The organism is Sphingobacterium sp. NPDC055346 (genome assembly GCF_053645235.1).
In genome coordinates, this window is the sequence record NZ_JBSHMI010000002.1 from 288,358 (window position 1) to 346,028 (window position 57,671).

Sequence of the window (57,671 nt, forward strand, 5' to 3'; positions counted from 1 at the left end):
AAGCAAAAGGAAGCTTTTGGCAAGTACTATTCAGGCTTGATGAAGGTGAAATCCGTGATCGGTCAGTTCCATCAAGTAAAGGAACTGACCGAAAAGCAGGTGGCGATGGTCAGGGAGTACAAACGTGTCTGGGGATTGTTGCAGCGGGACGGACATTTTTCGATAGAAGAACTGGATTACATGGCCAAGGTTTACATCGGCATGTTGGAGGAGAGCCTTAAGAACATCGATGGGCTTACTATGATCATCCAGTCCTATACATTACAGATGTCCGATGGGCAACGGATGGAGATCCTTGAAAAGGCTTCGGCCAGGATCGACAAGAATTTTAATGACCTCAGACGGTTCAACAGGCAGAATATAATGCTTCGCATCCAACGCGCCCGATCTGAACAGGAAGTGTTGATTATAAAGAAACTATATGGTTTACCTTAACAAAAAGAGGATATATATGAAAACCCTAATGCTAGCTCTCGTCTTGCTTTTCTCAGTGAATTGCCAGGCGCAGACTCTCAAGGAATGGGTCCGTCAGAGGAGAACCCAAAAGGAGTACCTCCTTACCCAGGTCGCCGCGAACCAGCTCTATTTTGACCTGCTCAAAAAAGGCTACCGGATCGTGCATAGTGGAATTGGTGTCATAGGCGACCTAAAGCGCGGTGAATTTAATCTTCATGACCAATTTTTTGCTTCATTGAAGACTGTAAGTCCATCGGTTCGGCGCTATGCTCGGGTCGCGGAAACTATTGCCCTAGAGCGAGACATCCTTATTCAATGTGCGGCACTAAAACGGTTCGTGGAACAAAATGCACTGCTCAGCAAACAGGAGATGAGCTATATCGATCGGCTGGCTAGAAGCGTGAGGAAAGCATCTGAGGGCTCCTTCCTTGGTCTGTTGGATCTGTTGGAAAAAGGTAAAATGGATCTTGGAGATCATGAGCGCATCAAGCGTTTACAGCAGGTCCATAGCGATATAAGTGCTCAGCATGGATTTTTGAAACGGTTTTCTCAGGATATCCAGCTGCTGGTCATAAACCGCTGGAGGGGAAATAACGATGTTGATGAATTATTGAAGTTGAATGACTTAATGTATTAAAACATGAAACATAAGGCAAAGTATTTCGTTCCGTTGTTCGCTTTCCTGTTTTCTGTTTGCTCGGTAATGGGGCAATCGAGTGAAGTGATCCAGTTATCGCTCAACGTGGAGAAATTAGCACAGTTCAGATCTATTTTGAAGCAGATGAAACAAGGCTATGCTGTGCTCAATAGCGGCTACCGAACAGTAAAGGATCTGTCCGAGGGCAATTTCACCTTGCACCGAACTTTCCTCGATGGACTGTTGAGGGTAAGTCCGTCGGTCCTTAGGTACCGCAAAATAGTTGAGATCATCGATATGCAGGTGCGTGTTGTTGAGCAGTGCAAACGGGGGTACAGCAGGCTGCGAGCTTCCTTGCTTTTTAACCCTCAGGAACTCCATTACATTAGCGGGATCCATGATCGGCTCCTGAGGCTATCGCTTGGCAATCTGAACGAACTGCTGTTGGTCCTGAGCGAACAGACCTTGGAGATGGGTGATGGTGAGCGTTTATCGCACATCGATGCGATCCACCGGCAGATGGAAGAAAAGCTTCATTTCCTTGATCATTTCAACACTGAGGCTTCGATTTTACATCTTCAGCGTAAAAAAGAGATGAACAGTAACCGGTCCATGGGAAAGATCCATGGCATGGAACAATAATGGAAGTAAGATGAAAAAGATGAAAATTTTGGGAGGAATCCTTTTTATAGATCTTCTTGTACCTGTTTTGTCCTACGCACAGGGAATTGCCGATGAAATGAAAAGCATGCACGAGGTACTCGAGCAGCTCTATCGGGAGATGATGCCCTTATGTGGCCAGTTGATGGGCGTTGGTCAGGGAATTGCCGGATTTGCTGCTATGTGGTATATCGGATCTCGGGTATGGCGCCAAATTGCCAATGCCGAGTCGATCGATTTTTACCCTTTATTCCGGCCTTTTGTGATCGGCTTCTGTATTATGGCCTTTCCCCTGGTGCTGGCGCTGATCAACGGCGTGATGCAGCCGGTGGTTCGAGCTACCTCGGCAATGGTAGAGCATTCTGACCGGGCGGTAGAATTGCTTTTGGAAAAACAGCAGGAAGCGATCAAGAAAACCTCTGCCTGGCAGATGTACGTCGGCGAGCTTGGTGATGGTGATCGGGCGGAATGGTATAAATATACCCATGGCGATGATGCCGGAGATGAGGGGATTCTGGATGGGATCGGAAACGACATAAAATTTGCGATGGACAAGGCATCCTATAATTTCAGGAATTCTGTCAGGGAGTGGATGAGCGAGATTTTGCAGGTCCTGTTTCAGGCTGCTGCACTCTGCATAAATACGCTGAGAACTTTTCAGCTGGTGGTCCTGTCCATTCTTGGCCCACTGATTTTTGGGATTTCCGTTTTTGATGGCTTTCAGCATACCTTGACTGTATGGCTTGCCAGATACCTCAATATATTCCTTTGGCTGCCTGTGGCCAATATTTTCGGTGGCATCATCGGTAAGATCCAGGAAAATATGCTCAAGATCGATCTTTCCCAGATCGCCGAGCAGGGAGACACTTATTACAGTCGAACTGGTATGGCTTATCAAGTGTTCCTGATCATTGGCATTGTGGGTTACTTCTGCGTGCCTTCGGTAGCCAATTACATTGTCCATGCCTCTGGGGGAAGTGCCTTGGTGCAAAAAGTGAACAGGATGCTGTCGCAATCCTCAAGAAGTGTGGTACAGGCTGCAGGTGCCAGCATGGCAGGCGACGGATTGGGGGACAGCTACTCCCGGATCAGCCAGGGTATGTCTGAGCGTGGACAGTCCGGACCGTATTTCAAGGAGCGGGGAGCAGATGGAGAGAATTATATGAACAAGAAGTTAAAGGGCAATTAATAAGGAGGGAGTAGCATGTTCGGAAAGTTAAAGAACCTGGAGATGGCATTCCAGCACATCAAACTATTTACCTCTGCGGTAATTATAGGCTGTGCTTTGCTAAGCTGCTATGTGCTGCATAAAAGCTTTTTACTTGTTTCACGGGTTGATGACAGGATCTATGTACTGGCAGACGGAAAGGCGCTGGAAGCTTTTACGTCTCCAAGGGGTGAAAATATACCGGTAGAGGCCAGAGACCATGTTGCTCGATTTCACAGGCTCTTCTTTGGCCTCGATCCGGACGAGCGGGTAATCCGCGAAAACGTTGGAAGCGCACTGTATTTAGCAGATGAAAGCGCTAAACGGATCTATGATGATCTGCAAGAAAGTGGTTTTTACCTGAATATGGTTTCAGGGAACGTAAGCCAGAAAGTGCAGATCGACAGTATTACCATTGAAATGGAACGGCTACCTATCCGGTTTCGCTTCTTTGGCAAGCAGATTATCACCCGTTCGACGAGTACCACGGTCAGATCCCTGGTAACCGGGGGAGAGCTACGGATTGTATCCCGGAGTGAGAACAATCCTCATGGAATGCTTATCGAACGCTGGAAAACCATTGAAAACAAGGAGCTGAGCAACAAAAAGCGGCATTGATTACATCAAAATCAACCATCATGGTACAGAGAATAACTAAACATAGATTTCCATCGGTGTTCCCAGGAAATGGAATCTTGATCAGGAATTATAAACAGTTGAAACGCTATTCCATCAAGGGCATACTGGTGTGTTTCCTATTGATGATCCTTTTGTACAGTTATCTGCTAGCTCAGCTATTCTGGGGGAATACCACTCGATTGGCCTTACCGAAGTCCATTCATCACCTTGGGACCAAATCAACGATTTCGCCTGATCCACCAAGGAGATTTCTTCCGCCAGCAGCGGACAGCCTAGGAAAAAGGGAACCAAGCAAATGAACATATTTTTTTAGAAGTAACGGATCAATAATTTCAAAACAACAAGCCCGCAAAAAAACCTAAAAAATATACCCACAAATAAACAAACTTTAACATGATACATGCAAGAGAAAAATCACCAGAAGAAGTCCGTCGGCAGATGAGAATATGGATATTGCTTCCGGTTATGGTCATTCCCTTTACTACGCTTGGATTCTGGAGTTTTGAAGGAGGCTCCCTTGATAATGGGACAGTTAAAGATGCTGAAAACGGAAAACTGATCTTACAAGTCCCAGGAGCCCAGGTGAACGAAAATGATCCGATGAGTAAAATGGAACTCTATAAAAAACAGGATCAGGATATGCTAGGGAACTCCGAGGCATTTACGCCTGAAGGGGATCTATTTGCTGGATCATTTGATCCATATGGTGACCTGGCCGATCCACAGTTAGCTCCGCTTGGAATTCCATTGGATTCCTCTAAGCCAGGTGGAGGAACTAGCGGAGGATCTCATGAAAGGGAAATATATCAACGCTTAGCGCTACTCCAGGAGCAGATCCAGGAACAGGAAGCCAGACCCTATGCTTCTTTAGACCATCGGAATGGTTTTCTACAGAGCGGGCTATCGGATGATATTGACAAACTGGATGAAATGATGCAGCGCATGGTTTTTCCCTCTGGGGAGGACCAGGAATTAAAACAGGTGTCCGGCATTCTGGAAAAAATTCTGGAGATCCAAAATCCAGAGCGGCGGCAAGCGCAAATCAGCGATAGCCTTCTGATGCACCGCCACCCCGTATATTCGATAAAAGCCCTGGAAAAAGGAGCGGAACTGGGATTTTTAGGTCCTCAGGATTCACTCTCGAAAATTGGATTTTATTCCTTCTCTGATAGCAGTTCAGCTCTGGGTGAGTCCGAGCAGGGCATTCGTGCTGTCGTTCATGGTTCTCAAACTCTGGTGAACGGCTCGACCGTTAAGTTAAGGCTGACACAGAATGTTTCTATTGGAGGCCAGCCATTGGCAAAAGACCACTTTGTAAATGGGGTGGCGCGATTGCAGGGAGACCGACTGCAGGTATCCATCAAAAGCATCCTGATAGGTCAATCCGTCTTACCCGTGGATCTGGAGCTCTACGATATGGATGGTCTTGAGGGGATCTATATTCCGGGATCCATCGATCGTGATGTCGCCAAAAATGCCATGGACCGATCCATTCAGGGCCTGGACTTGCGGAGTCTCGATCTTTCCCTAGGGGCTCAGGTAGTCAGCTCGGGTGTGGACGCTGCCAAGAACCTACTCAGTCAAAAAGCCAAGCTTGTGCGTGTGACCGTCAGGGATGGCTACCAGGTGATCCTTCAGCAAAAGCAGTAGGATACTGAATTCAGATATTATTTAAAAATAAGTTCTATGAAATCAATTAATCGATTTTTACTATCAGCAGTTCTGGTGATTAGTCAAGGAATGTCCGGTTTCTCTCAAGAAATCGTTCCTCAAACCGTGGAGGTGAGCTGCAGGAAGACCTCCAACATCATCTTTCCATATTCCATAAAAAGTGTGGATCGCGGAAGCCAGGATATTTTGGTGCAAAAAGCGGTAGGGGTAGAAAATATCCTTCAACTTAAAGGTGCCAAATCCCATTTCCAGCAAACCAATCTATCGGTCGTAACCGGGGATGGTGAGTTCCATTCCTTTCTGGTCAACTATGCAGATGATCCGGTAAAGCTGAATTACTCTATACCCCGTGTATCGGAGCATGATTTCAACCGAAAACTAGTAGATGGAAAAACTTTAAATGAGAAGGACATTGAAGACAACATTCGTTTAGTCAGGCAGCTAAAACCTGATTTTGCAGGTCCAAAGCATAAAAAATATGGTGTCCAAATGACGCTCATCGGCTTTTATATTCAGGACGATTTATACTATTTGCTTCTGAGCCTTGAAAATAGATCAACAGTGAGCTATGATCTGGATGGTCTACGCTTCTTTGTGCGGGAAAAAAAACAGGCCAAGCGGACTGCTATCCAGGAGATCGAGCTATCTCCCGTTTGCCTGGTAGGAGAGAAAGAAACAGTCCAGGCGCAAGAATCCCAAAGGATCATCGCAGTTCTTCCCAAATTTACAATCCCTGAGAAAAAGGAATTCCTACTGGAGGTTCAGGAGCTAGGCGGAGGTAGGCACCTGCGGTTAAGGATGGGCAATAGACATTTAATAAAAGCAACATTAATCAACTAATTTTTAGGATATGAATACAAAGAATTTTGAATACCTGCGCGATCAGGTAAAGTACACAGGATTTGGTGAAGGCCTAGAAAACGAACTAAAGGAACAGATTTTGACGGGGAAACCCAGCTTTTCATTGAACTTTGATGCCACTTATCAGGATGATTTCGTGCAGGCCAAGCTGAACTTCGACAAGTCTAAAGAAACGGATATATATTTTTTCAATTCCTACCAGGTTGAACTTCACAAGGAAGGTAAAGAGGAGCCCCTGAAACAACAATTTTATGTACACTTTGGAAATACTGTCACTATGAAAGAGGCCTATAACCTGATGGATGGACGATCGGTCCATAAAGAGCTGCTTAATAAAGAGGGTGAATCGTATAAAGCCTGGCTTCAAATGGACTTCAAAGAGACCGACGGACAGGGGAATTTCAAGATCAAATATTACCATGAAAATTATGGTTATGATCTGGAAAAGGAACTAGAAAAACACAAAATCAAGGAACTGCAGCACCCGGTCTATAAGGAGGAACTCATCAATTCCCTAAAAAAAGGAAATCTTCAATCGGTCAACTTAAACATTTCCGGTCAAAACAGTAAACATTTTATCGAGGCAAATCCACAATATAAAACCGTGAATATTTACGATGGGAATCTGAAGAAGATTCACCTGAAAAACCATTTCAACAAGGAAAAGGATCAGCGCCAACAAGTGCAAAAGACCAAAAAATCTGAAACAGCCACTGATGAAGAACCTGGGGAAGGCAAACCTATCATGAAAAAGAAAAGGGTAGGTCAATCTTTAAATTAAGATCAATTACATGTCAGTCTGTTTTTTACGATTTAAGGACTTTATGGAAGCAATCCAAAATGACGGAAGGATAGGAGCAACCCATATAGCTATATATGCGGCAATTTGGTTGTTCTGGCTAGAATGGGATAAACCTGAATCGATCTTAGTGTATGCAAGGCAAATTATGCCTATGGCTAAGATCCGGGCATCAAGTACCTATTACGGGTGTTTATCCGACTTGAATGATTTTGGTTACTTGCATTATGAACCCTCGTACAACCGAAATAAACCGAGTCGTATAAGCCTATATAAAATGGAGACGGGATTTTGAACTAACGGGAAATTAGAAAATGATGCTGCCTTGTCGATTATAGGAAGGCAGCATTTTTTATGAGGAGATAGTTGATGAAAGAGCCACGGAAAGGAACACCAATGAACATGGACCAGAGCGATCAGTCAAATAAGCCTTTGGAAATAGAACGCCAAAAGACCATTAGGCTGTTGGCAGATATCATCCTTCAGAACGTGCGGAGAAGGTACCTCGAAACTGATTTTGGAATATGGGGATATAAAGGACCACCGAGACGAAAATAATTGATAAATAATTTTGGTTAAATCGGATTTATTCCGATTTTTATGCAAATATTTAACATGAAAGTCGAGGATGCCTTATTGAATTACCGCGAACAGGTACTCACGCGCCAAATTCTCCTGAGTTTGATGAATGGCTATCAACGTCCCAATGACAAGATCAGCGAAATGATGAAACAGGGGAAATTGATTCCCTTAAAGAATGGACTTTATATTCCTGGACCGGAATTGCGTATGGATCCACCTAATCAGAAATTAATTGCCAACCATCTTTGGGGTCCAAGTTATGTATCTTTGGATTCTGCACTTTCCTATTGGGGAATGATTCCAGAAAAGGTTTTTGAGGTGTTATCCTGTACCACTAAATTGGCCAAGTATTATAAAACACCTATTGGCCGTTTTCGGTATTACCATGTTGAAGAAAGCTACTACTCTTTAGGAATTAAAAGCGTGAAGGTAACGGAAAGACAGAACGTATTGATAGCCAGCCCTGAAAAAGCACTGTTTGACCGGATCATCCTCACTTCGGGTATTTTATTGAGAAGTAAATTACAAACTGAATCATTTTTATTTGAAGATCTACGAATGGATGGTGATCAACTGTCCATGTTGGATGTGCAAATGATGGAGGAATGGTTGAAGTTCTCACCTAAAAAGAAAAGCCTTGAATGGTTAATTAGGGTCATTAAAAACAATTGATTATTATGATAAAAGAATGGCTGGCATCCTATGAACCAAAGAATCAAGAACAGGCATTCTCTGCCCTTCGTGAGATTATGCAAGAAGTAGCCTTGGCTGGTCTTCAACGATCTGGATTTTTTGAGAAGGCGGCATTTTATGGAGGTACTGCCCTCCGTATATTCTACGGACTGGATCGTTTTTCAGAAGACTTGGATTTTTCATTGCTATCGAGTGATCCTGAGTTTTCGTTGGAACCTTATTTTAAAGGACTGGTGGAGGAGTTTGCTAATGTTGGGTTGCAAGTAAGTATCAAAGAAAAGAAAAAGACTAAAGGAACTTCGATCGATTCTGCCTTTTTAAAACCGGAAACAGTCTGGAGAGAACTGATCCTAGAAGGAATGGTGCTAGAAGCAGGCTTGAGTGCAATGGTTGGTCTCAAGATCAAATTGGAGGTGGATAGACAACCACCATTGCGTTTTGAAACCGAGGAGAAGCTTCTGATAAAACCTTTCTCTTTTTATGTAAAATGCTTTACCAAATCCAATCTATTTGCAGGAAAAATGCATGCCTTACTATTTCGTAAATGGAAAAATAGGGTGAAGGGTAGGGATTGGTATGACCTAGAGTGGTACATCAGAAAAGGAGTTCCATTGAATCTGGATCATTTCCTAGCCAGAGCGCAAGATACAGGAAACTGGACGAATTCAACCATCGAGAAAGAAGAATTATTGGATCTTTTAAAGAAACGTATCGACTCTGTATCCATGGAGGCAGTGAAGGAGGATATTGTCAAATTTATTCCAGATAACAAAAAACTTGATATCTGGTCAAAAAAATATTTCTTGGAACTCATCGAACAACTTAAGTTTGAATGATCTCCATCCTCGATAAAATATGTCAATAGAAGCATATAGAATCGGAATTTTTCCGATTTAATATTGTTTATTTAACAAATCCATCCTGTTAAAATTATGAAAAAAGGGATTCGATATTTAAGGTTCAGTAACTATGACCAAAGCCGTCACAGCATCGAACGACAAGATTTTATTACCTCGCAATGGACAACTAGTGCAGATGTTGAAATAATCGATACTTTCCGGGACGAAGGTTATAGTGCCAAAACATTCGATTGACCGGATGTAAAAGCACTATTTTCATTTATCAAAAAGAACCATCGGGAAATTGATTACCTCATTGTTTCTGAACTGACACGCTTCAGCCGAATTACAGGAGATGCGATCAACATGGTCATGAAAATCCAAAAGGAATACGGAATAAAAATCGTCAGTGCAGGTCGGGGAATGGTCTACGATGTTACCGATCACAGTTCTTACTTTATGATGGGACTGGAATTTCTTTTGGGTGATTCGGAAAACATCAAGCGGCAAAACGATATCAACTGGGGTATCTATTCCGCCAAGGCTATCAAAGGGAAATATATTCATGGTGGTGCAGCGCCTTACGGTTATGTAAAGGTGAGAAGCGAACGCGAAATGAAGTTGGTAATCGAGGAGGAGGAAGCGCAAATAATCCGGAACATCTATGATCTATTTTTAAAGGATGTCCCCATCTATAAGATTCAGGAAATTGCCATATCCCAAGGGTTCCCGCATACAGGAAATTCTAGCATCCATCGTATTTTAAAGAATCCGCTGTACAGTGGTTACCAAAAAGTAAAAGCATGGAAAACCAATCCTGGTGGTATGTTTCCAGTAAAAAATGCAGAACCTATTATCGATCAATATTCTTGGAGCCGAGCTCAAGAGAAGTTCCGGAAAGAAGAACGGACAGTTGTTACTTTGCATGAGGATATCCCACTTCGAGGATTGTTACAGTGTCACTGTGGACGTTATATGACTGGTGCCGCCTCCCGTGGAAAGACAGGACAATATTATTACTATTACCGCTGCAGGCTAACCTCGAAGCATAACAATATCAGTGCAATAAAGGCGCATGAAAAACTCCTCGATATCCTGAGGTTAATAAGTCTCCCTGAGGATCTCATTCAAGATGTTCGAACGCTGGCCACAGAGCTCTTGAACCATCAAGTTAAAGTAGAAAAACAGCGCAAAGAAAATAGAAACAAGGAACTTGCGGCAGCCGAAAAATCCTTGCGGTCGGTCGAGGAGAAATGGATCAACAATAGCATTAATCAGGAGACCTATTCCAGATGGCATAGCGATCTAACGCAAAAAATACAATCGCTAAAACTAAATGATTTTGATCTTGGAAAAGATAAAGAAAGGCTGAAAAAGATCCTGAATTCAGAGTTGAATAAGCTCTCGGATCTATCGAAGCTCTATGAATCATCAAATGTCATAGATAAGCGTACGCTACTTTCAAGGGTGTTCAATTTGGGGCTCATCATCGATAATGGGAGCTATCGAACTCTCGAAATCAATCCTTTGTTTAATCGTAACTTGCAGAAAATGAGTGAATTAAACTTGTTAAAAGTGACAAAAAAAGGGATTGAAATGTCTTCAATCCCCTCGGGTGGAGCCGGAGGGATTCGAACCCTCGTCCAAACATAGTATGATTTACGCTTTCTACATGCTTAGCTTCTCTTTGATTGTCGGGAGAGGGAAGGTGAGTCGCTTACCTATACCGTACTCCGTAGTTGCTGTTTCTCGTCCTTACTTAGCAACGTCGCAAGGACCAGTCCTACGATTCGGTGCCTCGGATGTCAAGCGGTAGAACAAAGCTTGACGAGACAAAAGCTAAATCTTAATTCTAAATTAAGCAGCTAAGGCGTAGTTTTCTTCGCCATTTGAAAAGTTGAAAGTTCAGATTAAAGTGCTAGACTAACAATGCACTGCATGCTTACATAACCATCGCTATCCTGTCAATTCCGGTCGACCCCGTTATGTATGGGCAACAAATGTAATCAATTTATATGACTTCAAAAACCCAATTAAGTTTAAATGGATAGGATTTTATAAACATATTTGCTATATTACTGTTTTAAAAGATGATAAGTTAAAATATTGTCCTGATTGAATTAATATTCGTCCACTTTATGGATATTGTTCCTAACAATAACGCTTTTTTAGCAGCAATATAGAAACTCAATTCAACTCAAATTGCACAAAACTGTAAGCAAAATAAGCTTCAATGAATAAATGACAGGGTTTTGATCATCAAGACCTGTAAGAAACAAAATACTGAACTATACAAAAACTATAAACAATGGCTGAGGAAAACAACGCGAAAACAACAGCTACGGAAACTGCAGAAAACAACAGTCCCGTTAAACCTGTAAGAGCCACTACTAGAAAAGCTCCTGCAAAGACAACTCCAGCAAATAAACCAGCTGCGAAAACTCCAACCCCGAAACCTAACCCGACTACTGGAAATTCAGGTGGCGAAGGTGCAGGAACCCGTGCTCGTAAAACTTCTATTCCAAATGTTAAAGTTAGTCCTGTGATTGCTGATACTTCAGCAAAAACTGCCAGCAAGAAAACAGCAACAGCTAAAGCTACCCCTGCAAAACCTGCAGCAGCAAAACCAGCAGCAAAATCATCGACTCCTGCAGCAAAAACAGCAAGCCCTGCTAAACCAGCGGCTGCAAGTACTGCAAAAGCTCCGGTAGCAAAATCTACTGCTGCCAAGCCAGAAACTAAACCTGCTGCAAAGGTAGAACCTAAGGCAGCCGTTCCTACAAAAGCGGAAGAGGTGAAAATTGAAAAAGAAGCTTCTTACAAAGAGGAAGTTCCTAACAATAAAACCGTTAAGGAAAACCCGGAGAAAAAAGCAAAAGATAAAAAAGCTGACAAGAAACCTGTAAAAGCTGTGAAAGCAAAAGATGAAAAGAAAGCTAAAGACAGCAAAAAGAAGAAAGAGGAAGCTAAGTTAAAAGAGGAGAAGCCAAAGGCGAAAAAAGCTCCTAAGAAAAAAGCGAAAAAGGACTCTGCTAAGGCAAAGGATGAAAAATCTTCTAAAAAAGCGAAAAAGAATGAGGGTAAAACCTTAAAGAAACTTAAAACTGCATTCGCTGAAATTTACCACAAGATTGTTGGTGAAGACAAAGGTAAAAAGAAGAAGAAAAAGAAATAATTGAGGAATCAATCGAAATTGAAAAGGGATGTCCACTTGGATATCCCTTTTTCTGTTTCTTTATTTTTTGCGTATGCTCACAGCATTCTTATGGGCATGTAAGCCTTCCAGTTCCGCCAAAATTTCAACGGTAGAACCGATATGTTGTAAGCCTTCCTCAGAAATATGTTGGAAGGTAATCTTCTTGACAAAAGAATCTACAGACACACCTGAGTACGACCTAGCAAAGCCTGAGGTCGGTAGGGTGTGATTCGTTCCGGAAGCATAATCGCCAGCACTCTCAGGGGTTAAATGACCCAAGAATACCGATCCTGCATTCAGCACTTTATTGATCAAGCTTTTCCACTCATTGGTCTCCAAGATCAAGTGCTCCGGAGCGTACAGGTTTGAGAATTCCATGGCTTCTTGAAGAGTATCTGCAATTACCATGTAAGAATTTTGCATCGCTTTCTCCGCCAATTCTTTTCTTGGAAGAACTTCCAATTGTTTCTTCAGTTCTTCCTGCACGGCATCGGTTATTGTTTTCGAGGTTGCCACCAATATCGCTTGGCTGTCGATTCCATGTTCTGCCTGTGCCAATAAATCAGCCGCTACAAAAGCCGGATTGCAACTTTCGTCTGCAATGACCAATACTTCCGAAGGTCCGGCAGGCATGTCTATGCTGACATCCGTCAAGCCTTGGATCAGACTTTTTGCCTTGGTCACAAATTGGTTCCCTGGTCCAAAGATCTTGTTGACCTTAGGGATGGTTTCCGTACCATAAGCCATCGCAGCCACGGCCTGTGCTCCACCAACCAAGTAAATCTTATTGATCTGCAACAGTTTCAAACAATAGGCTACGAATCCATTGATCTTGCCATTGTTTTGCGGAGGTGAACAGACCACAATTTCCTTGCATCCTGCAATCCTTGCAGGAACTCCCAACATCAATAGGGTACTAGGCAAAACGGCCGATCCACCAGGAATGTACAGACCTACCTTTTCGATGGGTCTTACCTCGCGCCAGCATTTTACACCGGGCATGGTTTCAACCGTGCGCTCGCGTTTCAATTGGGTCTGATGAAATTTATGGATATTCTGGAAGGCGATTTCCAGAGCGCGCATCTGGTCACGGGATATGGTCGATGCCAAGGCATCGATATCATCCTGTCCTAAATATAGCTGCTCAAGATCTACCTTATCAAATTTCTTTGCATATGATTTCAAGGCCTGATCGCCATGCCCCTTAACTTCCTCCATGATATTGAGGACCGTATCTTGGATCGCATGGTTCGGATCGGTGTTCCTATTCACCAATTCCTGGATCTGCTCCTTGCTTAAGTCTTTATATAGATAAGTTTCTAGCATGTTACATAATGATTTTTTCGATCGGCATCACCACAATACCTTGTGCGCCTGCCGCTTTTAGTTTATTGATCTTCTCCCAAAAATCATCCTCAGATATTACGGTATGGACAGCTACCCAGCCTTCTTCAGCCAATGGAACCACCGTTGGGCTCTTTACCCCGTGCAAGAGTTCTGTAATTTGCGACAGGTTCTTTTTCTCCACGTTCAATACCACATACTTCGTTTCCTTTGCACGCAATACAGATTGGATTCTTTGTAAAAGTTCACAGATGATTGGATTTTCTTCCAAACCATCTCTGCCGATCAATATCGCTTCAGAATTTCTAACATCCACGAAAGGTTTCAACCCATTGCTTTTTAAAGTTCCACCGGTCGACACAATATCACAGATAGCGTCACTAAGCCCAAGTCCCGGAGCAATCTCAACCGATCCAGAGATCATTTGGATGTCTGCATTGATCTTATATTCGTCCAAAAATTGCTGTAAGATATTAGGGTAGGAGGTTGCGATGGATTTGCCGTTCAGGTCTTCTAGGCGGTCGATGGTTGAGTCTTTTGGAATGGCTAATTTTAAGGTGCATTTCCCAAAACCTAATCGCTGTAGATACTGAACATTGGACAGGGTTTCCTCAATTACATTTTCTCCAACGAGACCGAGGTCAGCAATTCCCTGTTCTACATAGCCTGGGATATCATCATCTCTTAAGAATAATATTTCAAGGGGAAAGTTGGAAACTGTTGTAATTAATGAGCTTTTATAGTTTTCGAAGTCCAATCCACAGTTTTTAAGCAATTGGACCGATTTTTCGTTTAATCTACCTGATTTTTGGATAGCAATTTTGAGATTTTTCAAAATGTAGAGTTTATGTTGAGTGAAAAAATTATTAACAATAAAGAATCTGGGGGTTACTTGCGCTCCACGTAGAAGCCAATACTAATATCTATCGCCACAATGGCGATGATGCATTACGTATTGATGTGTACAAGCGTTCTTCATTTTAATAATGGAACAAAAGTAATGGATATCACCTTTCTATGCAAGGAAATTATTAAAAAAGAATGCAATAGGGTTTTCGGTCTTCGGCTAGCGTTGTGGGGCCTAAAAATTTTAAAGCATGGACCAACTAAACCAACCTGCGAAAATAATCTGGACGAATAAAAATAACTTCGCTAAGAAACCAGGTGTTCTGGCAAAATAGATGATGGAGAAGATGCTAAGGACAATCGCTGAAACGATAAGTAGGGTATGGTCGATTTTCCATAAGTTCCCAAATCGCCGTTGCGCCTCTTCAAAACCATTGGAGTTTTCAATTAAATAAATCCATGTGCTAATATAGAGCACATTCAGCAATAAAGAAAAATAAGCTGCAACGGTCTTGATGATATTCCATGTTCTAGCACTCATGATCAAATTTTAGATACTTAAATTTAACCATAAATTAGTGAATAACCTATCAATCCTCTCCAATTAGCACTTGACTGCTTGCCTAATTAACAAAAAAGCGGACACTAGGCCCGCTTTTCTTGGTTAGCTGATAGAACTCCCGCACATTACACCCTCAATTTTCTATCACTGACCCTATTCACATTATTTAAACTATTTCAAAAATAACTAACCCTCACTATATCCATAATGTCTCCTAAAAATCAAACTTCACTCTTGCACGTATTCCCCATTCTGGAGCATCTGGATGATCTAAATAGTTTAATCTCTTTACCACGTCTACACGTAATACCTTAAATATATTCGCTACACCGGCACTTGCCTCCATGTAGGGTTTATTTCCAAACGTAAAGGACATCTGCTCACCTGATCCATTGGTCTGCCAATCATAAACCTGATTGTTCATGCTCGGATTGTTGCTGTCACGTAATCCACCATAAACGCCTTTGAAACTAAATACCTCTCTCAACTTCAGTTTTTTCAACAATGGAACCTTATTGAAAATAAAGCCATTCATATAATACTGTACATTCCAGGAAGCATGATGATCGGAAATGAATTCCATAAAGTTCATCAAGTTATAGGATTGCAATTGATATGCATAAGTCTGGTTTGCACGATGGATGTTCAATACTGGGAAAGGAAGGTTATTCCCAGCGATATAAGTTCCATCTACGTTTATATCAGCGTAGCCCAATTGCGATAGGTAGAATCTTTTGAAAATACCCGCAGAGAAGTTATGGTAATTGTATTCTCCTCCGAATACTCCTTTCACACCCGCGGTATAGTTGAAGGTCATGATCGGGTATTTATTGAAAATTGGAGTCCTGTATAATTTCCCTTGATAGAACTCTTCTTTTGGAGCATATCGGAATCCAACATTAAATTCGGTGCTCTGTAAGTTGTTCACGATCTTATGTGAGCCATCTGCCATCGGTAGGGTATAGGAAAGGACACCTGCTGGCGTTTGTTTCCAAGTTCCCAAACCAGCATTCATCGAGAAGTTATTGCTGAACTCTACCTTATAATCTAAACGGTAAACCTCATTGTACAGATAACTCTTGTTCTCACCACGTTTAAAGGATAGCAAAACGTTGTCCTCTTGAACGAATTCCAGATTCTGTCCAGGGATCTTTGTATCATATGAAGCCGAAACCCTTAAATAATGCTGTGGAAATTTATAGATCGACTTATTGTTCAAAGAATAAGTACCTGCAAGGAAGTATTTCCATTTTTGGTCCTCAAATCCATATGCACCATAACCTTCAGCATAGAAACGCTTGCTCAATTGCTCTGTGGTACGGCCACCAACACGTAAACGGAAACCTTCCACTGGGTTGTAGGAATAAAAGGTATTCACAGGGCCAATTTCAACTGGACCCGCTTGTTTATATCCTGACAGCACCAATGCAGAGATATCCATGAACGTACGGAAAGAAGGCATGCTCTGCAAGGAATCAATGTTCGTATAGATCGAACGCTCCGATTTCGATAGCGGTTCTGGCCTTAAGGTTGCCCAATAGCTTTCAGATTTTGTTTCCTCCACTTCTTTCTTCTCCTCTGGAATGACCACATATTTATCCGGTACCGCATAAATGCTGTCTGGACGCACATTGCCATTCACATAATCATTGATCAGTACAACGCGTTTTCCTTTGATCCCTTTGCCTTTATTGGTAATGGAGAAATCTATCCCTAAACTTGATTTTGTCAAGTAATACTTGTTGTCATTGGTCTTGTTGAAGCCAAGTTCAATATTCAAGTCCCTAACAAAATTTAAGTTGATCTCGTCACTTACGGTCATTTCAGCGCCTTTAACCGCATAATTCCCATCCAAGGTTACATATAGCTTACCTTTAAACAAAAGGTCGTTTTTATTTCTAGGGAAGAAGCTTAACTCTACCAAAGATTCATTTTCGTTCTTTATCGTATCCGTAATATAAAAACGGTAGAAGGTAGGAGCCGAATTGGCGATTGGGCTCAAGAATTGATTGGTCAAGATGGTAATATTGTTATCATAGATCTCCACCTCATCATAAAGACGGTTGAAATATTTACTTAGGCCATCATTGTCAATAAATTTAGGGTCAAATTCAGCCTTACGGTCCGCAATGATATATTGCTTTTTGGCATTGGGATCTTTTCTGAAGTAAACTTTAGAAAATTTCTCCTCCATGTAAGCCGGCAATACATAGTTTGCTGCTGTTTGTGAAGTGTCATCCTTCTCAAACAGGAACTGATATTTTTTAAACACCTTTTTGTTCTTGAACTTTTCATCCAGATTGCTCAATCCCAAACTGATCTTTTCGTATTGGTCGTATTCAGCATAAGCCTGACCGGTCAGACGGTTTTGGTCGCGATGTTGAACCACCTTTCTGATCAATTCTACTGCAGGATTGTTTTTGTTAGAGTATTTACCTCTTTTAGGTGCCCTTACTACGATTTCCTCAATAGAGTTGGCAGGGAACAGCATCACACGGATAGTTTGTTCTTTCTCATCAGCAACAGGATATTCCTCTGGGTCAAAACCCACAGAACTGATCTTGATTTTTTTATACTCAGCTGGAATGGTCAGCGTATATTCACCATTTTCATTGGAACTTGTCCCAATATCCTTATTGGCACCCATTACTTTAATGGAAGCATAAGGTATGGCCTCATAGTTGTCTGCGTTCATTACCTTCCCTTTGATGGTAATAAAACTCTGTGCGGACAGGCCTTGGAACGAAAAAATCATTCCGATTAGTATGGTCAAGTAAAATAATCTCGTTTTCATGCTATGACTTTTTGACTTTTTACGATTTGTGTTCAAAAAGTATTGCAAATAAAGATAATATTGATGATTTATTAAATAGGCTTATTGACGATTTGACTTTTTCATGATAATTAGTCAGTAATATTTGGTTGTTTTGACAAATTGTTTACAGGAAGATTTTAAAGCGATTTAAATCTGTGGGAAGTCAATTTGGAATTGTAACAGTTGAGTGATTTTTTCGGACCTGGCTTTGACCTTATTCGAGACACATTCGGAAAATTCGGAATGTGTCTCGAATGAAACTAAGTTCGAAATCGGAAAAAAGTGTATCTATTTTAATGATGTAATTTGATGGAGTAGGGCAAAGGCAGGATTTGAATCTTCAAATGAACTCGTTGGCTTAAGTGATTGAACGAATTTAATAAAAAAAGCGGATGCCTTGGCATCCGCTCTTCGTAAAATTTTATCGTTGATATCTAATCGTAGAATTCTTGATCAAAGCTCTTTCCTTTGTTTTTGTCAGCGTTTGTACTATCAGGAGTAGAATTTCCTTTTTCAGGGTTTTCCTTTGGCTTTTTGGTCTTCTTTTGACCAAACTCAGCGACTTCCACAATCCTTGGGATACTACTTTTGGGTGCCATATGGCGTAGTTTGCGGATTTTACGTCTGCGTTTGTAGTTTTTAATGATTGAGCTGTCGCGGTATAGGTTCCAGTTCATGAGTAACACACTGAACAGGACTACTGCAAGACCTATGATCTGCATCCTGCTAACCACATGGTCCGTAAAGAAATGGACCAATATCAGTGCTACGATCGGGTTCACGTAAGCGTAGGTGCTGACTTCGGTAGCTGGACGATATTGCAATAGGAAAATATAACAGCTGAAGGCCAAAATAGATCCCAACAAAGCTAGGTAAACCATGGCTCCCCAGTATTCTAATGGAACGGAATTAAATTCAAAACTTTTATATTCCCCATTCAAAAGTGCAACAGTCGTAAAAGCTATACCAGCAACTACCATCTGCCATGCTGTTTTGACCATGACATTGAGGTCTTCCTCAGGTTCTTTTACAGCATTCGGTTCAGCACTCTTTTTGTTCTCTGATTTCTTGTTGTATTTGGAAATTAGTGAACCTACCGTCCATCCAATGGTTCCTACAGTCATGACGATCATGGCAGTAAGTTTTTTGTCATTGTCTCCGTCATTTGCAGAAGCTCCAAAGATTTGCTCTGCAAACAACATGACTACACCGAGGAAACCAAGGATCAATCCCAATAATGTCGGAATGCTGGAAAAGTTTTCTTTCCATTTAGGTTTATCCAAAATAATAAACCATATGGCTGTAGCAGCAGAAAGAATGGATACAATGGCGCTGGAAATGTATTGTTCCGACCAGATGATGGCCGCCATATCGACAAATAGTAAAAGGAAACCGACTAATGCAGCGTCTTTTACGGCACTCTTAATGTAAATCTTATATCCCTTTACCCAACAGTAAAACATCAGCAGTGAACCCGCGATGATAAACCTGATCGAGCCCAAAACAAAAGGAGGGAAAGCGTGCAAGGCTTTCTCAATAAAGAAAAAGGTAGATCCCCAAACGATGTACACCACCAAGTAGGCAAAGATGATGATGCTGCCTGATGGATTTGATGATTTTACCATGGTATTTTTTAGTCCTTTGCAGGAATTACTAATTTATTGTCTTCTTTTACGGTCTCCAGAACGATTGTAGTTCTTGTAGAAATAATGCCTTCTATCTTGCTGAGAGTGTTGCGCATAAGGTCAACAAGTCCCGCAGAATCATTGGTCCTTACTTTGATTAAGTAACCATCCTCACCAGCTATATCATGTACCTCCAATACTTCTGGTATTTCGGCCAAAAGTAAGCCTACTTTTTGTACGCCGATGATATCCTGAGTCTTGATAAAAATAAAGGAAAGCATTTTTTGGTCCAAGGCAACAGGGTTGATCCTAGCGTTATATTGTAGGATAACTTCTTTCTGCTCCAGTTTTTTTACCCTTTCTAAGATCGCTGAAGGGGCCATGCCGAGTTCACGGGCAATATCAGCATTGTTCGTGCGGGCATTGTCCTGCATGATCCGGATTATCTGAAGATCAATTTGATCCAAGGAAATTTCTAGTTTCGCCATAATGCCGCAAATATCGGTAAAGCCGAATTAAATTCAAAGAAATAAGCTAAAAAAAGAATATTATTCAGTTGATTATGACTTTAATAAGATAGGAAGAATTTTTTGGAGTTGAAAATTGGCGTTTTTGCACAAAATATTGTTGCTGAGGCTTATACGAATATAGTCAAATTAGACTATATATGGAAATATATGTTTATGACTTATAATTAATGAAACAATGCGTAGTTTTGTTATTCAATCTATCTTATCGTGTCAGTAGAGTTAAAATTAGCAGCCTTAGCTGAATCCCTAAAGGGGGATTTCTTTTATGATGAAAATATAGCATCCCATCAGACGATGCGTTTAGCCTATTCCACAGATGCCTCGGTGTATCAGGAATTACCATTGGCGGTCTGTATTCCCCAACAAATAGAAGATTTGAAGACCTTGATCCGGTTTGCAAATGAAAATCACATTACCTTGATTCCAAGAACGGCCGGTACCTCCTTGGCAGGTCAGGTTGTAGGGGCAGGTATTGTTATCGATATTTCTAGATTTTTCAATCAGATATTGGAAGTAAATCAAGAGGAGAAATGGGCGAGGGTTCAACCCGGGGTAATCCGTGATGACCTAAATGCCTATTTGAAACCATTTGGACTGATGTTCGGACCTGAAACCTCCACAGCCAGCAGGGCTATGATCGGAGGAATGATCGGAAATAATTCATCTGGATTGCATTCAATCGTTTGGGGAGATACGCGTCATAACCTATTGGAAGCTAATGTGCTATTGGACGATGAGTCAGAAGTGCTTTTTAAGGAACTGAATGAAGCTGCCTATTTTGAAAAGCTTTCCTTAAAATCCCGTGAAGGTGATATTTACAGGAACCTGAACGAACTATTGATCAACAAGGAAAACCAAGAAGCTATACATGCTGGATATCCTAAATCGGAAATAACCCGTAGGAATACGGGCTATGCGCTGGATATGCTGTCAGATAACAGTCAGCCCTTCAATCTATGTAGACTATTGGCCGGATCGGAAGGGACCATCGGCATCATCACCGAGGCTAAAATTAAGCTGATGCCTTTACCAGCAAAAGAAATTGGCCTTTTATGTGTTCATTTCGACGATATGGTGGAATGTATGAAAGGAAATGTAATTGCCTTGAACAATAATCCAGAAGCATCTGAATTGGTAGATAAATATATTTTAGATTTTACAGTTGGGCATCCAACATATCAATACAACCGTTTTTTTATTGAAGGAGATCCTGAGGCCTTATTGATCGTTGAATTCAGGGGCAATAGCCAGGAAGAGATAGCCTTAAAAGCGGAACGTTTGGTTGTTGAATTAAAAGCAGCCGGTTTGGGCTATGCTTATCCATGGATCACTGGGGTTGAAAAGACCAATTTGGTTTGGGACGTACGTAAGGCTGGTTTGGGATTGATCCGTAACCTCCCTGGCGATTCTCAACCTGTGAACCTGATTGAGGACTGTGCAGTTTCCCCAGAAGATTTGCCTAACTATGTGTCCGATATACAAGTGCTGTTGAAGGAAGAGCAGGTGCATGCTTCATATTATGCGCATGCTGGTGCAGGTGAACTGCATATTGAACCTTTCATCAATCTAAAAACGGTCGAAGGAAAAAAGCAATTCCGTCGTATTTTGGAGAAAACTACGGATTTGGTATTAAAGTATAATGGTTCACTGAGTGGTGAACATGGTGATGGTAGATTAAGGGGTGAATTTATTGGAAAAGTTCTAGGAGATAAGGTATATAAACTTCTGTTACAGGTAAAAAAGATATTTGACCCAAACAATGTGTTTAATGCTAAAAAGATTGTAGATACCCCTCCAATGGATACCCATCTGCGTTATGACCAGGTGACTGACGCCAAGCAGATCAAGACATATTTTGATTTTACGAAGAATGAAAGCATCCTACGTTTAGCCGAAAAATGCTCGGGTTCCGGAGACTGTAGAAAAACAGAGATAACTGGTGGAACCATGTGTCCATCTTTTATGGCTACTAGGGATGAGAAAGATACCACACGGGCTAGAGCAAATATGCTTCGTCAATTCCTGACCAATTCAACACAGAGCAATCGATTCAATCATGAGGAGATAAAAGAGGTCATGGACCTTTGTTTGAGCTGTAAAGGTTGTAAAACGGAATGTCCATCCAGCGTGGATATCGCGAAGATGAAGGCAGAGTTCCTACAGCATTATTATGATGCGAATGGAAGTCCTTTTAGGGCGAAGCTGATTGCCAATTTTACTGAATCCCAAAAACTGGGGTCTATGGTTGCTCCAATCTATAATTTCTTTGCAACAAATAGTTTTACCTCAAGTATCATTAAATCTGTGGTTGGTTTTGCGCCTGGAAGATCCTTGCCAAAGGTGCATGGAACTACCTTCAGCCAGTGGGCATCAAAACAACCTAATACCACAAGTACACGTAAGGTTTTCCTGTTCAGTGATGAGTTTACCAATTACAACGACACGGAAGTTGGGATAACCGCCTATAAGTTATTAACCGCTCTGGGATATGAAGTTATCGTTCCTAAGTTAAAGGAAAGTGGTAGGACCTATCTGTCGAAGGGATTTGTCAAGAAAGCAAAAGAACTTGCTAATCAGAACGTGGACTTAGCTTCGCAGGAAGTGAGTGCAGAAAGCCCTCTGCTAGGGATTGAGCCTTCTGCTATCATCACCTTTAGAGATGAATATCCGGATTTAGTCGATGATTCTAAACGAGAAAAAGCGAATACATTGGCAAAGAATGCCTTAATGATCGATGAGTTCTTGGTTCGAGAAATGAAAGCTGGTAGGATTCATCCAGAGCAATTCACGGCAGAACCACAAAAAATAAAGTTGCATGGTCACTGTTATCAGAAAGCCTTCAAATTGGTGGATACTACCAAGGAGTTTTTATCCTTTCCTTCCAATTATGAGGTGGAAGTGATACCTTCAGGATGTTGTGGAATGGCAGGTTCGTTTGGCTACGAGAAGGAACATTTTGATGTTTCGCAGAAGGTTGCTGAACTGGTCTTATTCCCAACTTTGCGTAAAACAGGTGGGGAATACCTTATTGCAGCAGCAGGAACAAGCTGTAGGCATCAGATCAAGGATGGTTTGCAGCGAAAATCCTTCCATCCTGTGGAGATCATTTATGATGCTTTGATCAAGAAATAATAAACAAAAACGATATTTTATTGTATTAAAAGTAAACATATTAGATTATGAAAAAGATAACAACTATAGCTTTGCTGGTTTCTACAGCGGTTTGGATGGGTTCATGTGGTAACTCTAACAAAACCGAAGGTGGTTCGGGTGATTCCACAGGTACGACGGCTTCTACCGCTTTGAAACCGATGACCAATACCACTGATGGAAGTCTGTTGCACCTTTATTTTGATTTAACAAATCCGAACCCAACGGACTCTTCCATCGTTTATGAAGCTAAAGCAGAATACAATAATGAGCCTGTAGGTTTTACTGTTGAAGTATTAAAAACCATTGATGCTGGTATTGATGCACAAGGTAAACCAGATGAAGAATTGGGATTTAAGAAAGGATCTGTAAGGATTACCTCAAATGGTGCAGCTTCAGATAATTTCGTAAAATCATTGGGAACATTGTTCAATTTGCCTACCGATGGCAAAATGACCACTACGACCTTGGAGCCTTTGGTTTTTTCATCTAACAAGGATAAAGTAGACCTTTCTAAGCCTGGAACCTATAGTTTCAAGTATTTCTTTGATAACGGTTCAGGTAAAGAAGCTGAGATTTTTGGTTATGTTGATACTTACAAACAATCCTTCGAACTTGGTGAAAAAGATTCGACCAATCGTGCAGCATTAATTTCTGCATTTGAAGGTAAATAAAATTTATTTAGTGTATTTTAGAGGATCAGTTAAAAGCTGGTCCTTTTTTATGCAATTACACTACGTACGATTAATATTTTGCCTGTTTATCTTAGTCCTTAGCGGTAATCAATGTCTTGCTCAAGAAGTACTTCATGGCGAACGTGTTGCTAAGGGAAAAGTAAGCGATCCTGCATTGGATGAAATTTCAGGCATAATTTCTTCCATCAATAACCCCGGTATGTTTTGGGTGCATAATGATAGTGGCGATGATGCTAGGGTATATTTAATTGATTCCGCTGCAAACCTTATGTGCAGTTATCAACTAGATGGGGTGGAGGCAATTGATATTGAGGATATTGCTTGGGTGGAACTGGACGGACAGTCCTATGTGGTTTTGGGGGATATTGGTGATAATTTGGCCAAAAGAACCCAATTATCTCTATATATCTTTCCTGAACCCGTTTTGAAACCGGGCGTGACGTTTGATTCTATTTCAAGGTCTGCAATTTCGATCAAGCATTTAAAATATCCTGGTAAAGCCAGGGACGCTGAGGCAATTTTTATAGATCCCTTGGATAAACAATTCTATTTAGTTTCAAAAAGGGAGCTTAGGTCCAGTCTTTATTCTGCTGAAATCTTCAAGGGGAATAAAGATACCTATATCCTCAAACCGATCTTAAGTTTTCCATTCACATTTATTACAGCTGCAGATATTTCTCCAAAAAGGGATGCTGTAGTTATGAAAAATTTAACAAGTATATTTTATTGGCCTTTAGCTAGTAAAGCACCATTGATTGAAGCGCTGAAGAAGCAGCCGCTACCTATTCCTTATGAGCCAGAACCTCAAGGGGAGGCTATTTCTTTTGACCGAAAATCAGACGGAATTTTTACAATCAGTGAGCGTCCATTCGGCCTAGACTCGTATCTTTATTATTATCATATATCTAAACACTAAATCTCATGAGAATCATTTTATCCCTACTGACTATCTTCCTAAGTTCCGGGTTAGTTCAGGCGGCAAAGGTGGATACCATTGCAGTACACAGTGCTGCCATGAACAAAGCAATCAAAACAGTCGTTATTCAACCAGAGGGATCAAAGAAGAAAGACCTGCCTACCTTATATCTTTTGCATGGCTATTCAGGGAATTATGGAGATTGGATAAATAAGGTTCCGGCGATCAAGGAATTGGCAGATCACTATGGAATATTGATTGTTTGTCCTGATGGTGGTTTTGGCAGTTGGTATTGGGATTCAGAAATTGATCAAGATTTTAAATATGAGACCTTTGTGGCGAAGGAGTTGGTCAATTATATCGATGGAAAATATCCTGTTATCAAAGATCGCAGCAAACGTGGAATCACTGGATTGAGCATGGGCGGACATGGAGCTTTATATTTAGCCATTCGCCATCAAGATACCTTTGGTGCGGTAGGAAGTACCGCTGGAGGGGTGGATATCCGTCCTTTTCCTAATAATTGGGATATGGCAAAAAGGATAGGGTCGTATGATCAAAATCCTCAAGTGTGGGAGGGTCATACTGTGATGGAATTGACGCACTTGATTAAGCCGAAGTCTTTAGAGATTTTCATTGATTGCGGGACAGAAGATTTTTTTTATGATGTAAATGCAAAATTCCATGAAAAATTAACCTACTTAAATATCCCACATCGATATTTAAGCATGCCAGGGGCCCATAATTGGGATTATTGGAGCAAATCAATTCAATACCAATTGATATTTTTTCAGGACTTCTTTTCTAAAGTATAGGATTATGACTTTTTTGGATAAATTATTTGCTAGATTGAATAATATTAATAAATTTGGACTTTATACGAGATTATAAACCTGTAAAAGCCATTTTGTTGTTCAGAATGGCTTTTTTAATTTTGACCATGATTTTTAACCTAAAGCGAATGAAATCGCTATCCCAATGCATGAGCATCAGTCTCATCGTGCTGTTAGTTTTTGTAAGTGATTTGACGTTGGCACAGGAAAAATTAACCTTAAGCGGTTATGTTCGTGATGCTAATTCAGGTGAAAGTTTAATTGCAGCAGTAATAAGAGTGAGGTCGCTCAATTTAAGCACTTATTCGAACAACTATGGATTCTACTCGATCAGTTTGCCTGAAGGTAAGCATGAGATTGAAATATCTTATGTAGGATATGCCAGTAAGGATGAACAGGTGGAAGTCAATGAATCTAAACGCCTTAATTTTGAGTTAGTGTCTAACTCAAGTGTAATTGAGGAAATTGTTGTAACTGCTAAAAAGGAGGATGACCATGTTACTTCTGCGCAAATGGGGAATCTGAAATTCAGCATGGAGGAACTGAAGAATATACCAGTCCTGTTTGGTGAAAAGGATGTGTTGAAAAGCATTCAATTGCTTCCGGGAGTATCTCCTGGGGGTGAAGGCAGTTCTAATTTCTATGTGCGCGGTGGCGGAGGGGACCAAAATTTAATCCTATTGGATGAGGCAACTGTTTATAACGCATCTCATTTAATGGGTTTCTTCTCTACTTTTAATTCTGATGCCATCAAGGATGCAAACCTGTTTAAAGGGGGGATTCCCGCTCAATATGGCGGTCGTATTTCTTCGGTAATGGATATCAGTATGCTGGACGGAAACAACAAGAAGTTCAGTGGGGAAGGTGGAATTGGGTTAATTGCATCTAGATTGAAGTTGGAAGGACCGATTGTAAAAGATAAAAGCTCCTTTATGATCAGTGGGCGACGGACCTATGCGGATCTGTTCTTGAAGCTTTCTCCGGATGAAAAGGCTAGTCAAAGTAAATTATATTTCTATGACCTGAATGCCAAATTCAACTATAAATTGAATGATCGCAATACTATCTATCTATCGGGTTATTTTGGAAAGGATGATTTAGGATATTCAGATCTATTTGCCTTCGATTGGGGTAATTCTACAGCCACAGTGCGCTGGAACTCCATCATCAATCCGCAATTGTTTAGCAATACTTCCTTAATCTATAGCGATTTCGCCTATCACGTTAATGTTAACAGTGATGATTCTAAGTTCAGGATTGCTTCCAAGATCAGGAACCTAAACCTTAAACAAGACTTCTCATATTACTCCAATGATAACAGTACCATTCGATTTGGGGTCAATCTTTTGCGTCAGGAAATCCGTCCTGCCAGCATCAGTGCAGTAGATGAATCATCAGATATCAACAGTATTGAAATTGAAAGAAGGCAGGGCATTGAGGCTTCTGCATATATATCCCATGATTGGAAACCTTTTGAAAAGCTCTCCTTGATCTATGGCGTAAGATTCAGTGATTTCATGGTCATGGGTCCAGGTACATTCTATGAATTTAATGAGGAAGGCGACGCAATTTCCGAATCTTATTATGAGTCAGGGATTGCCAAGCATTATTTCAATATTGAACCGAGATTATCTCTTTCCTACGCATTCAATTCCAGCAATAGCATCAAAGCCAGTTTCAATAGGATGTCGCAGAATTTGCACCAATTGACGAATACGACGGCGAGTTTACCGACCGATCAATACATGGTCAGCAGTATGAACGTAAAGCCACAGATCGCTGATCAAGCGGCATTGGGTTACTTCCGTAATTTTAAGGATAATACCTATGAGTTTTCAGTAGAGGCCTATTACAAATATATGCACAACCAAATTGACTTTAGAAATGGTGCCGACCTGCAGGCTAATAAGCAATTGGAAGGGGAACTGTTGTATGGTGTCGGTCGTTCTTATGGAACAGAATTTCTCTTGAGGAAGAGAAAAGGGAAATTCAGTGGTTGGTTGGGCTATACACTTTCAAAGAGTGAAAGACAATTCGATGAAATCAATGATGGTGCTTGGTTTGATGCTAGGCAAGACCGTACCCACGATATTTCTTTGGTTGGTATTTATCAGTTGACCAAAAAATGGACCTTGGGAGCAACTTTCGTTTATTATACGGGAAATGCTATTACTTTCCCAAGTGGCAAGTATCAAATTGACGGAAGGACCATGTTCTATTATGCAGAGCGTAACGGTTACAGGATGCCTGATTATCATCGTTTGGATCTATCAGCTACCTATGAGCCTAAAAAGGAGAACAAGAAATTTCATTCAAGCTGGTCATTCGGTGTGTATAATGCCTATAACCGCAAGAATGCCTATGTAATTGATTTTAGGGAAAATAAAGAAAATGCTAATATCACTGAAGCCTATAAGATAGCCTTGTTTGGCGCTATTCCTTCAGTAACTTGGAACTTTAAATTTTAAGATGATGCAAAAGAGATCGCTATATAGTTTGTTCATTTTATCTTTTATACTCTTATTCAGTAGTTGTGAAGAGTTGATCGATGTAGACCTCAACGAGGTCAATCCGCAAATTGTGATTGTTGGGGATATGAACAACGAGGAGAGTACCCATGAAGTTCTTGTCACAAGAACAGTTGATTTTGATGAGCCTAGACCTTTTGAGCCTGTTCTGGATGCTTCTGTTTTTATCCAATTGGGAAACGGCAGGACCTTTAGGTTCAACTCTGTTGGAGAAGGACGATATGCAAACTCCAATATGCCAATTTCTGTTGGCGAAACTTACACCTTGACCGTAAGTGTTGATGGCAAAGAATATAAATCAACGACAAAGATGTTGCCTTATATTGAAGTAGAATCGATTGGGGTCAATCAGGAGACCCTTTTTAAGGAGACCTATTTCTTTTTGAACTTTAAGTTTTATGATCCGGAAGGAGAGGAAAACTATTACCGTTACAGCATTAAGATCAATGATGGTCCGTTTAAGTCAAATTCAGTATTCTCTGACAAATACAATAACGGTAATGAAGTCACCCACCAATTGGGCCGGGAATATGGCAATGAGATCAAGCCTGGAGATAAATTATTGGTAAGAAGGTATGTAATCAGTAAGGAATCCTTTAATTATTGGTCTGAATATATGTCCACTAACCCTGGTAGTGCTTCTCCAGGTAACCCAAGCTCAAATATCAGCAATGGTGCATTGGGTTATTTCAGCGTTAGCAGTGCGAGGGATTATACAGTTGAAATCGATAAGGCCTCAGAAGGATAGGGTCTTAAATTGATACCCTCTTGCTAAGAGGGTATCAATGCTTTTTGGTAAAGCATATTTCACATTATCAATGGCTTTTAAATTGTCATGAAAGACAATGATGCTGCCATTTCTTGTAAAGTCTACACAATTCTCATAACATTGTTCGGGGCTGATCCGATAATCGTAATCACCAGTTAGAACATCCCACATGATGATTTTATAATCTTTTGATAAGATCTTCATTTGGGTTTTTTTGGCTCTACCATAGGGTGGTCGGAATAAAGGTGTTTTTGTCAAGGCATTGCACTTGGCAATATTGTCCAGATATAGTTGGTTGTCTGTGTCCCATCCTTTTAAGTGGTTGTAGGTATGGTTTCCTACCGCATGGCCTTCCTCAAGGATCCTTTGAAAGATATCCGGATGCTTTTGGACATTTTCTCCTACGCAAAAAAAGGTCGCCTTGATGTTTTTTTCTTTCAAACAATCCAGTATCCAAGGGGTGATTTCTGGAATTGGACCGTCGTCAAATGTTAAGTAAATATTATTTCTTTCTTTTTCTTTTCTCCAAATCGCTTGTGGATACACGTAATTGAGGATAAAAAAAGGGCGGACAAAATGCATATTGTTTCGATCGGATATTTTTACAAATTTAATCAAAGTTTTAACAATGGATTAGCATAAGTTTTTTGAATATGCGAAAGCTTGCCGAGTACTTTCAACTATCCCAAAAGGAGCAAAGAGGGATGTTGTTTTTGATCTGTATCTTATTCCTGCTCTTTCTCGCCCATATCTTCCTTCCTATATTCTATCCTAAAAAAGAGATTACCCTACGAATTGAACATTTCCATGTAACGGAAAGGGCAGAGCCTCAATACGAGGAAGGATCTTATGTAGAAAAGGGACCTGTATTAAGGAAAAAGCCCAAGACGGAATTGTTTCTGTTTGATCCGAATACCTTGGATAAAGCAGGTTGGCAGAGGCTAGGTCTGAGCAGCAAACAGGCTCAGGTGATTATCAATTACAGAAATAAGGGTGGGACCTTTTATGACAAGGAAGACCTGAGGAAAATTTACTCGCTGAGCGATGAGAAAGTAGAGGAGATATTGCCCTTTGTGAGGATGCCTGAGTTGAAAAGAAGGGAATACAAGGAGAAATTTCCTAGGTATGATAGAAAGGAGTTTGCGAAAAAAGAGAATCGGATTCTAGAGGTCAATAGTTCGGATAGTTTGGCGTTTATGGAATTAAGAGGTATCGGTCCAGCCTTTTCTAGACGAATAGTTCGATTCAGGGAAGCTTTGGGCGGTTATGTTAAACTGGAACAGCTTGCAGAGGTCTATGGTCTACCGGAAGAGACCTATCAGAATATTTTACCCTACCTTAGGATTGATACCAGCTTGGTCAAAAGACTGCCGATAAACCATATCAGCCAAAATGATTTAGGTAAACATCCCTACGTTAAATACAAAAGAGCGCAGACAATCATCAATTATAGAAAACAGCACGGTGCATTTAAATCCATGGAAGATTTAAGGAATGTTCATTCGTTGGATGAAGAATTTTTCCGTAAAATTGAACTTTATTTGGATTTTAGATAGCATCGATGATTGAAGAACAACTGAAGACCTATATACGTGATATTCCTGATTTTCCACAGCCAGGGATCGTGTTTAAAGATATTACTCCATTATTGCAACAGCCTGAGATAGTAAAACTAGCGGTCCAGGAGTTTGCGAAAAAACTGGAAGGAATTGAGATTGATGTCATTGCCGGAATTGAAAGCAGAGGCTTTTTATTCGGGTTCCTTTTGGCACAAGAGCTCAATAAACCTTTTGTACCCATTCGTAAGCAAGGGAAATTGCCCTTCCATACCATTTCTGAATCGTATAAATTGGAGTACGGACAGGCAACGATAGAAATGCATGAGGATGCCATTCAACAAGGTACCAAAGTATTGATGCATGATGATCTGCTTGCTACCGGCGGGACAGTAGTTGCGGCAAGTAAGTTGGTGGAAAAGTTAGGCGGAGTGATCACAGGTTATTCTTTTGTGATCAGTTTGGATTTCCTTCAAAGTGCTGGCAGATTGACCCGATTCAGCGAGAATATCATCTCACTGGTTCATTATGAGGATTAATTAAAACAATCTAGCCCTTTATGGGGTTATTGGATTAGACGACGCTTATACACAAAAAAAGGCTCGAAACAGTATTGTTTCGAGCCTTTATGTTTGGACGCATTAAAACTCGCCTTGGACTTTGTAATAATTTTCTCCCATAACCTTTACATGCTGATTCTTTTCAACCAGATAAAATTTATCCTTTTCATAAACTAGGAATTCAGAAGTCTTATACAAGGTGTTTCTTACTTCCTTTTCTATAGAAATCATTTCTGCATTTCCTTCCTTGTTTAATTTAATCCGAACACAGGATAGATCTAACTCAGGATTAGTGAAACTATATTGGATTAAGGAGTCAGTGGAATCTACTTTTACAAAACCAGCATAAGCTGGTTTGTTCAAGTCTATGGCTTGAAAGCTTGAGAGCTCAATTTGCCAATCCTTGATCTTTAGAATTTTTGTTTCCTCTTGGTCGTCCTTTTTAACAGTTTTATTGATTTCTGGGTTTATGGATGCTAAAGAGTCTATTTCCTTTTGGAAAAAGGCTGGGATGTCAAAATACTTTTCTGGACTGCTGGGGTCCTTCTTCACTTGGTTGCCATTGCTGCAACTAGAAAAAGCAGCAGTAATGATTACTGCCGCCAAGATTTGAATATTTTTTATGTTAATATACAAGGACATCTCCTGTCATTTCGGTAGGAATTGGCAAGTTCAACAGTGCTAATACGGTTGGAGCAACATCACCAAGCTTACCATCCTTAATGTTTTTAAATTGACTGTCAATCAAGATACAAGGAACTAAGTTGGTTGTATGTGCCGTGTTTACAGAGCCATCTTCATTGATCATGAACTCAGAGTTACCGTGGTCTGCCAGAATAATAAAGGAATAACCGTTATTGATTCCAGTTTCAACCACTCGCTTGGTACAAGCATCAACCGTTTCAACTGCTTTTACCACCGCTTCAAAAACTCCAGTATGGCCTACCATATCAGGGTTTGCAAAGTTGAGGCAGATGAAGTCTGGACCGTTTTCTTCCATATCCTTACAGATAGAGTCGGCAATGATATTGGCACTCATTTCAGGTTGTAAGTCATAGGTAGCAACCTTAGGAGAAGGAATCAATAATCTTCTTTCACCTTCAAACTCGTTTTCACGACCGCCCGAGAAAAAGAACGTAACGTGTGGATATTTTTCAGTTTCAGCAATCCTAACCTGTGTTTTATGTTGTAAGGACAAGGTTTCTCCTAAAGTCTGTGTTAGATTGTCTTTTTGGAAGATCACTTTCACATCCTTAAAGGTGTCATCATAAGAAGTCATGGTCACATAATACAAGTTCAGTGGATGCATATCGTATTCCGGAAATGCTTGTTGCGTAAGGGCAACAGTGATTTCACGACCACGATCTGTACGGAAATTATAACAGATAACTACATCACCTTCTTGGATGGTAGCTTTTGGAAGTCCATTCGCATCCACCATTACGATTGGTTTCAGGAATTCATCTGTTACACCTTGGCTATACGATTGCTCAATCGACTCAACAAGGTTGTTAGATGGGATACCGATACCTTTGGTCAATAGGTCATAAGCTTGTTTTACTCTTTCCCAACGATTATCACGGTCCATTGAATAGTATCTACCAATTGCGGAAGCAATTGTTCCTACTGAATGTTTCAAGTGATTGTCAAGATCAGTAACATAGCCTACACCACCGTTCGGGTCTGTATCACGACCATCTAAGAAAGCATGGATAAACACTTGCTCATTAGTAAGGTTTGCATCCTGAGCGGCATCCGTTAAAGCCTTTAAGTGTTCAATATGTGCGTGTACCCCTCCATCAGACAATAAGCCGATGAAATGTACTTTTTTGTTGTTTGTTTTTGCATAATTGAAAGCAGCTTGTATTGTAGGATCAATTTTGAAGACACCTTCTTGAGCGGCTTTGTTGATCCGTCCTAATTCTTGGTATACGATTCTACCAGCACCCAAGTTCATGTGTCCAACTTCAGAGTTGCCCATTTGACCTGCAGGTAAACCTACGGCTTCGCCAGATGCTTCAAGTTTGGAGTTAGGATAGGTTGACAGCAAATAGTCTAAAAAAGGAGTGTTAGCGGCTATTACAGCGTTTGAATTATCATTTTTTCCGTAGCCTAGTCCATCCAGGATCAGTAGTGCTACTTTTTTATTTTCAGAACTCATTACACAAATATACTTATAATTCATAAAAATATTAAGGAATGGGGCTGTATAGTTTGTATTGCAACAAAATAGTGAATATGTACTTTTAACAAGGATTGGCATAATTTTCGCTGAATGTTCCTCGGAAAATGAATTTAATGTTTAGTAGCTGTTATCATGCATAATATGCTGCTTTTGACTCCAAGTCAATTATGATAGAAATGAGGAATGGTTATTGGAAAAAAATAAGGCAGATTGCTTTTGCAATGCTGCTTTTGCCGTTTCTATTGTTCAGTAGTTTTCAATCTGACGTAGGATTAGAAATATTAGGGGCGTTGAAAGCGAATAACGCAAAGAATGTTGCTAACTTTTTTGGACAGAATGTTTCCTTATCCATCAAGAATGATTCGGGGTATTATTCAAAGTTCCAAGCTGAGGTAATCCTGAGTGATTTCTTTCGCTTGACCAAAACTTCCGAAGTGAAACAGGTTCAGCGGACTAACAGCAGTAACAACAGTTTTTATATAGTCTATCAAATCAAGACAAACCAAGGATCTTACCGTGTTTTTGTCAAGTTAGTTCAATCGGGGGGAGATGCCCAAATCAATGAACTTCGGATAGAATAATCTTCAGTTTTTCATATTTAAGTTTCCATATAAATATATTTTTATTCATCTTCGCTTAATTTTAAATTGTAAATGGAGAGAGAATTCAAAGATAAACTAGTACATTTTGTTCAAGAGGCCCTTGTGGAAGATGTAGGAGCAGGGGATTATACCTCATTATCTACGATAAAAGAAGAACAATTAGGAGAGGCCCAATTATTAGTCAAAGAGGAGGGTGTCCTTGCAGGGGTAGAAGTGGCTAAAGAAATATTTTCTCAAATTGACCCAACCATAGAATTTACGCAGCTTATCGCTGATGGCGACTCTGTAAAATACGGAGATATAGCCTTTAAAATAAAAGGTAAAATCCATACTATTCTTAAAGGAGAACGTTTGGTTCTCAATATCATGCAGCGAATGTCTGGTATTGCTACCCAAACTGCTCAATATGTGAAGGCCATTGCAGGAACTCATGCAAAGGTATTGGATACCCGTAAAACAACTCCCTTGTTGAGGTTTTTGGAGAAAAAAGCTGTTGAAATTGGGGGAGGTTCCAACCACCGTTTCGGTCTATATGATATGATCTTGATCAAGGATAATCATGTGGATTATGCAGGTGGTATCTCCGCTGCGGTGAATGCAGCCTTTGATTACAAAAAACAAAACCAATTAGATATTGCTATTGAAGTAGAAGTCCGAAATTTTGAGGAATTAAATGAAGTGCTAAACCTTCCGGCTGTTGATCGTGTTATGTTAGATAACTTCAGTCCAGCACAAGTGAAGGAAGCTGTTGATTTAGTTGATGATAGATTGGTTACAGAAGCTTCTGGCGGGATCACTTTAGAGACGATTGCTGAATATGCGAAAACCGGTGTAGATTTTATCTCTGTTGGAGCATTAACGCATTCGGTCAAAAGTCTGGATTTAAGCTTAAAAGCAAAACTTATTTAGTAAATTGCTGTAAATGATATCAATATACCTTGTTGGAATTGTCATATTAGCATATCTTTTCGGTTCGATCCCTACTGCGGTATGGTTTGGACAGGCATTTTATGGAGTAGATGTACGTGAATACGGAAGTGGAAATGCCGGTGCCACCAATACCTTTCGTGTATTAGGCAAAAAGGCGGGGTCCATTGTAATGTTTGTCGATATCTTAAAGGGATGGACAGCCACTAATTTACCATATTTATTAGATGCCACGATTGTAGGAAACCATGATGCACCTCAATTTGTCAATGTACAGTTGGCCTTGGGGGTAATCGCTGTATTAGGGCATTTATTTCCGATTTTCGCAGGCTTTAGAGGAGGGAAAGGTGTTGCAACCTTATTTGGTATGGTCCTAGCGATCCATTGGCCTGCAGCGCTGGTATGTGTGTCAGTCTTCATCGTCGTACTCCTAGTTACCCATTATGTATCCTTGAGCTCCATTATGGCCGGCTTTGCCTTCCCATTTAGTGTAGCATTTATTTTTAAGACGACCGTTCCTTCCATTCTCCTATATGGAATCGCAATTTGTGCCCTCATTCTAGTCACTCACCAGAAAAACATTGAAAGACTTCTCAAAGGCAAAGAATCCAAAATATATTTATTCAAGAAAAAAACACAGGATTAAACTTTTGGGTACAAGTTTTGTTTAATACTTCAAGATAATTTAAATGTATTAGATAAACTAAATCAAGAACACTTATGAAACGAATAACAAAATACGCCTCCATGCTGCTTTTAGGAGCTACTTTGGTAGGTTGTGCCACTTCCGCTATTACCGGGCGAAAGTATCTTAAATTGGTAGACTCTCAGACTATCAATAATCAAGCTGCATTGGCATATAAAGATTTTTTAAGTAAAAATAGCTCTAAAGTTGAAACCGGTTCAGCTGCTGCTACTCAAGTAAAACGCGTGGGTAACAGAATTGCAGCTGCTACAAACGAATATTTGAGGCAGATTGGGGCTGCTGATAAATTCAATTTCAACTGGGAATTCAACCTGATTGAAAGTGATCAAGTGAATGCTTGGTGTATGCCAGGAGGTAAAGTTGCAGTTTATACAGGTATCTTACCAATCGCAAAGAACGATGCTGGATTAGCTACCGTAATGGGGCATGAAATTGCTCACGCAATTGAGGAGCACTCAGTGTCTCAAGTATCCAATGCAATGGCAGCTCAGTTTGGAGCACAATTATTAAATGCTGCCGGAACGATCAGTAACAGTAGATATACTGGTTTATTCAACCAGATTTATGGTATTGGTTATCAAGTAGGGTCATTGAAATTCTCAAGAAACGATGAATTAGCAGCTGATAAAGCTGGTCTTATCTTGATGGCAATGGCAGGTTACAACCCACAAGAAGCTGTAGCATTCTGGGAAAGAATGTCGCAAGGCAAAAAAGGCGGGAACCCAGAATGGTTGAGTACTCACCCTAGCGATGCTAGACGTATCAGCCAATTGCAGGCAATGGTTCCTGAAGCAATGAAGTATTATAAAAAATAAAATTAAAATAAAACGAAGAAAGCCGACAAGTAATTGTCGGCTTTCTTCGTTTTAGACTAAGAGACATCAGACATAAGACATCAGACCTTTACATCTCGGTACTAGGCATTAATATTCTTACAAAACCATTGTTTTTTGGTCCATTTCCTTAGGTCTTATGTCTAACTGTCTAACAGTCTCATGTCTTAAAAAAAGTAACGAAAAAAAATATTTTATTTTTTCTGTTACTTTTTTTAACAAATACGTACTAATTAATAGAAACATCAAACAATTATAAATGGAACTTAAGATTACGAATTTAACGAAGACATATAACAACGGTGTTAAAGCACTAGATCATGTTAATTTAGAGATTGGAGCCGGTATGTTTGGGCTATTAGGACCCAATGGAGCCGGTAAATCTTCGCTAATGCGTACCATCGCGACCCTTCAGAGCCCTGATAGCGGGAGCATACAATTCGGAGATATAGATGTACTAAAAGACAACAATGCCTTGAGGCGCATCCTTGGTTACCTTCCACAGGAGTTTGGAGTCTATCCCAACCTGTCAGCTGAAGATTTACTGAACTATTTCGCTGAATTGAAAGGTATCAGCAATAAACAGGACCGTAAGAAGATCGTGTCCAACGCCTTAGAAATCACAAATCTTTATGATTTCAGGACCAAAAGCGTAAGCGGTTATTCAGGAGGTATGAAGCAACGATTCGGAATTGCCCAAATGTTGCTCAACGACCCTAAATTAATCATTGTCGATGAACCTACAGCCGGATTGGACCCAGCAGAAAGACATCGCTTCCTGAATGTCCTGAGAGAGATAGGTGCCCAACATACGGTCATTTTTTCAACGCATATCGTCGATGATGTCCGAGAGCTTTGCCATGAACTTGCAATTATGAACGGAGGTAAGGTCCTATTTCGTGGAAGTACGCAAGCAGGAACCGATAGCTTAGTTGGAAAGGTCTGGAAAAAGAAAATAGATCGCGCTGATTTTGAGAAAGAAAACTCCATCTACAATGTGATCTCTTCCAATTACAACCAAGATAACAGCTTAAATATCCGTGTACATGCTGAGCAGCTGCCACATGAATCTTTTTGCCCAGCGACGCCAATCCTTGAAGATGTATATTTCGTAACCCTAAAGAGTGACAAGGTAAATGTTTAAGACCATCTTTCTCTTCGAGATCAAGCGTTGGTTGAAGCAACCAGTGTTCTATATTTATTGCGCTATTTATTTTGGTCTAGCTTTCTTAACCACTATTTCCAATTTAGGAGCATTTGACGCGGTGACGAGTACAACCTCTACACCCGTATACATAAATTCTCCGATCAATATAGCAGCCTTTTTCAATAGTTTTTCCACCCTGATCTACTTCTTGTTGCCTACGATAATCGGTGCTTCCGTTTATCGGGATTATCTGTACAATGTACATACCTTATTGTTTTCCTATCCTCTGGAAAAGCTGAATTATCTTTCGGCAAAATTCCTGAGTTCCTTTGTCGTCGTGACCCTTATTGCCATAGTCTGTGCAATAGGCTATTATGCAGGACAGTTTTATCCAGGAATTAATGCGGAGTTACTAGGTCCCAATGAACCAACTGCCTATTTCTATGGGTTTTTGATTACGATTCTTCCCAATTTTATGCTCTTTGGAAGCATTATTTTTGCCTTAGTTACCTTTAGCCGAAATATATATGTGGGTTTTGTCTTCGTCCTGATTTTGTTCCTGTTGCAAGCCCTATTTGATGCCGCAGTTAAAAATGTGGACAACCGGTATCTGGTAGCTTTGTTAGACCCATTCGGTTTTGAACCTATTCTATACTACAGCCGCTATTGGAGTGTAGATGAACAGAACCATAATTTATTACCGATTTCGGGCGTTTTGATCTACAACAGGTTGATCTGGTTGGGTATTTCACTTTTGTTTTTTGGATTGGTGTACTTTAAGTTCAGCTTCTCTCAGCTCGGTATTTCCTTTAAGAAATCCAAAGATTCTGCAAGGATGACTAAAGATAACTTTGGAAGCATCTTAAAAATTGCACTACCAACAGTAAAAAAAGACTATAGCTTCTTTGCTAACCTCAAGTTGAGCTGGAACCTATCCAATGCCGATTTTAAATTCCTGATCAAGAACTGGACATTTATCATCCTACTCTGCATAGCCTTTTTGTTTGTTTTGATCGTGATTTCAGTTTCCGGCGAATTGTTTGGAACCCATACCTATCCGGTAACCTGGCAAGTCCTCGTCGCCATGGGGAGCATCTATACCTTCTTTTTGAATATCATGATCTTCCTATTTGCTGGTATGCTGATACAAAGGTCTAGACAGACCAATATGTTTCTTTTGATTGAAGCCACTGCAGTTCCTAACTGGGTGCTATTACTTTCAAAAGCATTGGCCATGTTAAAATTAGTGTACTTGGTCCTATTAGTTTGTTTGATCAATGGTGTTGTATATCAGGCCTATAAAGGTTTCTATAACTTCGAGCTAGGTCATTATGCCTATGAATTGTTCATTCTGTATCCTTTAAAGTTCCTTTTCCTGATCTTATTGTCCTTATTCATCCATAATTTCTTCAAGAATTATTTTATCGGATTTATTGTTTGCTTGATTTTGTTCTTTGCCATTCCGCTATTGACCAAGATTGGAATCGAACAAGCTATATTCAAACCAGGGGAGGGACCCTCGTTCCGATATTCGGACATGAATGGATATGCCGATATCCGCCATTTTATCTATTATCGAATTTATTGGATCCTTTTTGGACTGGGACTATTCGGCTTGACCTTGCTGTTCTGGAGACGTGGAATTGTTTCCAATCTTAAAGAGAAAATCAGTCTTTTCTTTAAGCGATCCAAACCCGCATTGATCATTCCTATGCTGCTCGCTTTTGCTGGCTTTATTGGCTTAGGCTATGCCATCTACGTAGAAAATAATATAAAACAGCCTCGTTACAGTGTTCTTGAAAGAGAGCTGCAGGTAGTCGATTATGAAAAGAAATACAAAAAGTATGAGGATAGGGCGATTCCTAGATTGACTGATGTATATGTTCTTTTAGATTTAGATCCTAAAAACAGAAGTTTTAAAGCAGAGGCCTCTTTCACCTATTTAAATAAAACTACGGAGCCTATAGATACCATCTTCATGAATAAAAGCGATGCTAACCACATCGAAATTATATTTGAACAGGATGCCAAGTTGTTCTTAAGAGACAGTGCTTTGGCAGTTGATATCTATACCTTAGCAAAACCCTTAAACCCAGGTGATACCTTGCGGATTGATTATAACGTTAAGAATAAGGAGAACGGTTTCTTGTTTGATCGTTCCCCTGTAATGGAAAATGGGACATTCCTGAACAATATGATGTTTCCAACCCTAAGTTATTCTAATGCTGCGGAGCTTTCCGATAATCGGGTCCGTAAGAAATATGGCCTTCCTGATAAAAACAGAATGGCAGACCCTAGAGATTCGAGCAAACTAGGAAACAACTATATTTCCAATGATGCAGATTGGATCAATTATGAATCCATTGTGAGCACGAACATGGATCAGATTGCCATTGCTCCTGGTTATTTGCAAAAAGAATGGAAGAGCGGAGATAAACGGTATTTCCATTATAAAATGAATACGCCAATCTTGAATTTCTATTCTTTCATGTCAGCTCGCTATGAAACCAAAAAAGAAAAGCATAATGGAGTGGATTTAGAGATCTATTACCATAAGGGGCATGAGTATAACCTTGATAGGATGATGGCATCCATGAAGAAGTCTTTGGATTATTATGAATCCAATTATGAACCTTATCAATTCGATCAAATGCGTGTCATTGAGTTTCCAGTTGCCATGGGGACCTTTGCGCAGGCTTTTGCCAATACGGTACCATTTTCCGAAGGTATTGGCTTCATTGCCAAAGTGGATGAAGATGATCCAGATGCAGTAGATTATCCATATTCGGTGATAGCCCATGAGTTTGCCCATCAATGGTGGGCCCATCAAGTGATCGGTGCCAATACCCAAGGGACAACCATGATGTCTGAGTCGTTAGCAGAATACAGCTCGCTGAAAGTCTTAGAACATACCTATGGGAAAGAACAGATGTTCAGGTTCCTGAAAGATGCATTAGACCAATACCTATTGGGCAGATCTCAAGAAATGATTCGTGAAAATCCGCTCATGTTCAATGAAAACCAAGGCTATATCCATTATAACAAAGGTTCTTTGGTGATGTATGCGATGAGCGATTATCTGGGAGAAAAGAAGTTCAACGAATTCCTTAAAAGCTATAACAATAAAGTAAAATTCCAGAACCCTCCATATACCACCTCCATTGAGTTTGTAAATATGCTTAGACCTGTAGTTCCCGATTCCTTGCAATATTTGATCAAAGATATGTTTGAAACCGTAACAATCTACGACAATGAGGTCAAGGACGCCAAGGTCAAAAAACTGGCAAACGGAAAATATGAAGTAGAAATTAATTTTCAGGTTTCCAAATATAGAACTGATCCTTTAGGTAAAAAGAGCTATGAGGATACGAAAGGAACCGCATTAGCCCACAAGAATGGCAAGAAAACAATTCAATCCTTGCCTTTGAAAGATTATGTGGAAGTAGCTGTGTTAGGAGAACCTGTAGAAAAGAATGGGTATAAAGTAGATAATATACTATACCTGAAAAAAGTAAAGATCGATAAGATCAATAATAATATTAAGATTACTGTAGATAAAAAGCCTGTAGAGGTTGGAGTCGATCCGAATTACAAGTTATTGGATACCGATTTCGGGAATAACCGAAAAGAGGTTTAATGAATAAGCCGTTCAACTGAATTGAGCGGCTTTTTATTGCCGCAAATATCCATTTAAGCCTTATCTTTACCGTCTAAACAGTAGTAGGAAATTATGAATATTCAGGACCTTATTATTAAGGATAAAGACCTTGTATTACTTGATGATGTTTTCTTGAGTGGAGAAAACCGTTCAAAGATCGATCAACTTATTAAAGAGCATCGCTATTTTGAAGAGTTAAATGAGTACGGTCTACCAGTCAGTAATAAAGTCCTCTTGTTTGGTCATTCAGGTTGCGGTAAAACTACCACCGCCAAGGCCATAGCAAACAGCCTTGGAAAACCACTGATTATCCTGAACCTGAGTAATGTGATCAACTCCAGGATAGGAGAAACCTCCCAAAATGTAAAGCAGGTATTTGATCGTGCAGCACGAGATAAAGCCGTATTGTTTTTGGATGAATTTGACCAATTGGGTAAGGCGAGGGGTGACGATGATAATGATGTTGGGGAAATGCGTCGCTTGGTCAATTCCATTATCCAGCAGATTGACTATTTACCAGCAGATGTATTGCTGATCTGTGCAACCAACCATGTAAACATTATCGATACGGCCTTGATCAGAAGGTTCCAGATCAGGATTCAATATGAAATGCCGGATCAAACAGCACTTGATGAATATTATGATGCCTTATTGGCGAGATTTCCTGATGAGCTACATCCTAAATCCAGGCGCTATGGAATATCTTTTGCAGAAGCAAAAGATAGCTTATATGCCATCGTAAAATCCAATCTGATCAAGAAATTGGACATGAAAGGCAGGATGTTGTAATAGTATGGTCTAAGGATTATGCCGTCTGAACCTGTGGTTTTTCCTTCCTGAAGATAATGAACATGAAAGCCACAATACCCATCAAGAATGGATAATACAAATATTGCATCACATCAATCGGGGAAAGTAATGCTCTTCCTTCTTCAGAAAGAACCACATTTGCCGCAGCCATTGCCGCAAGGATCTGCGCTCCATAAGGAACTAAACCTTGGATAAAACAGGAAATCGTATCCAATATACTGGCAACTCGACTTCCTTCCAGACCATTTTCATCTGAGATATCCTTTGCAATTGGTCCTACGATTACAATGGTGATCGTGTTATTAGCAATAGCTAGGTTGACCAAACTAACCAAAAAAGCGATGCTTAGCTCCGCCCTTTTCTTGGAATTAATGCGTTTGGTTACCGTATTCAATAGATAATCTATTCCACCATTTAACCTGATGATACCAACTACACCACCGATGATCAAACAAAGGATACTTAATTCAAACATGCCCGCAAAACCATCATTAATGGATTTTAAAACCGTCAGGAAATCAATGGAACCAGTGCTTAAGCCAATGATTGCAGCACTTAAAATACCGATTCCTAAGGTCCATATCACGTTTAGCCCAGATAAAGCGAGGATAAAGACCAAGACATATGGAAGGATTTTGATCAGTTCAAAATCCCCTACATTCATATTTGAGCTATCATGTAGCATTTGGTTGCCTTGGAATGCATAGATGATCATTACGATAATAGCAACCGGCAGCACCATTTTAAAATTCACTTTAAATTTTTCTTTCATCCCGACGCCCTGCGTTCTGGTGGCTGCAATGGTGGTATCGGAGATAAAGGAAAGGTTATCTCCAAACATGGAGCCTCCGATTACCGCTGCCAAGGCAATAGGCATGATCCCACTGATATTTTCATCCAAACCAACTGCAATAGGTGCAAGGGCTACAATAGTCCCAACAGATGTACCTAATGAGGTGGATATAAAACAGGAAACTAAAAAGAGACCTGATATGACATATTGTGCAGGGATATAGGTTAAGGCAAAGTTGATGGTGGAGGAGATGGCACCTATATTTTTGGATACTTCGCCGAATGCCCCAGCAAGTAGGAAAATCAAGATCATGATCAAGATGTTCTCATTTCCGGCTCCTTGCGCAAAATGTGCTAATTTTTCATTAAAAGCTCTTTTAGGAAATTGAAAAAAGGCGACGAAAAGACAAAGTACAAAGACTACTAAAACAGGTAAGGCATAGAAATCACCTAATATAAATGATCCTGCGAAGTAAATCACGACAAACAAGATGAGTGGTAACAAGGCCCAAATATTGCCTTTAGTCATAAGCTTAGATTAAATGAAAAAATTTCCCAAAATTAGCATATTATTCAGACAATCAAACCTTTCATGGATAGAGATTCCCTTATGAAGCTATATTTGGACATATTTTTAGCCATATAAACTGATTTTCAAAGCCTTGATGCTTTGCTAATAGGAAATAATGTGTAACTTTAGTTACAATCACCAGAATAAACATAAAACAATTGAAATGAAAAGAACCCCATTGACAACTTTAATTCTGTTGTTATTAGTGGCATTCGTTTTAGTGTTTGCTACTACCTGCTTCGGGATTCATTAACAAAAAAGCGAGATTTGATAACGCCATCAAATCTCGCTTTTTTGTTCATATCACTGGTATTTTAATCCTCTTTGTTTTCCCAGAAATCCGCATTTTTTATTCCGATAGCCTTAGGATCAAAAGAAGGATCTTCAATTCCTTGTTTTCTTTTGATTTTATAGTCTTTCCAAACCTTCATGGCGGGTTTGCTCAATAATAAAATGGCAATAATGTTGGTCCAGGCCATTAAACCTACGCCGATATCACCGATTGCCCATGCTGTATCAGCTGTTCTAACTGTTCCAAAATAAACGGTACTTAAAAAAACAATCTTAAATATCCAACCGAGGATTTTTCTTGTTTTCTCACTTTTTACGAGATAAGCTACGTTGGTATCTGCATAATAGAAATAGGCCATAATCGTTGTAAACGCAAAGAAGAAGAGCGCAATAGCGACGAATCCATTTCCAAATCCAGGGAAATGATGGGATACGGCGGCTTGGGTAAATCCATTATAATCTACATTGGGTAAGTTTTCCACGAGTAGTGTGGTCGGTTGCCCTGCAGCATCCACATTTGTTACATTGTACATTCCTGTAAATAAGATCATCAAAGCAGTTGCAGTACAGACAAATAAGGTGTCCACATATACAGAAAATGCCTGAACCAAACCTTGTTGAGCAGGATGGGATACATCGGCCGCTGCTGCTGCGTGAGGAGCAGTACCTTGTCCAGCTTCGTTGGAGTAGATTCCGCGCTTAACCCCCCAAGCGATAGCCATACCGATTATACCTCCAAAAGTCGCATCTAAACTAAAAGCACTTTTAAAGATAAGTCCAAATACTTCAGGTATTTGTTGGAAGTTAATTCCAATGATAATTAAGGTCATTAAGATATATCCACCTGCCATAAATGGAACAACAAACTCCGCTACAGAACCCAGACGTTTTACTCCTCCGAAAATAATGAGGACCAATAATCCTACAATAGCAATTCCTGTGTAGGCAGGAGGGATTTGATAAGCGTTGAAAGCTGAGGAAGCGATTGCATTACTTTGCACACCGGGAAGCAGTAAACCAGCACTTACAATGGTTAGAATAGCAAATATTGCTGCGTACCATTTAACCCCTAGTCCTTTTTCGATATAGAAAGCAGGACCGCCTCTAAATTCATTGCCTTCTTTCTGTTTGTACAATTGACCTAAAGTCGCTTCTACGAAAGCTGAGGCTGAACCTAAAAAGGCAATGACCCACATCCAGAATACTGCACCAGGGCCACCATAGAATATTGCAGTTGCTACGCCAATGATATTTCCAGTTCCGACACGACCAGAAATTGCCAAGGCAAAGGCCTGAAAGGATGAGATGCCTTCATCTGATTTCTTCTTGGCGAAGAGCAACCTTAGCATGTCTTTTAAATAAGTAACTTGAAGGAATCCTGTACGAATGGAGAAGTAAAGCCCTGTGCATAAGCACAAATAAATTAAAACTTCACTCCATACTAGATTGGAGATCGAGGAGATAATATTATCCATTAATTTGGTTTAAATAGTTATTAGCCATTAATTATTGTGTAAAGTAAAGGTTTTTTTAGAAAATCTCACAAATTAATTATTTGAAGATTTTCGGAAGAATTCTTCCGCAGTACCTGAGGTTAATAGCTTGTCATTTGACGAAAATTTTCAAATTCCCTTGGAATTATGGATTTCAAGCTAGAATATTGTCTAATTATTACACGACTATTATTTGCTCCAAAATATGATGTTAAGGTTAAATTCCATATTCATTCTGTTTTCCGGAATTATTTTCCTGAATTCCTGCGCTTCAGTCAAAAACATTGAAATTAGAGATCTACTGCACCATAGCAATTGCAATCAGCAAAATGTGTATGAATATGAGGTAGATAGCCTTCCTATTCCTCTCCATGAACAGAACGTATCCCCATTGTTGGCGAATAAATTGACTTTCAGTAGCCTAAATATGGCTAATGCCATAGGTATTCTAAAGACCGTTTCTAAATATGCTGAGCTAAAACAAAATCCTAAACCTGAGGATCTCAGCTATAGACTGGAACTATTGGAACTGAAACAGGCTATCGATCAAAAGATCAACAGCTCTTCACTTGAAATTTCAGCCATTTCTTCTGAAATGGACTGTGAGGAGGAGCGGACCAGCCAAGTGGCCAATTACCTCGAAGGAAAGATCCAAGGAAAAGAGTCCAAACTGACTGTTGCCGCCATCGTAGTCGGTGCCTTGGGTGCGATCTTGACCGAAGGTGTGGTCAAGGATGAGGGGGCTAGCCATGTCGTTGGTATCTCAACGGGTGTTGCTGAGGCCACCTTTGGGGTGATGATGTTGTTGAATGATGAAAAGACAGATTTTTTCCATAAAAGAAATGCCTTGAGGGATGTGTGGTTTGGAGCAGCAACCTCGAAAAACTTTCCCGCTGCAGTTTGGTATTATTTAAATTACGCCAGTCCTGAAAATGGGATCAAGACTTCACTAAGAGAACAGATTGTTCAGAAATGGAGTAGTTTCGGGCAAATTACCAAATCATCTGAAAAAGAAATGTTGGAACTCTATTTTGGAGAAGGGGGAGAGTATACAAGCGAACAGTTGGAAAACAGAGCAGATATGTATGATCAGTTGGAGTCGAATATCAATTTGATGAAACAGGATTTAAAAGCCCTCTCTGCTGAATTGGAAAGACTATAAAAAAATGCCATGCTTAATAAAACATGGCATTTTTTCGATAAATCTAAAAATTATTGATTTGCTGGTTTCAATTCTAGTTCATAGAATTTAGGGTCATATTTCATCATTGCCCCAGTTGCAGCATCGATGGCCCAACCTACCATGCCCAGTAGGTTCAAAATGGAAACTGTATTAAAAGTAGTTTCAGGATTGAACTGGTACTTTTCATAGCCGTCCTTGGTTAACGTAATGACTGGACCATTAAATCCTTTCTTCAAGGAAACAGTGGCAGGAGTGACACCTCGATCTACCCCGTCCACTTGGATTTTAGCACCACTGGGATAAGATTTGATCAAGACATCTTGCTTGGTCCCCGTAAAAATAGTTCCGCATGAGCTTGTGAATAAAACAATAGATGCTAAGGCAATTAAAAATACTGCTTTCATGTTAAAATAATTAATAATTGTTAAAGTATATCGTATTGACTACATCTGGTTTGAAAGGTTTAAAGGGTGTTTATTAAATATTTTTAAGAAAATTAACCTACTGTTTTGTAATGTTCATGAAACAAAATGAAACTAAGATTATTTCTAGAAAATTGTGCAGAATCAAGGGATAAAAAGGACAGCTTACTACCTTCCCAAACTCAATAAATAACTGTATCTTTGCGACATGATTAACGTTTCGAATTTATCTCTTCGTTATGGCAAACGTGTCCTATTCGAAGATGTCAACTTAAAGTTCACTCCTGGAAACTGTTACGGTATTATTGGAGCGAATGGTGCCGGAAAATCGACTTTTTTAAAAATCATCTCTGGAGAAGTAGATCCTACTTCTGGATCAGTAGCCTTCACTCCGGGGGAGAGGATGTCTGTATTAAATCAGAACCACTACGCATTTGATGAGTTCTCTGTTATCGAAACGGTAATGATGGGTAACCAAGAGCTATATAAGGTGATGAAAGAAAAGGATGAAATCTACATGAAAGAAGATTTCTCCGATGCTGATGGTGAAAGAGCTGGTGAATTGGAAAGCCTTTTTGCTGAGATGGATGGTTGGAATGCTGAAAGTAATGCAGCGACCCTTCTGAGCAACCTTGGAATTAAAGAAGAACTTCACTATAAATTAGTTAAGGAGTTGGATGGTAATGAAAAAGTTCGTGTCCTTTTGGCACAGGCTTTATTTGGTAATCCAGATATCTTAATCCTGGATGAGCCTACCAACGACTTGGATATTAATACCATCGCTTGGTTAGAGGACTTCCTTGCTAGCTATGAAGCGATCGTATTGGTTGTTTCCCACGACCGTCACTTCTTAGATGCTGTCTGTACCCATATCGTCGATATCGACTTTGGTAAGATGACTATCTACTCCGGTAACTATACGTTCTGGTATGAGTCGTCGCAATTGGCATTGAAACAACGTGCTGACCAAAACAAGAAAATGGAAGATAAGGTGAAGGAATTACAGGAATTTATCCGTCGCTTCTCGGCCAATGCTTCTAAATCCAAACAGGCGACTTCCCGTAAGAAAGCTTTGGACAAGATCAATATTGAGGATATCAAACCATCAAACAGAAAGTATCCTGCGATTATGTTCAATATGATGGACAGAGATCCAGGGGATCAAATCCTGACGGTTGAAAACTTAGGCAAGACCGTAAATGGCGAAGTATATTTCAAGAATATCAGCTTTATGGTCAATAAAGGTGATAAGATCGCTGTATTAGCAGAGAATAACTTGATCACTTCTGCATTCTATGATGTTCTTTCTGGACGTGATAAGGATTATGTTGGTGAATTTAAATGGGGTGTAACCATTACTCCTGCAGATATGCCAATCGATAATGCTGAATTCTTCGAAGGGAAAACAGATAACTTGGTAGACTGGTTGAGAGATTATACCACTAAACCTGATGCAGATGAGCAGTTTATCCGTGGTTTCTTGGGTAAGATGCTTTTCTCAGGAGAAGAAGTACTTAAGAAGTGTTCTGTGCTTTCTGGAGGTGAAAAAATGCGCTGTATGTTCTCTAGAATGATGCTTCAAGGGGCAAACTTCTTGATTTTCGATGAACCAACCAACCACTTGGACCTGGAATCGATTACTGCATTGAACAACGGTATCAATGATTTCAAAGGATCGGTTCTGTTTACATCACGAGATCACGAGTTGACACAAACTGTTGCTAACCGTATCATTGAACTTACGCCAAATGGCATTATTGATAAGTTGATGACTTACGATGAATACATTAATTCTGAAGCTGTAAAAGCTCAAAGAGAAGAAATGTACCGATAAATATTTTTTTTTTAGGGACTGAAGAAATTCAGTCCCTTTTTATTTGTTGAGCAGGCCTGTCTTAAAAACGATTCCCTAAAACTTTGTATCTTGCTTCAATAAAGGGGAGCATTCATTAGCCTTGGTGAAAAATTCAAAGTTTTCCTAGGCGTTTTTGTTCCCATTTCATCAACATCTTTTTTGTAGCCAAAATTCTTGCCCCCCATGTTATACTGAAGATTTATTTAGACCTTATTCGAGACACATTCCGAAAATTCGCTAAATGTTTAAGGTGAATCTGCATTTATACTGTAGAAATATTTGAACGGTTCCCGAATATGTCTCGAATGAATCCTGAATAAGGTCGGGATAAATTGCCCTTTAGAATTCTTGTATTTGTGGGCATGGATTCGCCAATCCCGCTTGGATTTTTATGGGTAAAAATATTCATCTAGGAAAAATAATTGATCAATACGTATCAAAAATTTTATCCATTGATACTTGGAATAGGCGATAGAATTGCTATATTTAGTGTTGCTAAATAGTATAAGCAAGAATATGCTATCATTTAAACCGAATTTAAATCAAGATCACAAAAGTTTATGAGTGTTTTTCAAATTAATGAAAACCCTGAGGTTTTTGATGCCATTGTAGTGGGGTCAGGAGCTGGCGGCGGTATGGCTGGATATATTTTGGCAAATGCAGGGCTAAAAGTCCTGATGCTTGAAGCGGGGCCATTTTTTGATCCTGCAAAGGATGCATTGCAAATGCGCTGGCCATGGGAGTCTCCACGACGTGGGGCAGGTGTCACAAGGCCTTTTGGTGATTTTGATGCGGCTTATGGCGGTTGGCAATTAGAAGGAGAGCCTTATAGCAAAGTGGCAGGAACAGAATTTGAATGGTTCCGTGCAAGGATGTTAGGTGGAAGAACTAATCACTGGGGAAGGATTTCCTTACGTATGGGACCGGATGACTTCCAACCTACAGATGGCCTTACCGATGCCTGGCCTATTACTTATGATGAGGTTAAACCTTATTACGACCGTGTAGACCGTATGATCGGTATTTATGGTACGGTAGAAGGTATACATAATGAACCGGATGGGATCTTTATGAAACCACCTAAGCCAAGATTGAATGAATTGTTCATTCATAAAGGTGCTAAAAAAGCCGGTGTTCCTGTTATTCCTGGTCGTGGTGCGGTTTTAACAGAGGCGTCACCAGAAATTAAGGGTAGGGGAACCTGTTTCTATTGTGGGCAATGTGGTCGATCATGTAAGGTATACGGGGATTTCTCCTCTTCTTCATGTTTGGTTATTCCCGCAATGAAGACCGGTAATTTGAAAGTGATTGACAATGCCATGGTTCGTGAGGTGTTGACCAATGACGAAGGATTGGCAATAGGAGTGTCATACGTGAACACTACAGACCTTCAGGAGTATTCCGTAAAAGGTAAGAAAGTGATCCTTGGTGCAAGTGCCTGTGAAAGTGCCAGACTCTTGTTGAATTCAAAATCTAAGGCGCATCCAGGTGGAATTGGAAACAGCAGTGGACTTGTTGGGAAATATTTACATGACTCTACGGGGGCAAGTTTAGGCGGATTTATCCCTGAACTTTTGGATAGAAAACGCTATAACGAAGATGGTACCGGAAGTGTGCATATCTATTCTCCTTGGTGGGAAGACAATAAGAAATTGAATTTCCCTAGAGGTTATCATATTGAGTATGGTGGCGGTTTACATATGCCATCCTACGGATTTATGAACTGGGTACCTAATGTAAACGGAATGGTTCCAGGAGCAGATGGTGCTAAAAAAGATATGGGAGGTTATGGCGCAGGGTTGAAAAACGATTACCGTCGTTTCTACGGGGCAAACGTGGGAATGGCAGGTCGGGGTACAGCTTTGGCGAGGAAAGACAACTATTGTGAAATTGATCCAAGCAAGGTCGATAAGTTTGGTATTCCAGTTTTGCGGTTCCATTATAAATGGGCCAATGAGGAAATTGCACAGGCGAAGCATATGCAAGATACTTTCCAATCGATCATGCATGAGATGGGAGCAATCATTACCTCCAATATTCCAGGTGCTGATACCTTATATGGTCTAGAGGCTCCAGGAAAGATCATCCATGAAGGCGGAACAACCAGAATGGGGAATGACCCTAAGTCTTCAGTTTTGAATAAATGGGGGCAGGCGCATGACTGTAAGAATGTATATGTGGTGGATGCTGGACCATTTGTTCAACAGGGCGATAAAAACTTGACTTGGACCATCTTGGCCTTGTCGATGCGTACAGCAGAATATATTTTAGAAGAAAACAAAAAATTAGCATAACCCAAAAGCGATGAATAGAAGAGATTCACTTAAAGCCTTAGGGCTACTTGCAGCAGGATCTGGTGTATTGGCCGCATCCTGTAAAGATGACAAAAGCTCGGGGCAAGCAGGAAAAGCTGCCACTGGCAGTTCGGAAAAATTACCTGGGGTTCAGGAATTTGAATATAAACGTACAGAAGCCTTAATGGCTGAGAAGTTCTTTACGGATCATGAAATGGCGACCATCACGGTATTGGCGGATATCATTATTCCAAAAGATGATGTTTCAGGTAGTGCCTCAGAGGCTGGTGTACCGGCCTTTATCGAGTTTATGTCCAAGGATATCCCGAGCTATCAAACTCCTTTACGTGGAGGCTTGAAATGGCTTGATGTACAATGTCAAAAAACGTATGGAAATGCATTTGTAAAATGTAAGAAGGAACAGCAGATTGCGATGGTTGATGAAATTGCCTACCCGCAAAAAGCTAAACCAGAAATGGCCCAAGGAGTAGCCTTCTTTTCCTTGATGCGTGACCTGACTTCAACGGGATTCTTTACCAGTGAAATGGGCGTGAAGGACATAGGATACGTAGGTAACAAACCAGGAGTTTGGAATGGCGTACCTGCAGATGTCTTGAAACAATACGGTTTCGATCCAGAAAAGTTTTTTGGATAGGAATATCAAAAAAATTGGAAAGGGAGCTGAATTTAAGCTCCCTTTCTGTTTATTTTTTGATTGTTTCCACGATTTCCAAGATCAGAGGGTAGGTGTTTTCCTTAACCTTTTTCAGTTCCGAGGATTTTAACCATTCCGCCTGATCGATATCTTCTTCGAGTTGAGGTGTCAGTTTAGGGATTTTGTTAACACCCATTTGGTACCATTTAGTCTGTTTCAGTACGAATTTATTGCGCATATAATAGGTATGGTAGGTTGTTGCCACCTTTTTACCTAGGTAATCGACTTCAATTCCGCACTCTTCTTCGACTTCCCTGAGGGCGGCATCTTTCATTTTTTCACCTTCTTCGACCTTACCTTTAGGCAAGTCCCACTTTCCAAGGCGATGTATGAATAGGTATTCACCATTACCATTTGTCACTAATCCACCAGCAGCTTTAACGATACGGGTTGTAGATAATATCTTTTTAAAAACTTTTCTGATATTAGGGTGTATGTATAGGTACACAGATTTATCTGTGCTGTGAGCGGAGTCGTTGAAAAGTTTTTCCAGATCAATGTCTTGTAAACCAATTGTTTGAACGTTTTCTTTAATATGAGGGGTAAAATCTGCCAAAATTAACAGAGATTGGTTCATATAAATTTTATAAATTTGTGCCATGAATTATTTAAATGAGGTTGAACAAAAAGTTGCTGAATCCTTATTGCAAATTAAAGCAATAAAATTACAACCTAAAAACCCTTTTACTTGGGCGTCTGGATGGAAGTCACCAATTTATTGTGATAATCGCGTTGCGTTATCGCATCCAGCTATCCGTACATACATCCGTCAAAAGTTGTCACAATTGATTCAAGAGGAGTTTGGTTCAGTTGATATGATATCGGGAGTAGCGACTGCAGGGATCCCTCAAGGAGTATTAGTTGCGCAAGATTTAGGCTTACCTTTTTCATATGTACGCAGCAGTGCAAAGGATCATGGTCGTCAGAACCTGATTGAGGGTGAAGTTATCAGTGGTCAGCGTGTTGTTGTCATTGAGGATTTGGTATCTACCGGAAATAGCAGTTTGCAAGCCGTAAAAGCATTGCGTGATGCAGGTTGTAACGTTGTGGGATTGGTTTCAATCTTTACTTACGGACTAGAAGTTGCACGCAAAAACTTTGAAGAAGCAAAATGCACTTTCCACAGTTTGTGTAACTACGATGCCCTAATTCATGTTGCCGCTTCTAATAGCTATATCTTGGAATCGGATATTGAACTTTTGGAGAAATGGAAAATTGATCCAGCAAACTGGAACCCAGAATTATAAACTATGACTATTATTCAAAACACTGTAGAAATCAATAAACCCGTTTCTGAGGTTTATAATTTTCTTTCGGATATGAACAATCACGAGCAGTTAATGCCAGAAAACATCGTTAACTGGAGCTCAACAGCCGATGAGGCAAGATTTACCATCAAGAATATGGCTAAATTGTCCCTACGTATCAGTGAAAGATTAGAGAACAAAGAATTGGTAAGTGTGCCGATTGAAGAAGCACCATTTCCTTTGACATTACGTTGGAAATTGGAACCTTCTTCCGATAACAGTACCAGTGCTACATTCGTGATCGAAGCAGGTTTGAATATGATGATGAAAATGATGGCTTCTGGTCCATTACAGAAGTTAGTTGATTTTCAAATTGATAAATTGAAATCAGTATTGGGATAGTTATATCCTGAAGATATGAAATAGGGAAGAGCAATGAGAATTGCTCTTTTTTTGTGATAGGGAAGGTTTTGAACCAGGATGAATGGGATGGGAGGATAGACCAAGATTAGGTTCAAATACTATAAAATAATACCTCAATTTTATTATTATGATAGAATCTTTCCTTATATTTGGGGCATATTTGCTAAAGACAATAGTCCAGATTTGAAACTCTTCTTTACATATATCCTATTAGTGAGTTTGACACTGCAATCTTTTTATCGCAGTATCATGACTATGGAGTATGAGATTCATCTTCCGGACTACATTGCCAACTGTATCAACAAGAGTCGCCCAGATTTACATTGTAATGGTCAGTGTGTGTTGATGCAAAAGATCAGAGACAAAGAGAAAAAAGAATCCAAAAAGAATTTCGTGGTCTATGAATATAGTTCGCATTATGTTCATAAAGAATTCAGTACGTTGATCAAACCTATTACGGTTGAAGAGCCTGTTGAAAAGCCTCTTCCAATTTACATCTCTGAATATAGATTTGAATTCAGCAATCCGCTTTTCCGTCCCCCAATTGCTTAATCCTTAGCAGTAGGACAGCCCTTTATGGAATTTTATTAAAATTGATGCTCATGCGCATGATGCATTTGTTAGTCTTTGTGCAATTTTTCTGAATTCCCTCTTACTGCCCTTCATTTCATTTTTAAAACAGCAATACCTATTTAATAATGCAGAAAATAATAATGATTATTTCGCTGTGCCTATTATTCATATCCTGTACAAAAGAAAAAACAGATTATGAAGCTGAAATTGGCACAGAAGAACCTGAAAAACTGGAATTTAAGGAAGCCTATTCCTTTGAAAAAAATGGCTATAAAGTAAGTGTAGAGGCTTTGAATGGTACTTTGACCAAAGGGTATAATGAGCTTAAGATCAGAGTTTTCAATATACAAAGCAATGCAGATGTCAATGCTGCATCGCTTGGCTTTTTACCGATTATGACAGGGATAGAGGGTAAACAAGTGTCATGTCCTCATCGCTATCAATTGACATATAATTCAGCGGAGAAGTTCTATGCTGCCTTCGCTGTATTTACAGAGCTCAGCAGTAATGAAAATAAATGGGACCTGTATATCAGGATGAACGTTGGAATGCAAGAATTGCTGATCAAGGAACCGATTACAGTAAAAGAACAGACCAATAAAAACCTGAACATGGTTTCCTTTTTCGGAAATGACAATGAACAATATTTTATTGCACTCTTGGGGCCTCGGTCTCCAAAAGTAGCTGAAAACAACTTGTTGGCAGCAGTGTACAAGTACAATAAACCTTTGACTCCCTCAAAGACAGAGTTTCCTGATCCAAGTCAGTTCAATTATTCTGAAGTCAAAGGTTTTACCTTGAAATTGGATCCTAGGATGCCTGAACCTTCCATGGGAAACCATTCCTCGCCAAATAATAAGGACTTAGTTCAAGGGGAAGACGGTTTTTATCATGGCGTAGTAAACTATACCATGACCGGAAATTGGACCTTGAATTTCATTTTCATGAACCAAAACGGAAAAATACTTAAGGGAACTGAGGTTCCAAAGGATTTTACACCGGGTGTGGAAGGTAAAAAAAGTGAACTGTTCATTGATATATTATTCTAAAAGCTATGCGTAAAATCATTTCCATCCTTGTGCTTATCCTTATTTCCCTACAATCTCAAGCACAGGATACATTAAGGAATAAACAAGATACGGTTCAAAAGATTGAAGAGGTTAAAGTAAAGGGGGTTCGGAAACGGAAGATTGAGACGGAAATGAAAATGGCTGTTTCGGTGGATGAATTCCTAGCCTCATCAGATAAGATCAGTTTTATCAAGAGGGGAGCTTATGCTTGGGAGCCCATGCTGAACAATATGAGCTCGGAACGTTCGACCATTACCATTGACGGGATGCATATTTTTGGCGCCTGTACAGATAAAATGGATCCCATTACTTCCTATGTGGAGAGCAATAATCTGTCAACCATTGATATCAAATCTGGTCAAGAAGGAAGCATGCATGGAGCCACAGTTTCTGGAAGCATTGATCTGAAGCGAAAAAGTACGGCATTTGATAGCGTTTCATATTATAAAGGCTCTTACCAAAGTGGCTTTGAGTTCAACAATAACCAATTCTTTAACTTAGGCAACCTTTCCTATAGTAGCGATAAGTTTGTAGCGGACGCAAGTGTTGCCTATCGTAAAGCAGGCAATTATCTTGATGGGAATAATGAGGAGGTCAAGCATTCGCAATACCGGAAGTTCAATAGTTCACTTGGACTTGCCTATAAGACCAGTGATCTTTCATCCATCCGAGTAGATGCAATCTTTGACCAAGCCAATGATGTAGGCTATCCTGCCTTACCAATGGACCTATGGCTTTCCAGGGCAATCATTACTTCAGTTGCCTATAAACAATTGTTTGAGGAGGGCCTATTTAAAGTTTGGGATACCAAAGTCTATTTTAATGCCATCGAACATTATATGGACGATACCAAAAGACCGGAAAATCTTGTTCATATGGATATGCCTGGCTGGAGCAATACATTTGGTCTGGTGTCTAGTGTGAACATGAAAGAAGGTCGGTACAGTTCAGATATCCAATTGAATGCCTATCAGAACCTATCGATTGCAGAAATGACCATGTATCCACAGGATCGTAGCAAGAAAACCATGTTTGCCTACAGTTGGCCTTGGGTAACTAGCAGATTTGCCAGTGTATCGATGAACAATTCCTATGATTTTACGGAAAATAGCAGATTGAATTTTGGTGGATCATTGGGCTATAACTATAACCATTCCAAGTATGTGGAATTTAACTGGATTTTTCACCCAGGTACTCCTCAGGAAAAGAGTAGGATCCTTCCAGGCTTACATGCCAGTTATGACTTAAGCGTTGAGAGGTTTAATTTTTCTGTGGGAACAGGTTATGGACAGCGAGCGCCGTCGGTATCAGAAGGTTATGGTTATTATATCTACAATAGTTTTGATCGCTACGATTATATCGGTAATCCAGATCTGAAAAATGAAATATCCTTTGAAGGAAATGCGAGTGCCGGTTACAAGACAGAAAGAATGGGGATCGATGCAAAGGTTAACTATTTCTACATTCAAAACTATATCGTAGGAAGGATCTTAAGCTTAGGGAGCCCAATGAACTACCAATCGGTAGGAGTAAAAGGATATACCTCTTTAGATCATGCCAGGATTTTCAATTTAAGTTTAAATGCTAATTATGATATCCTGCCACACCTGCATTGGAAAGGGAATGTAACCTATGCCCGTGCAACAGATGAAAGAGGCGGAAACCTACCTTTTATCAGGCCATTGAGCTATCAGACTTCCATACATTACATGTATAAGCAGTTTGGAATTCAGACCTCCCTAAATGGCGACATGGAACAGCGAAATTATAGCCCTGAGTATGGTGAAGACCTCACATCGGCCTATCAGGTATGGAATGTGTCGGCAGACTATAACCTGACCTTTGGGAAGTATACAGCCATGGTTCAGGTCGGAGCTGAAAACCTATTCAATGAATATTACAGCACTTATGCAGACTGGGGAAATATCCCAAGAATGGGAAGGAATATTTTTACGTCCATAAAATTAAGCTTCTAAGATGTTGGTTCGAGTAATAAGTGGTTTATTGATGTTATTGTCTGTGCTGGTCGGTTTTCAGCAGGCTATAATCGTTATGCACTTTAAGCTCAACCAAGAAAAGATTGAAATGGCTTATTGCGAGAACAAAAATAAGCCCGAGATGCAATGCCATGGACTTTGTCATTTGAAAAAACAATTGGAAGATCAGGAAAATTCAGAAACAGCACCCCCCAAGAATTATCCTAGGGTAGATATGCTCGTTGCCACAGATTTTGAATTTATTTTAAGTGATTATGATTCGGAATGCAGTGAAGTAATCACTGGTTATCAAGAAGTCTATTATAAGGAACCCTTAAGGGAGATTTTTATACCACCGCCTATCTGGTATATAGTTTAAGTTTATATAAGATAAGTTAATGTTGTAAAAATAAAATAATTAAAAAATAAATAAGAAATTAATCTAATGAAAAATTCAATTAAATATATTGCTGCTTTGCTTGCTGTTTCTTTGTTCGTGTCCTGTTCTAAGGATAATGTTGATCCAGTAGCCAATAATATTACTTTACACTTTGATAATACCTTTAAGGGGAAAAGTATCGTACTTGGTGATGCAAATAGCAGTACCGCAAGCCAAAACACTTCAGCTGCCGGACAGGTACATCAGTTCTCTGAAATCAAGTATGTAATCAGTAACATTCGTTTGATCAAAGCAGAAGGTACGGAAATCCCATATAACATTAATGATCTAGATAAAGGGGCTGCTGTAATCAATCAAGCTAAAGCGACGACTTTAGATTTTGTGTTGAGCAATATCCCTTCAGGAGAGTACAAACAAATCAAATTTGGTCTGGGTGTAAAGCAGGAATTGAATACCTTGGATGAAACCAAGTTCCCTAACTTTTATAAAGCGGCAGGTGCCAATGATACCGAAATGATGTGGGAGTGGG

Annotated in this window: 55 protein-coding genes and 1 other RNA gene (2 of these 56 only partly in view); 42 read left to right on the forward strand and 14 right to left on the reverse strand. The window is 40.0% G+C overall.

Translation table 11 applies throughout. The features are described from left to right. From ACWICE_RS05510 to ACWICE_RS05580, 15 genes are all read left to right on the forward strand, one after another. Positions 1-435, forward strand: the 3' portion of a protein-coding gene (locus tag ACWICE_RS05510) for a conjugal transfer protein TraI (RefSeq protein WP_093095788.1). The gene continues 246 nt to the left of window position 1, outside the view; only the last 435 of its 681 coding nucleotides appear in the window; its start codon lies off the left edge, out of view; its stop codon occupies positions 433-435. Positions 436-616: 181 nt separating this feature from the next. Continuing rightward, the gene (locus tag ACWICE_RS05515; RefSeq protein WP_454297825.1) at positions 617-1,093 is read left to right on the forward strand and encodes a hypothetical protein; all 477 of its coding nucleotides are present in this window, start codon (positions 617-619) and stop codon (positions 1,091-1,093) included. A gap of 66 nt (positions 1,094-1,159) precedes the next feature. Continuing rightward, a complete protein-coding gene (locus ACWICE_RS05520) occupies positions 1,160-1,735 on the forward strand; it encodes a TerB family tellurite resistance protein (RefSeq protein ID WP_214648474.1) in 576 nt (191 codons plus the stop codon). 106 nt (positions 1,736-1,841) lie between these two features. After that, positions 1,842-2,942, forward strand: a complete 1,101-nt coding sequence (gene traJ / locus ACWICE_RS05525) for a conjugative transposon protein TraJ (RefSeq protein ID WP_454297917.1) — start codon at positions 1,842-1,844, stop codon at positions 2,940-2,942. A 15-nt stretch (positions 2,943-2,957) separates the two neighbouring features. Further along, positions 2,958-3,578: a conjugative transposon protein TraK gene (gene traK, locus ACWICE_RS05530; RefSeq protein ID WP_093095791.1), complete on the forward strand. Its 621-nt coding sequence runs from the start codon at positions 2,958-2,960 to the stop codon at positions 3,576-3,578. 20 nt (positions 3,579-3,598) lie between these two features. Then, positions 3,599-3,898, forward strand: coding sequence for a hypothetical protein (locus ACWICE_RS05535; protein ID WP_093095793.1), 300 nt, complete (start codon positions 3,599-3,601; stop codon positions 3,896-3,898). A gap of 94 nt (positions 3,899-3,992) precedes the next feature. Continuing rightward, positions 3,993-5,249, forward strand: a complete 1,257-nt coding sequence (gene traM / locus ACWICE_RS05540; protein ID WP_093095794.1) for a conjugative transposon protein TraM — start codon at positions 3,993-3,995, stop codon at positions 5,247-5,249. Positions 5,250-5,285: 36 nt separating this feature from the next. Continuing rightward, the gene (gene traN / locus ACWICE_RS05545; RefSeq protein ID WP_093095795.1) at positions 5,286-6,110 is read left to right on the forward strand and encodes a conjugative transposon protein TraN; all 825 of its coding nucleotides are present in this window, start codon (positions 5,286-5,288) and stop codon (positions 6,108-6,110) included. Positions 6,111-6,120: 10 nt separating this feature from the next. Beyond that, a complete protein-coding gene (locus tag ACWICE_RS05550) occupies positions 6,121-6,912 on the forward strand; it encodes a hypothetical protein (protein ID WP_454297826.1) in 792 nt (263 codons plus the stop codon). A 10-nt stretch (positions 6,913-6,922) separates the two neighbouring features. Next, positions 6,923-7,225, forward strand: coding sequence for a hypothetical protein (locus ACWICE_RS05555; protein WP_454297827.1), 303 nt, complete (start codon positions 6,923-6,925; stop codon positions 7,223-7,225). A 74-nt stretch (positions 7,226-7,299) separates the two neighbouring features. Then, positions 7,300-7,488 carry a hypothetical protein gene (locus ACWICE_RS05560; protein ID WP_093095801.1) on the forward strand — a complete coding sequence of 63 codons (189 nt, stop codon included), beginning with the start codon at positions 7,300-7,302 and terminating at the stop codon, positions 7,486-7,488. A 42-nt stretch (positions 7,489-7,530) separates the two neighbouring features. Then, positions 7,531-8,184 (forward strand): type IV toxin-antitoxin system AbiEi family antitoxin domain-containing protein, encoded by a 654-nt coding sequence (locus ACWICE_RS05565; RefSeq protein ID WP_197700997.1) that lies wholly within the window; start codon positions 7,531-7,533, stop codon positions 8,182-8,184. Positions 8,185-8,189: 5 nt separating this feature from the next. Beyond that, positions 8,190-9,041: a nucleotidyl transferase AbiEii/AbiGii toxin family protein gene (locus ACWICE_RS05570; protein WP_185217825.1), complete on the forward strand. Its 852-nt coding sequence runs from the start codon at positions 8,190-8,192 to the stop codon at positions 9,039-9,041. A gap of 96 nt (positions 9,042-9,137) precedes the next feature. Then, complete coding sequence (locus ACWICE_RS05575; protein ID WP_454297828.1) at positions 9,138-9,299, forward strand: hypothetical protein; 162 nt, start codon at positions 9,138-9,140, stop codon at positions 9,297-9,299. 111 nt (positions 9,300-9,410) lie between these two features. Next, positions 9,411-10,697, forward strand: coding sequence for a recombinase family protein (locus ACWICE_RS05580; RefSeq protein WP_454297829.1), 1,287 nt, complete (start codon positions 9,411-9,413; stop codon positions 10,695-10,697). Here ACWICE_RS05580 and ssrA read toward each other — a convergent pair. Further along, positions 10,658-11,026, reverse strand: a transfer-messenger RNA (tmRNA) gene (gene ssrA, locus ACWICE_RS05585). The two genes, ACWICE_RS05580 and ssrA, sit on opposite strands and share 40 nt — an antisense overlap. A gap of 326 nt (positions 11,027-11,352) precedes the next feature. Here ssrA and ACWICE_RS05590 point away from each other — a divergent pair. Next, positions 11,353-12,219 carry a hypothetical protein gene (locus ACWICE_RS05590; RefSeq protein WP_454297830.1) on the forward strand — a complete coding sequence of 289 codons (867 nt, stop codon included), beginning with the start codon at positions 11,353-11,355 and terminating at the stop codon, positions 12,217-12,219. 60 nt (positions 12,220-12,279) lie between these two features. On the opposite strand, the gene hisD is transcribed toward ACWICE_RS05590, so the two are convergent. The 6 genes from hisD to ACWICE_RS05620 all read right to left on the reverse strand — a co-directional run bounded on the left by hisD (position 12,280) and on the right by ACWICE_RS05620 (position 19,920). Beyond that, on the reverse strand, positions 12,280-13,566 hold the full coding sequence (hisD, locus tag ACWICE_RS05595; RefSeq protein ID WP_254529921.1) for a histidinol dehydrogenase: 1,287 nt from the start codon (positions 13,564-13,566) through the stop codon (positions 12,280-12,282). A 1-nt stretch (position 13,567) separates the two neighbouring features. Further along, entirely contained in the window at positions 13,568-14,419 is an 852-nt protein-coding gene (gene hisG / locus ACWICE_RS05600; RefSeq protein WP_185211844.1) for an ATP phosphoribosyltransferase, read from the reverse strand. A gap of 255 nt (positions 14,420-14,674) precedes the next feature. Next, a complete protein-coding gene (locus ACWICE_RS05605) occupies positions 14,675-14,971 on the reverse strand; it encodes a hypothetical protein (RefSeq protein WP_185211845.1) in 297 nt (98 codons plus the stop codon). A gap of 235 nt (positions 14,972-15,206) precedes the next feature. Beyond that, entirely contained in the window at positions 15,207-17,786 is a 2,580-nt protein-coding gene (locus ACWICE_RS05610) for a DUF5686 family protein (protein ID WP_454297831.1), read from the reverse strand. Positions 17,787-18,241: 455 nt separating this feature from the next. After that, on the reverse strand, positions 18,242-19,432 hold the full coding sequence (locus ACWICE_RS05615) for an EamA family transporter (RefSeq protein WP_185217831.1): 1,191 nt from the start codon (positions 19,430-19,432) through the stop codon (positions 18,242-18,244). Positions 19,433-19,440: 8 nt separating this feature from the next. Continuing rightward, positions 19,441-19,920 carry an Lrp/AsnC family transcriptional regulator gene (locus ACWICE_RS05620; protein WP_185211848.1) on the reverse strand — a complete coding sequence of 160 codons (480 nt, stop codon included), beginning with the start codon at positions 19,918-19,920 and terminating at the stop codon, positions 19,441-19,443. A gap of 249 nt (positions 19,921-20,169) precedes the next feature. Here ACWICE_RS05620 and ACWICE_RS05625 point away from each other — a divergent pair, with 249 nt between their 5' ends. The 6 genes from ACWICE_RS05625 (at position 20,170) to ACWICE_RS05650 (ending at position 28,832) form a co-directional block, all read left to right on the forward strand. Then, positions 20,170-23,094 carry an FAD-binding and (Fe-S)-binding domain-containing protein gene (locus ACWICE_RS05625; protein ID WP_454297832.1) on the forward strand — a complete coding sequence of 975 codons (2,925 nt, stop codon included), beginning with the start codon at positions 20,170-20,172 and terminating at the stop codon, positions 23,092-23,094. 47 nt (positions 23,095-23,141) lie between these two features. Further along, positions 23,142-23,786, forward strand: a complete 645-nt coding sequence (locus ACWICE_RS05630) for a hypothetical protein (RefSeq protein WP_185217832.1) — start codon at positions 23,142-23,144, stop codon at positions 23,784-23,786. Then, positions 23,773-24,723 carry a hypothetical protein gene (locus ACWICE_RS05635; protein ID WP_454297833.1) on the forward strand — a complete coding sequence of 317 codons (951 nt, stop codon included), beginning with the start codon at positions 23,773-23,775 and terminating at the stop codon, positions 24,721-24,723. Before ACWICE_RS05630 ends, ACWICE_RS05635 begins: the two co-directional genes overlap by 14 nt. A 5-nt stretch (positions 24,724-24,728) precedes the next feature. Next, complete coding sequence (locus tag ACWICE_RS05640; protein ID WP_185211851.1) at positions 24,729-25,538, forward strand: alpha/beta hydrolase; 810 nt, start codon at positions 24,729-24,731, stop codon at positions 25,536-25,538. 146 nt (positions 25,539-25,684) lie between these two features. Beyond that, positions 25,685-28,024, forward strand: a complete 2,340-nt coding sequence (locus ACWICE_RS05645; protein ID WP_454297834.1) for a TonB-dependent receptor — start codon at positions 25,685-25,687, stop codon at positions 28,022-28,024. A 1-nt stretch (position 28,025) separates the two neighbouring features. Further along, the gene (locus ACWICE_RS05650) at positions 28,026-28,832 is read left to right on the forward strand and encodes a DUF4249 domain-containing protein (RefSeq protein WP_254529929.1); all 807 of its coding nucleotides are present in this window, start codon (positions 28,026-28,028) and stop codon (positions 28,830-28,832) included. Here the strand turns inward: ACWICE_RS05650 and ACWICE_RS05655 are convergent. Further along, positions 28,821-29,471 (reverse strand): polysaccharide deacetylase family protein, encoded by a 651-nt coding sequence (locus ACWICE_RS05655; RefSeq protein ID WP_454297835.1) that lies wholly within the window; start codon positions 29,469-29,471, stop codon positions 28,821-28,823. The genes ACWICE_RS05650 and ACWICE_RS05655 overlap by 12 nt on opposite strands. 35 nt (positions 29,472-29,506) lie before the next feature. On the opposite strand from ACWICE_RS05655, the gene ACWICE_RS05660 reads away from it, so the two are divergent. Together ACWICE_RS05660 and ACWICE_RS05665 are read left to right on the forward strand one after the other, a co-directional pair. Next, entirely contained in the window at positions 29,507-30,409 is a 903-nt protein-coding gene (locus ACWICE_RS05660) for a ComEA family DNA-binding protein (protein ID WP_454297836.1), read from the forward strand. A 5-nt stretch (positions 30,410-30,414) separates the two neighbouring features. Continuing rightward, positions 30,415-30,948 carry an adenine phosphoribosyltransferase gene (locus tag ACWICE_RS05665; protein ID WP_185217837.1) on the forward strand — a complete coding sequence of 178 codons (534 nt, stop codon included), beginning with the start codon at positions 30,415-30,417 and terminating at the stop codon, positions 30,946-30,948. Between the two features lie 102 nt (positions 30,949-31,050). Here ACWICE_RS05665 and ACWICE_RS05670 read toward each other — a convergent pair whose 3' ends face one another. Continuing rightward, positions 31,051-31,575, reverse strand: a complete 525-nt coding sequence (locus ACWICE_RS05670) for a hypothetical protein (RefSeq protein ID WP_454297837.1) — start codon at positions 31,573-31,575, stop codon at positions 31,051-31,053. A gap of 19 nt (positions 31,576-31,594) precedes the next feature. Further along, the gene (gene gpmI / locus ACWICE_RS05675; RefSeq protein ID WP_454297838.1) at positions 31,595-33,130 is read right to left on the reverse strand and encodes a 2,3-bisphosphoglycerate-independent phosphoglycerate mutase; all 1,536 of its coding nucleotides are present in this window, start codon (positions 33,128-33,130) and stop codon (positions 31,595-31,597) included. Positions 33,131-33,321: 191 nt separating this feature from the next. Here gpmI and ACWICE_RS05680 point away from each other — a divergent pair, with 191 nt between their 5' ends. From ACWICE_RS05680 to ACWICE_RS05710, 7 genes are all read left to right on the forward strand, one after another. Next, positions 33,322-33,735, forward strand: coding sequence for a DUF4783 domain-containing protein (locus ACWICE_RS05680; RefSeq protein WP_185211858.1), 414 nt, complete (start codon positions 33,322-33,324; stop codon positions 33,733-33,735). A 72-nt stretch (positions 33,736-33,807) separates the two neighbouring features. Continuing rightward, positions 33,808-34,665 carry a carboxylating nicotinate-nucleotide diphosphorylase gene (nadC, locus tag ACWICE_RS05685; protein WP_185217840.1) on the forward strand — a complete coding sequence of 286 codons (858 nt, stop codon included), beginning with the start codon at positions 33,808-33,810 and terminating at the stop codon, positions 34,663-34,665. Between the two features lie 13 nt (positions 34,666-34,678). Continuing rightward, a complete protein-coding gene (gene plsY, locus ACWICE_RS05690) occupies positions 34,679-35,329 on the forward strand; it encodes a glycerol-3-phosphate 1-O-acyltransferase PlsY (protein ID WP_185211860.1) in 651 nt (216 codons plus the stop codon). A gap of 74 nt (positions 35,330-35,403) precedes the next feature. Then, the gene (locus ACWICE_RS05695; protein ID WP_185211861.1) at positions 35,404-36,204 is read left to right on the forward strand and encodes a M48 family metallopeptidase; all 801 of its coding nucleotides are present in this window, start codon (positions 35,404-35,406) and stop codon (positions 36,202-36,204) included. Positions 36,205-36,481: 277 nt separating this feature from the next. Beyond that, a complete protein-coding gene (locus ACWICE_RS05700; RefSeq protein WP_313258197.1) occupies positions 36,482-37,366 on the forward strand; it encodes an ABC transporter ATP-binding protein in 885 nt (294 codons plus the stop codon). Continuing rightward, positions 37,359-41,006 (forward strand): ABC transporter permease/M1 family aminopeptidase, encoded by a 3,648-nt coding sequence (locus tag ACWICE_RS05705; protein ID WP_454297839.1) that lies wholly within the window; start codon positions 37,359-37,361, stop codon positions 41,004-41,006. Before ACWICE_RS05700 ends, ACWICE_RS05705 begins: the two co-directional genes overlap by 8 nt. Positions 41,007-41,099: 93 nt before the next feature. Further along, positions 41,100-41,816: an AAA family ATPase gene (locus ACWICE_RS05710; RefSeq protein WP_313258192.1), complete on the forward strand. Its 717-nt coding sequence runs from the start codon at positions 41,100-41,102 to the stop codon at positions 41,814-41,816. A 16-nt stretch (positions 41,817-41,832) separates the two neighbouring features. Here ACWICE_RS05710 and ACWICE_RS05715 read toward each other — a convergent pair whose 3' ends face one another. Together ACWICE_RS05715 and ACWICE_RS05720 are read right to left on the reverse strand one after the other, a co-directional pair. Further along, entirely contained in the window at positions 41,833-43,158 is a 1,326-nt protein-coding gene (locus ACWICE_RS05715) for a Na+/H+ antiporter NhaC family protein (RefSeq protein ID WP_185211865.1), read from the reverse strand. 356 nt (positions 43,159-43,514) lie between these two features. Beyond that, on the reverse strand, positions 43,515-44,966 hold the full coding sequence (locus ACWICE_RS05720) for an alanine/glycine:cation symporter family protein (protein WP_454297840.1): 1,452 nt from the start codon (positions 44,964-44,966) through the stop codon (positions 43,515-43,517). A gap of 223 nt (positions 44,967-45,189) precedes the next feature. Here ACWICE_RS05720 and ACWICE_RS05725 point away from each other — a divergent pair, with 223 nt between their 5' ends. Then, positions 45,190-46,146: a hypothetical protein gene (locus tag ACWICE_RS05725; protein ID WP_313258186.1), complete on the forward strand. Its 957-nt coding sequence runs from the start codon at positions 45,190-45,192 to the stop codon at positions 46,144-46,146. A 50-nt stretch (positions 46,147-46,196) separates the two neighbouring features. On the opposite strand, the gene ACWICE_RS05730 is transcribed toward ACWICE_RS05725, so the two are convergent. Then, positions 46,197-46,571 carry a PEGA domain-containing protein gene (locus ACWICE_RS05730; RefSeq protein WP_185211868.1) on the reverse strand — a complete coding sequence of 125 codons (375 nt, stop codon included), beginning with the start codon at positions 46,569-46,571 and terminating at the stop codon, positions 46,197-46,199. A 226-nt stretch (positions 46,572-46,797) separates the two neighbouring features. Between ACWICE_RS05730 and ACWICE_RS05735 the strand changes: the two genes are divergently transcribed. The 3 genes from ACWICE_RS05735 (at position 46,798) to ACWICE_RS05745 (ending at position 51,393) form a co-directional block, all read left to right on the forward strand. After that, positions 46,798-48,423, forward strand: coding sequence for an ABC-F family ATP-binding cassette domain-containing protein (locus ACWICE_RS05735; protein ID WP_185211869.1), 1,626 nt, complete (start codon positions 46,798-46,800; stop codon positions 48,421-48,423). 581 nt (positions 48,424-49,004) lie between these two features. Continuing rightward, complete coding sequence (locus ACWICE_RS05740; RefSeq protein ID WP_454297841.1) at positions 49,005-50,738, forward strand: GMC family oxidoreductase; 1,734 nt, start codon at positions 49,005-49,007, stop codon at positions 50,736-50,738. Positions 50,739-50,748: 10 nt separating this feature from the next. Continuing rightward, on the forward strand, positions 50,749-51,393 hold the full coding sequence (locus ACWICE_RS05745) for a gluconate 2-dehydrogenase subunit 3 family protein (protein ID WP_185211871.1): 645 nt from the start codon (positions 50,749-50,751) through the stop codon (positions 51,391-51,393). 49 nt (positions 51,394-51,442) lie between these two features. Here ACWICE_RS05745 and ACWICE_RS05750 read toward each other — a convergent pair whose 3' ends face one another. Continuing rightward, complete coding sequence (locus ACWICE_RS05750) at positions 51,443-52,030, reverse strand: NUDIX hydrolase (protein ID WP_237235561.1); 588 nt, start codon at positions 52,028-52,030, stop codon at positions 51,443-51,445. A 22-nt stretch (positions 52,031-52,052) separates the two neighbouring features. Here ACWICE_RS05750 and pyrE point away from each other — a divergent pair, with 22 nt between their 5' ends. The 7 genes from pyrE to ACWICE_RS05785 all read left to right on the forward strand — a co-directional run. Further along, on the forward strand, positions 52,053-52,700 hold the full coding sequence (gene pyrE, locus ACWICE_RS05755) for an orotate phosphoribosyltransferase (protein WP_454297842.1): 648 nt from the start codon (positions 52,053-52,055) through the stop codon (positions 52,698-52,700). A gap of 3 nt (positions 52,701-52,703) precedes the next feature. Continuing rightward, a complete protein-coding gene (locus ACWICE_RS05760; RefSeq protein ID WP_454297843.1) occupies positions 52,704-53,102 on the forward strand; it encodes an SRPBCC family protein in 399 nt (132 codons plus the stop codon). 270 nt (positions 53,103-53,372) lie between these two features. Then, positions 53,373-53,675, forward strand: a complete 303-nt coding sequence (locus tag ACWICE_RS05765) for a hypothetical protein (RefSeq protein ID WP_185217850.1) — start codon at positions 53,373-53,375, stop codon at positions 53,673-53,675. 146 nt (positions 53,676-53,821) lie between these two features. After that, positions 53,822-54,745 (forward strand): hypothetical protein, encoded by a 924-nt coding sequence (locus ACWICE_RS05770; protein WP_454297844.1) that lies wholly within the window; start codon positions 53,822-53,824, stop codon positions 54,743-54,745. A 5-nt stretch (positions 54,746-54,750) separates the two neighbouring features. After that, a complete protein-coding gene (locus tag ACWICE_RS05775) occupies positions 54,751-56,742 on the forward strand; it encodes a TonB-dependent receptor (RefSeq protein WP_454297845.1) in 1,992 nt (663 codons plus the stop codon). A gap of 1 nt (position 56,743) precedes the next feature. Continuing rightward, a complete protein-coding gene (locus tag ACWICE_RS05780) occupies positions 56,744-57,121 on the forward strand; it encodes a hypothetical protein (protein WP_185211879.1) in 378 nt (125 codons plus the stop codon). A gap of 66 nt (positions 57,122-57,187) precedes the next feature. Next, positions 57,188-57,671, forward strand: the 5' portion of a protein-coding gene (locus tag ACWICE_RS05785) for an MbnP family protein (RefSeq protein ID WP_185211880.1). 383 nt of this gene lie beyond the right edge of the window; 484 of the gene's 867 nt are visible here — the first part of the coding sequence; the start codon lies at positions 57,188-57,190; its stop codon lies off the right edge, out of view.

Excerpts from the sequence above, each read along its gene's own strand:
- ACWICE_RS05665 (WP_185217837.1), top strand. The coding sequence starts at position 30,415 with ATGATTGAAGAACAACTGAAGACCTATATACGTGATATTCCTGATTTT.
- ACWICE_RS05725 (WP_313258186.1), top strand. The coding sequence starts at position 45,190 with ATGATGTTAAGGTTAAATTCCATATTCATTCTGTTTTCCGGAATTATT.
- ACWICE_RS05620 (WP_185211848.1), bottom strand. The coding sequence starts at position 19,920 with ATGGCGAAACTAGAAATTTCCTTGGATCAAATTGATCTTCAGATAATC.
- ACWICE_RS05560 (WP_093095801.1), top strand. The coding sequence starts at position 7,300 with ATGAAAGAGCCACGGAAAGGAACACCAATGAACATGGACCAGAGCGAT.
- ACWICE_RS05570 (WP_185217825.1), top strand. The coding sequence starts at position 8,190 with ATGATAAAAGAATGGCTGGCATCCTATGAACCAAAGAATCAAGAACAG.
- ACWICE_RS05650 (WP_254529929.1), top strand. The coding sequence starts at position 28,026 with ATGATGCAAAAGAGATCGCTATATAGTTTGTTCATTTTATCTTTTATA.
- ACWICE_RS05720 (WP_454297840.1), bottom strand. The coding sequence starts at position 44,966 with ATGGATAATATTATCTCCTCGATCTCCAATCTAGTATGGAGTGAAGTT.
- ACWICE_RS05615 (WP_185217831.1), bottom strand. The coding sequence starts at position 19,432 with ATGGTAAAATCATCAAATCCATCAGGCAGCATCATCATCTTTGCCTAC.
- ACWICE_RS05590 (WP_454297830.1), top strand. The coding sequence starts at position 11,353 with ATGGCTGAGGAAAACAACGCGAAAACAACAGCTACGGAAACTGCAGAA.
- ACWICE_RS05730 (WP_185211868.1), bottom strand. The coding sequence starts at position 46,571 with ATGAAAGCAGTATTTTTAATTGCCTTAGCATCTATTGTTTTATTCACA.
- plsY (WP_185211860.1), top strand. The coding sequence starts at position 34,679 with ATGATATCAATATACCTTGTTGGAATTGTCATATTAGCATATCTTTTC.
- traK (WP_093095791.1), top strand. The coding sequence starts at position 2,958 with ATGTTCGGAAAGTTAAAGAACCTGGAGATGGCATTCCAGCACATCAAA.
- ACWICE_RS05710 (WP_313258192.1), top strand. The coding sequence starts at position 41,100 with ATGAATATTCAGGACCTTATTATTAAGGATAAAGACCTTGTATTACTT.
- ACWICE_RS05520 (WP_214648474.1), top strand. The coding sequence starts at position 1,160 with ATGGGGCAATCGAGTGAAGTGATCCAGTTATCGCTCAACGTGGAGAAA.
- ACWICE_RS05745 (WP_185211871.1), top strand. The coding sequence starts at position 50,749 with ATGAATAGAAGAGATTCACTTAAAGCCTTAGGGCTACTTGCAGCAGGA.
- ACWICE_RS05715 (WP_185211865.1), bottom strand. The coding sequence starts at position 43,158 with ATGACTAAAGGCAATATTTGGGCCTTGTTACCACTCATCTTGTTTGTC.
- ACWICE_RS05695 (WP_185211861.1), top strand. The coding sequence starts at position 35,404 with ATGAAACGAATAACAAAATACGCCTCCATGCTGCTTTTAGGAGCTACT.
- ACWICE_RS05740 (WP_454297841.1), top strand. The coding sequence starts at position 49,005 with ATGAGTGTTTTTCAAATTAATGAAAACCCTGAGGTTTTTGATGCCATT.
- ACWICE_RS05645 (WP_454297834.1), top strand. The coding sequence starts at position 25,685 with ATGAAATCGCTATCCCAATGCATGAGCATCAGTCTCATCGTGCTGTTA.
- ACWICE_RS05580 (WP_454297829.1), top strand. The coding sequence starts at position 9,411 with ATGGTCATGAAAATCCAAAAGGAATACGGAATAAAAATCGTCAGTGCA.
- ACWICE_RS05765 (WP_185217850.1), top strand. The coding sequence starts at position 53,373 with ATGACTATGGAGTATGAGATTCATCTTCCGGACTACATTGCCAACTGT.
- traJ (WP_454297917.1), top strand. The coding sequence starts at position 1,842 with ATGCACGAGGTACTCGAGCAGCTCTATCGGGAGATGATGCCCTTATGT.
- gpmI (WP_454297838.1), bottom strand. The coding sequence starts at position 33,130 with ATGAGTTCTGAAAATAAAAAAGTAGCACTACTGATCCTGGATGGACTA.
- ACWICE_RS05780 (WP_185211879.1), top strand. The coding sequence starts at position 56,744 with ATGTTGGTTCGAGTAATAAGTGGTTTATTGATGTTATTGTCTGTGCTG.
- ACWICE_RS05660 (WP_454297836.1), top strand. The coding sequence starts at position 29,507 with ATGCGAAAGCTTGCCGAGTACTTTCAACTATCCCAAAAGGAGCAAAGA.
- ACWICE_RS05750 (WP_237235561.1), bottom strand. The coding sequence starts at position 52,030 with ATGAACCAATCTCTGTTAATTTTGGCAGATTTTACCCCTCATATTAAA.
- traM (WP_093095794.1), top strand. The coding sequence starts at position 3,993 with ATGATACATGCAAGAGAAAAATCACCAGAAGAAGTCCGTCGGCAGATG.
- ACWICE_RS05565 (WP_197700997.1), top strand. The coding sequence starts at position 7,531 with ATGCAAATATTTAACATGAAAGTCGAGGATGCCTTATTGAATTACCGC.
- ACWICE_RS05605 (WP_185211845.1), bottom strand. The coding sequence starts at position 14,971 with ATGAGTGCTAGAACATGGAATATCATCAAGACCGTTGCAGCTTATTTT.
- ACWICE_RS05535 (WP_093095793.1), top strand. The coding sequence starts at position 3,599 with ATGGTACAGAGAATAACTAAACATAGATTTCCATCGGTGTTCCCAGGA.
- ACWICE_RS05630 (WP_185217832.1), top strand. The coding sequence starts at position 23,142 with ATGAAAAAGATAACAACTATAGCTTTGCTGGTTTCTACAGCGGTTTGG.
- ACWICE_RS05775 (WP_454297845.1), top strand. The coding sequence starts at position 54,751 with ATGCGTAAAATCATTTCCATCCTTGTGCTTATCCTTATTTCCCTACAA.
- ACWICE_RS05555 (WP_454297827.1), top strand. The coding sequence starts at position 6,923 with ATGTCAGTCTGTTTTTTACGATTTAAGGACTTTATGGAAGCAATCCAA.
- ACWICE_RS05700 (WP_313258197.1), top strand. The coding sequence starts at position 36,482 with ATGGAACTTAAGATTACGAATTTAACGAAGACATATAACAACGGTGTT.
- ACWICE_RS05760 (WP_454297843.1), top strand. The coding sequence starts at position 52,704 with ATGACTATTATTCAAAACACTGTAGAAATCAATAAACCCGTTTCTGAG.
- nadC (WP_185217840.1), top strand. The coding sequence starts at position 33,808 with ATGGAGAGAGAATTCAAAGATAAACTAGTACATTTTGTTCAAGAGGCC.
- traN (WP_093095795.1), top strand. The coding sequence starts at position 5,286 with ATGAAATCAATTAATCGATTTTTACTATCAGCAGTTCTGGTGATTAGT.
- hisD (WP_254529921.1), bottom strand. The coding sequence starts at position 13,566 with ATGCTAGAAACTTATCTATATAAAGACTTAAGCAAGGAGCAGATCCAG.
- ACWICE_RS05705 (WP_454297839.1), top strand. The coding sequence starts at position 37,359 with ATGTTTAAGACCATCTTTCTCTTCGAGATCAAGCGTTGGTTGAAGCAA.
- pyrE (WP_454297842.1), top strand. The coding sequence starts at position 52,053 with ATGAATTATTTAAATGAGGTTGAACAAAAAGTTGCTGAATCCTTATTG.
- ACWICE_RS05640 (WP_185211851.1), top strand. The coding sequence starts at position 24,729 with ATGAGAATCATTTTATCCCTACTGACTATCTTCCTAAGTTCCGGGTTA.
- ACWICE_RS05575 (WP_454297828.1), top strand. The coding sequence starts at position 9,138 with ATGAAAAAAGGGATTCGATATTTAAGGTTCAGTAACTATGACCAAAGC.
- ACWICE_RS05550 (WP_454297826.1), top strand. The coding sequence starts at position 6,121 with ATGAATACAAAGAATTTTGAATACCTGCGCGATCAGGTAAAGTACACA.
- ACWICE_RS05770 (WP_454297844.1), top strand. The coding sequence starts at position 53,822 with ATGCAGAAAATAATAATGATTATTTCGCTGTGCCTATTATTCATATCC.
- ACWICE_RS05680 (WP_185211858.1), top strand. The coding sequence starts at position 33,322 with ATGATAGAAATGAGGAATGGTTATTGGAAAAAAATAAGGCAGATTGCT.
- ACWICE_RS05735 (WP_185211869.1), top strand. The coding sequence starts at position 46,798 with ATGATTAACGTTTCGAATTTATCTCTTCGTTATGGCAAACGTGTCCTA.
- ACWICE_RS05610 (WP_454297831.1), bottom strand. The coding sequence starts at position 17,786 with ATGAAAACGAGATTATTTTACTTGACCATACTAATCGGAATGATTTTT.